This window comes from Flectobacillus sp. BAB-3569 (genome assembly GCF_002270355.1).
GTDB lineage: Bacteria > Bacteroidota > Bacteroidia > Cytophagales > Spirosomataceae > Flectobacillus > Flectobacillus roseus.
In genome coordinates, this window is sequence record NZ_NJFZ01000025.1 from 1 (window position 1) to 54820 (window position 54820).

General features: G+C 36.2%; 74 protein-coding genes and 1 tRNA gene (1 of these 75 cut by a window edge). 50 read left to right on the forward strand and 25 right to left on the reverse strand.

Annotated features, from left to right (window positions below):
- Positions 1-266: 266 nt before the first annotated feature.
- The 7 genes from BWI92_RS21365 to BWI92_RS21395 form a co-directional block, all read right to left on the reverse strand.
- Entirely contained in the window at positions 267-1334 is a 1068-nt protein-coding gene (locus BWI92_RS21365; RefSeq protein WP_095166626.1) for a hypothetical protein, read from the reverse strand.
- Between the two features lie 163 nt (positions 1335-1497).
- On the reverse strand, positions 1498-1698 hold the full coding sequence (locus tag BWI92_RS21370) for a helix-turn-helix transcriptional regulator (RefSeq protein WP_176464498.1): 201 nt from the start codon (positions 1696-1698) through the stop codon (positions 1498-1500).
- Positions 1699-1724: 26 nt separating this feature from the next.
- Positions 1725-3956, reverse strand: coding sequence for a hypothetical protein (locus tag BWI92_RS21375; protein ID WP_095166630.1), 2232 nt, complete (start codon positions 3954-3956; stop codon positions 1725-1727).
- A gap of 168 nt (positions 3957-4124) precedes the next feature.
- On the reverse strand, positions 4125-4583 hold the full coding sequence (locus BWI92_RS21380) for a helix-turn-helix transcriptional regulator (protein WP_095166632.1): 459 nt from the start codon (positions 4581-4583) through the stop codon (positions 4125-4127).
- Complete coding sequence (locus BWI92_RS21385) at positions 4543-5046, reverse strand: hypothetical protein (RefSeq protein ID WP_141234866.1); 504 nt, start codon at positions 5044-5046, stop codon at positions 4543-4545. Before BWI92_RS21385 ends, BWI92_RS21380 begins: the two co-directional genes overlap by 41 nt.
- A 281-nt stretch (positions 5047-5327) precedes the next feature.
- A complete protein-coding gene (locus BWI92_RS21390; protein ID WP_141234867.1) occupies positions 5328-5816 on the reverse strand; it encodes a hypothetical protein in 489 nt (162 codons plus the stop codon).
- A gap of 481 nt (positions 5817-6297) precedes the next feature.
- Positions 6298-6555, reverse strand: coding sequence for a hypothetical protein (locus BWI92_RS21395; protein ID WP_095166636.1), 258 nt, complete (start codon positions 6553-6555; stop codon positions 6298-6300).
- A gap of 487 nt (positions 6556-7042) precedes the next feature.
- On the opposite strand from BWI92_RS21395, the gene BWI92_RS21400 reads away from it, so the two are divergent.
- On the forward strand, positions 7043-7975 hold the full coding sequence (locus BWI92_RS21400; RefSeq protein WP_095166639.1) for an amidoligase family protein: 933 nt from the start codon (positions 7043-7045) through the stop codon (positions 7973-7975).
- A 342-nt stretch (positions 7976-8317) separates the two neighbouring features.
- On the opposite strand, the gene BWI92_RS27400 is transcribed toward BWI92_RS21400, so the two are convergent.
- Complete coding sequence (locus tag BWI92_RS27400; protein WP_095166643.1) at positions 8318-8578, reverse strand: hypothetical protein; 261 nt, start codon at positions 8576-8578, stop codon at positions 8318-8320.
- Positions 8550-8786, reverse strand: a complete 237-nt coding sequence (locus BWI92_RS21410) for a hypothetical protein (RefSeq protein WP_095166645.1) — start codon at positions 8784-8786, stop codon at positions 8550-8552. Before BWI92_RS21410 ends, BWI92_RS27400 begins: the two co-directional genes overlap by 29 nt.
- Positions 8787-8905: 119 nt before the next feature.
- Between BWI92_RS21410 and BWI92_RS21415 the strand changes: the two genes are divergently transcribed.
- The 5 genes from BWI92_RS21415 (at position 8906) to BWI92_RS21435 (ending at position 16735) form a co-directional block, all read left to right on the forward strand.
- A complete protein-coding gene (locus BWI92_RS21415) occupies positions 8906-9703 on the forward strand; it encodes a DNA adenine methylase (RefSeq protein WP_095166648.1) in 798 nt (265 codons plus the stop codon).
- A gap of 82 nt (positions 9704-9785) precedes the next feature.
- Entirely contained in the window at positions 9786-10196 is a 411-nt protein-coding gene (locus BWI92_RS21420; RefSeq protein WP_095166650.1) for a hypothetical protein, read from the forward strand.
- On the forward strand, positions 10180-13689 hold the full coding sequence (locus BWI92_RS21425; RefSeq protein WP_095166652.1) for a hypothetical protein: 3510 nt from the start codon (positions 10180-10182) through the stop codon (positions 13687-13689). The genes BWI92_RS21420 and BWI92_RS21425 overlap by 17 nt, the downstream gene beginning before the upstream one ends.
- On the forward strand, positions 13686-14753 hold the full coding sequence (locus BWI92_RS21430) for a hypothetical protein (protein ID WP_095166654.1): 1068 nt from the start codon (positions 13686-13688) through the stop codon (positions 14751-14753). The genes BWI92_RS21425 and BWI92_RS21430 overlap by 4 nt, the downstream gene beginning before the upstream one ends.
- Positions 14750-16735, forward strand: a complete 1986-nt coding sequence (locus BWI92_RS21435; protein ID WP_095166657.1) for a hypothetical protein — start codon at positions 14750-14752, stop codon at positions 16733-16735. Before BWI92_RS21430 ends, BWI92_RS21435 begins: the two co-directional genes overlap by 4 nt.
- 131 nt (positions 16736-16866) lie before the next feature.
- Here the strand turns inward: BWI92_RS21435 and BWI92_RS21440 are convergent, their stop codons facing one another.
- Positions 16867-17262 (reverse strand): hypothetical protein, encoded by a 396-nt coding sequence (locus tag BWI92_RS21440; protein WP_141234868.1) that lies wholly within the window; start codon positions 17260-17262, stop codon positions 16867-16869.
- 196 nt (positions 17263-17458) lie between these two features.
- Between BWI92_RS21440 and BWI92_RS21445 the strand changes: the two genes are divergently transcribed.
- On the forward strand, positions 17459-17869 hold the full coding sequence (locus tag BWI92_RS21445) for a hypothetical protein (RefSeq protein WP_095166661.1): 411 nt from the start codon (positions 17459-17461) through the stop codon (positions 17867-17869).
- Between the two features lies 1 nt (position 17870).
- Here the strand turns inward: BWI92_RS21445 and BWI92_RS21450 are convergent, their stop codons facing one another.
- Complete coding sequence (locus tag BWI92_RS21450; protein WP_095166663.1) at positions 17871-18239, reverse strand: hypothetical protein; 369 nt, start codon at positions 18237-18239, stop codon at positions 17871-17873.
- 261 nt (positions 18240-18500) lie between these two features.
- On the opposite strand from BWI92_RS21450, the gene BWI92_RS21455 reads away from it, so the two are divergent.
- The 26 genes from BWI92_RS21455 to BWI92_RS21580 all read left to right on the forward strand — a co-directional run bounded on the left by BWI92_RS21455 (position 18501) and on the right by BWI92_RS21580 (position 39150).
- Entirely contained in the window at positions 18501-18890 is a 390-nt protein-coding gene (locus tag BWI92_RS21455) for a hypothetical protein (protein WP_176464499.1), read from the forward strand.
- On the forward strand, positions 18887-19303 hold the full coding sequence (locus tag BWI92_RS21460) for a hypothetical protein (protein WP_095166668.1): 417 nt from the start codon (positions 18887-18889) through the stop codon (positions 19301-19303). Before BWI92_RS21455 ends, BWI92_RS21460 begins: the two co-directional genes overlap by 4 nt.
- A gap of 242 nt (positions 19304-19545) precedes the next feature.
- On the forward strand, positions 19546-19869 hold the full coding sequence (locus BWI92_RS21465) for a hypothetical protein (RefSeq protein WP_095166670.1): 324 nt from the start codon (positions 19546-19548) through the stop codon (positions 19867-19869).
- The gene (locus BWI92_RS21470; protein WP_095166672.1) at positions 19850-20899 is read left to right on the forward strand and encodes a hypothetical protein; all 1050 of its coding nucleotides are present in this window, start codon (positions 19850-19852) and stop codon (positions 20897-20899) included. The genes BWI92_RS21465 and BWI92_RS21470 overlap by 20 nt, the downstream gene beginning before the upstream one ends.
- 3 nt (positions 20900-20902) lie before the next feature.
- Entirely contained in the window at positions 20903-23455 is a 2553-nt protein-coding gene (locus BWI92_RS21475) for a hypothetical protein (RefSeq protein ID WP_095166674.1), read from the forward strand.
- Between the two features lies 1 nt (position 23456).
- Entirely contained in the window at positions 23457-23882 is a 426-nt protein-coding gene (locus tag BWI92_RS21480; RefSeq protein ID WP_095166676.1) for a hypothetical protein, read from the forward strand.
- Positions 23883-24064: 182 nt separating this feature from the next.
- Positions 24065-25510 carry an SGNH/GDSL hydrolase family protein gene (locus tag BWI92_RS21485; RefSeq protein WP_141234870.1) on the forward strand — a complete coding sequence of 482 codons (1446 nt, stop codon included), beginning with the start codon at positions 24065-24067 and terminating at the stop codon, positions 25508-25510.
- Position 25511: 1 nt separating this feature from the next.
- The gene (locus BWI92_RS21490; protein ID WP_095166680.1) at positions 25512-26357 is read left to right on the forward strand and encodes a hypothetical protein; all 846 of its coding nucleotides are present in this window, start codon (positions 25512-25514) and stop codon (positions 26355-26357) included.
- Between the two features lie 153 nt (positions 26358-26510).
- Positions 26511-27821 carry a S49 family peptidase gene (locus BWI92_RS21495; protein ID WP_095166682.1) on the forward strand — a complete coding sequence of 437 codons (1311 nt, stop codon included), beginning with the start codon at positions 26511-26513 and terminating at the stop codon, positions 27819-27821.
- 59 nt (positions 27822-27880) lie between these two features.
- Positions 27881-28864, forward strand: coding sequence for a hypothetical protein (locus tag BWI92_RS21500; RefSeq protein ID WP_095166684.1), 984 nt, complete (start codon positions 27881-27883; stop codon positions 28862-28864).
- A 108-nt stretch (positions 28865-28972) separates the two neighbouring features.
- Positions 28973-29458, forward strand: coding sequence for a hypothetical protein (locus BWI92_RS21505; RefSeq protein WP_095166686.1), 486 nt, complete (start codon positions 28973-28975; stop codon positions 29456-29458).
- A 53-nt stretch (positions 29459-29511) separates the two neighbouring features.
- Positions 29512-30048 (forward strand): hypothetical protein, encoded by a 537-nt coding sequence (locus BWI92_RS21510; RefSeq protein ID WP_095166688.1) that lies wholly within the window; start codon positions 29512-29514, stop codon positions 30046-30048.
- Positions 30049-30135: 87 nt separating this feature from the next.
- Positions 30136-30345 carry a hypothetical protein gene (locus tag BWI92_RS21515; protein ID WP_095166690.1) on the forward strand — a complete coding sequence of 70 codons (210 nt, stop codon included), beginning with the start codon at positions 30136-30138 and terminating at the stop codon, positions 30343-30345.
- Positions 30320-31036, forward strand: a complete 717-nt coding sequence (locus tag BWI92_RS21520) for a hypothetical protein (protein ID WP_095166692.1) — start codon at positions 30320-30322, stop codon at positions 31034-31036. The genes BWI92_RS21515 and BWI92_RS21520 overlap by 26 nt, the downstream gene beginning before the upstream one ends.
- The gene (locus BWI92_RS21525) at positions 31011-31685 is read left to right on the forward strand and encodes a hypothetical protein (RefSeq protein ID WP_141234871.1); all 675 of its coding nucleotides are present in this window, start codon (positions 31011-31013) and stop codon (positions 31683-31685) included. The genes BWI92_RS21520 and BWI92_RS21525 overlap by 26 nt, the downstream gene beginning before the upstream one ends.
- A complete protein-coding gene (locus BWI92_RS21530; RefSeq protein ID WP_095166696.1) occupies positions 31672-33351 on the forward strand; it encodes a hypothetical protein in 1680 nt (559 codons plus the stop codon). Before BWI92_RS21525 ends, BWI92_RS21530 begins: the two co-directional genes overlap by 14 nt.
- Positions 33352-33398: 47 nt before the next feature.
- On the forward strand, positions 33399-33749 hold the full coding sequence (locus BWI92_RS21535; RefSeq protein WP_095166698.1) for a hypothetical protein: 351 nt from the start codon (positions 33399-33401) through the stop codon (positions 33747-33749).
- Positions 33727-35100, forward strand: coding sequence for a hypothetical protein (locus BWI92_RS21540; RefSeq protein ID WP_095166700.1), 1374 nt, complete (start codon positions 33727-33729; stop codon positions 35098-35100). The genes BWI92_RS21535 and BWI92_RS21540 overlap by 23 nt, the downstream gene beginning before the upstream one ends.
- The gene (locus tag BWI92_RS21545) at positions 35100-36044 is read left to right on the forward strand and encodes a DUF6712 family protein (protein WP_095166702.1); all 945 of its coding nucleotides are present in this window, start codon (positions 35100-35102) and stop codon (positions 36042-36044) included. Before BWI92_RS21540 ends, BWI92_RS21545 begins: the two co-directional genes overlap by 1 nt.
- A gap of 1 nt (position 36045) precedes the next feature.
- Entirely contained in the window at positions 36046-36657 is a 612-nt protein-coding gene (locus BWI92_RS21550) for a hypothetical protein (RefSeq protein WP_095166704.1), read from the forward strand.
- Positions 36648-36953 (forward strand): hypothetical protein, encoded by a 306-nt coding sequence (locus BWI92_RS21555; protein WP_095166706.1) that lies wholly within the window; start codon positions 36648-36650, stop codon positions 36951-36953. The genes BWI92_RS21550 and BWI92_RS21555 overlap by 10 nt, the downstream gene beginning before the upstream one ends.
- A complete protein-coding gene (locus tag BWI92_RS21560) occupies positions 36950-37486 on the forward strand; it encodes a hypothetical protein (RefSeq protein ID WP_095166708.1) in 537 nt (178 codons plus the stop codon). The genes BWI92_RS21555 and BWI92_RS21560 overlap by 4 nt, the downstream gene beginning before the upstream one ends.
- Before the next feature lie 16 nt (positions 37487-37502).
- Positions 37503-38084: an N-acetylmuramidase family protein gene (locus BWI92_RS21565; RefSeq protein ID WP_095166710.1), complete on the forward strand. Its 582-nt coding sequence runs from the start codon at positions 37503-37505 to the stop codon at positions 38082-38084.
- A gap of 197 nt (positions 38085-38281) precedes the next feature.
- Entirely contained in the window at positions 38282-38656 is a 375-nt protein-coding gene (locus tag BWI92_RS21570) for a hypothetical protein (RefSeq protein WP_141234872.1), read from the forward strand.
- 51 nt (positions 38657-38707) lie between these two features.
- Complete coding sequence (locus tag BWI92_RS21575) at positions 38708-38896, forward strand: hypothetical protein (protein ID WP_095166714.1); 189 nt, start codon at positions 38708-38710, stop codon at positions 38894-38896.
- Positions 38896-39150 (forward strand): hypothetical protein, encoded by a 255-nt coding sequence (locus BWI92_RS21580; RefSeq protein ID WP_095166716.1) that lies wholly within the window; start codon positions 38896-38898, stop codon positions 39148-39150. Before BWI92_RS21575 ends, BWI92_RS21580 begins: the two co-directional genes overlap by 1 nt.
- A gap of 370 nt (positions 39151-39520) precedes the next feature.
- On the opposite strand, the gene BWI92_RS21590 is transcribed toward BWI92_RS21580, so the two are convergent.
- The 10 genes from BWI92_RS21590 to BWI92_RS21640 form a co-directional block, all read right to left on the reverse strand.
- A complete protein-coding gene (locus BWI92_RS21590) occupies positions 39521-40000 on the reverse strand; it encodes a hypothetical protein (protein ID WP_095166717.1) in 480 nt (159 codons plus the stop codon).
- Between the two features lie 11 nt (positions 40001-40011).
- Positions 40012-40764: a hypothetical protein gene (locus BWI92_RS21595; protein WP_095166718.1), complete on the reverse strand. Its 753-nt coding sequence runs from the start codon at positions 40762-40764 to the stop codon at positions 40012-40014.
- Between the two features lie 7 nt (positions 40765-40771).
- Positions 40772-41113 (reverse strand): hypothetical protein, encoded by a 342-nt coding sequence (locus BWI92_RS21600; RefSeq protein ID WP_095166719.1) that lies wholly within the window; start codon positions 41111-41113, stop codon positions 40772-40774.
- Position 41114: 1 nt separating this feature from the next.
- Positions 41115-41507: a hypothetical protein gene (locus tag BWI92_RS21605; protein ID WP_141234873.1), complete on the reverse strand. Its 393-nt coding sequence runs from the start codon at positions 41505-41507 to the stop codon at positions 41115-41117.
- 14 nt (positions 41508-41521) lie between these two features.
- Positions 41522-41734, reverse strand: a complete 213-nt coding sequence (locus tag BWI92_RS21610) for a hypothetical protein (RefSeq protein WP_095166721.1) — start codon at positions 41732-41734, stop codon at positions 41522-41524.
- A gap of 297 nt (positions 41735-42031) precedes the next feature.
- The gene (locus BWI92_RS21620) at positions 42032-42229 is read right to left on the reverse strand and encodes a hypothetical protein (protein WP_095166723.1); all 198 of its coding nucleotides are present in this window, start codon (positions 42227-42229) and stop codon (positions 42032-42034) included.
- A gap of 24 nt (positions 42230-42253) precedes the next feature.
- Entirely contained in the window at positions 42254-42499 is a 246-nt protein-coding gene (locus BWI92_RS21625) for a hypothetical protein (RefSeq protein ID WP_095166724.1), read from the reverse strand.
- A 53-nt stretch (positions 42500-42552) separates the two neighbouring features.
- Positions 42553-42900 (reverse strand): DUF2829 domain-containing protein, encoded by a 348-nt coding sequence (locus tag BWI92_RS21630; protein WP_095166725.1) that lies wholly within the window; start codon positions 42898-42900, stop codon positions 42553-42555.
- A gap of 1 nt (position 42901) precedes the next feature.
- Positions 42902-43435 carry a hypothetical protein gene (locus tag BWI92_RS21635; protein WP_095166726.1) on the reverse strand — a complete coding sequence of 178 codons (534 nt, stop codon included), beginning with the start codon at positions 43433-43435 and terminating at the stop codon, positions 42902-42904.
- Between the two features lie 6 nt (positions 43436-43441).
- Complete coding sequence (locus tag BWI92_RS21640; RefSeq protein WP_095166727.1) at positions 43442-43747, reverse strand: hypothetical protein; 306 nt, start codon at positions 43745-43747, stop codon at positions 43442-43444.
- 813 nt (positions 43748-44560) lie between these two features.
- On the opposite strand from BWI92_RS21640, the gene BWI92_RS21645 reads away from it, so the two are divergent.
- The 3 genes from BWI92_RS21645 to BWI92_RS21655 all read left to right on the forward strand — a co-directional run bounded on the left by BWI92_RS21645 (position 44561) and on the right by BWI92_RS21655 (position 46609).
- Entirely contained in the window at positions 44561-45502 is a 942-nt protein-coding gene (locus BWI92_RS21645; protein ID WP_176464500.1) for a replication initiation protein, read from the forward strand.
- 97 nt (positions 45503-45599) lie between these two features.
- The gene (locus BWI92_RS21650; RefSeq protein ID WP_176464501.1) at positions 45600-46364 is read left to right on the forward strand and encodes a ParA family protein; all 765 of its coding nucleotides are present in this window, start codon (positions 45600-45602) and stop codon (positions 46362-46364) included.
- Positions 46361-46609 (forward strand): hypothetical protein, encoded by a 249-nt coding sequence (locus tag BWI92_RS21655; RefSeq protein WP_095166732.1) that lies wholly within the window; start codon positions 46361-46363, stop codon positions 46607-46609. Before BWI92_RS21650 ends, BWI92_RS21655 begins: the two co-directional genes overlap by 4 nt.
- A gap of 32 nt (positions 46610-46641) precedes the next feature.
- Here the strand turns inward: BWI92_RS21655 and BWI92_RS21660 are convergent, their stop codons facing one another.
- From BWI92_RS21660 to BWI92_RS21675, 4 genes are all read right to left on the reverse strand, one after another.
- Entirely contained in the window at positions 46642-47013 is a 372-nt protein-coding gene (locus tag BWI92_RS21660; RefSeq protein ID WP_095166734.1) for a hypothetical protein, read from the reverse strand.
- Positions 47014-47021: 8 nt separating this feature from the next.
- Entirely contained in the window at positions 47022-47387 is a 366-nt protein-coding gene (locus tag BWI92_RS21665; RefSeq protein ID WP_176464502.1) for a hypothetical protein, read from the reverse strand.
- 40 nt (positions 47388-47427) lie between these two features.
- Positions 47428-48126 carry a hypothetical protein gene (locus tag BWI92_RS21670; protein WP_095166740.1) on the reverse strand — a complete coding sequence of 233 codons (699 nt, stop codon included), beginning with the start codon at positions 48124-48126 and terminating at the stop codon, positions 47428-47430.
- A 74-nt stretch (positions 48127-48200) separates the two neighbouring features.
- Positions 48201-48590 (reverse strand): helix-turn-helix domain-containing protein, encoded by a 390-nt coding sequence (locus tag BWI92_RS21675; RefSeq protein ID WP_176464503.1) that lies wholly within the window; start codon positions 48588-48590, stop codon positions 48201-48203.
- 182 nt (positions 48591-48772) lie between these two features.
- On the opposite strand from BWI92_RS21675, the gene BWI92_RS21680 reads away from it, so the two are divergent.
- The 14 genes from BWI92_RS21680 to BWI92_RS21750 form a co-directional block, all read left to right on the forward strand.
- Positions 48773-49066: a hypothetical protein gene (locus BWI92_RS21680; protein WP_095166745.1), complete on the forward strand. Its 294-nt coding sequence runs from the start codon at positions 48773-48775 to the stop codon at positions 49064-49066.
- 336 nt (positions 49067-49402) lie between these two features.
- A tRNA-Met gene (locus BWI92_RS21685) sits at positions 49403-49475 on the forward strand.
- A 310-nt stretch (positions 49476-49785) separates the two neighbouring features.
- Positions 49786-50091, forward strand: coding sequence for a hypothetical protein (locus tag BWI92_RS21690; protein WP_095166747.1), 306 nt, complete (start codon positions 49786-49788; stop codon positions 50089-50091).
- A gap of 257 nt (positions 50092-50348) precedes the next feature.
- Positions 50349-51044 (forward strand): hypothetical protein, encoded by a 696-nt coding sequence (locus BWI92_RS21695; protein WP_141234875.1) that lies wholly within the window; start codon positions 50349-50351, stop codon positions 51042-51044.
- Positions 51016-51246 carry a hypothetical protein gene (locus tag BWI92_RS21700; protein WP_095166751.1) on the forward strand — a complete coding sequence of 77 codons (231 nt, stop codon included), beginning with the start codon at positions 51016-51018 and terminating at the stop codon, positions 51244-51246. The genes BWI92_RS21695 and BWI92_RS21700 overlap by 29 nt, the downstream gene beginning before the upstream one ends.
- Before the next feature lie 128 nt (positions 51247-51374).
- Positions 51375-52064, forward strand: a complete 690-nt coding sequence (locus tag BWI92_RS21705) for a hypothetical protein (protein ID WP_095166754.1) — start codon at positions 51375-51377, stop codon at positions 52062-52064.
- A 12-nt stretch (positions 52065-52076) separates the two neighbouring features.
- Positions 52077-52322 (forward strand): hypothetical protein, encoded by a 246-nt coding sequence (locus BWI92_RS21710; RefSeq protein WP_095166756.1) that lies wholly within the window; start codon positions 52077-52079, stop codon positions 52320-52322.
- Entirely contained in the window at positions 52319-52582 is a 264-nt protein-coding gene (locus tag BWI92_RS21715) for a hypothetical protein (protein WP_095166758.1), read from the forward strand. The genes BWI92_RS21710 and BWI92_RS21715 overlap by 4 nt, the downstream gene beginning before the upstream one ends.
- Before the next feature lie 21 nt (positions 52583-52603).
- Entirely contained in the window at positions 52604-53035 is a 432-nt protein-coding gene (locus BWI92_RS21720) for a hypothetical protein (protein ID WP_095166760.1), read from the forward strand.
- Between the two features lie 229 nt (positions 53036-53264).
- On the forward strand, positions 53265-53531 hold the full coding sequence (locus BWI92_RS21725; protein ID WP_095166763.1) for a hypothetical protein: 267 nt from the start codon (positions 53265-53267) through the stop codon (positions 53529-53531).
- Positions 53515-53958 carry a hypothetical protein gene (locus BWI92_RS21730; protein WP_095166766.1) on the forward strand — a complete coding sequence of 148 codons (444 nt, stop codon included), beginning with the start codon at positions 53515-53517 and terminating at the stop codon, positions 53956-53958. Before BWI92_RS21725 ends, BWI92_RS21730 begins: the two co-directional genes overlap by 17 nt.
- 408 nt (positions 53959-54366) lie before the next feature.
- The gene (locus BWI92_RS21740; protein WP_141234876.1) at positions 54367-54636 is read left to right on the forward strand and encodes a hypothetical protein; all 270 of its coding nucleotides are present in this window, start codon (positions 54367-54369) and stop codon (positions 54634-54636) included.
- Positions 54615-54809: a hypothetical protein gene (locus tag BWI92_RS21745; protein ID WP_095166773.1), complete on the forward strand. Its 195-nt coding sequence runs from the start codon at positions 54615-54617 to the stop codon at positions 54807-54809. The genes BWI92_RS21740 and BWI92_RS21745 overlap by 22 nt, the downstream gene beginning before the upstream one ends.
- Positions 54790-54820 carry the beginning of a DNA cytosine methyltransferase gene (locus tag BWI92_RS21750; RefSeq protein ID WP_095166775.1) on the forward strand. It continues 1589 nt past the right edge of the window, so the window shows 31 of its 1620 coding nt (coding positions 1-31); the start codon lies at positions 54790-54792; the stop codon falls past the right edge of the window. The genes BWI92_RS21745 and BWI92_RS21750 overlap by 20 nt, the downstream gene beginning before the upstream one ends.

Sequence of the window (54820 nt, forward strand, 5' to 3'; positions counted from 1 at the left end):
ACTAATATCATAATAGTAACCAACAAATAGGGGAGAGTGTTCTAATGCTACATAAGTCACAACTTGCATTCTAACTCGTACCTTACCGAGTGCCTTCGCCTCAGCTTATGGACGTAGAACCGCCCAGAATATCTTTTACGCTATTTTAATCTTTACAAAAAAACTTCAGTGTTCTTATGCTACATAAGTCAGAACTTACATTCTAACCCGTACCTTACCGAGTGCCTTCGCCTCAGCTTATGGACGTAGAACCGCCCAACATATCTTTACTCTATATAGATAGAGTTCTTTTTTAGCTTTTGCAAAAGTAACTCTTTTATTTTCGAGTAACCAAAATTTCTTATTTGGTACTTTTTATTTTCTTCGTTTTCATCACTAGAAGGCTCGTTACAAACAATTGTAACTTTTCCTACCTGATGTTTTACTAGTAGCTTGACAACTTCAAGGGTCAATCCGTGAGCTAGTGTTTTGGCTGTATTTGACTCTAGCTCGTTGAATTTGTCAAGTGCACGCAATTTTTTAGCTCGTCCGTGTCCTCCTTTTGAGAACTTAGATGCTACCTGAGCCTTGTAGTATCTTGCTTGCAATTGCAAACGCATATGCTCCAGTTTGTCTAAGGATCCAACATCATACACACGCTCGCCAATATTTACCTTTATCGGACATTTCCACGAAATATCAACGATAGCGTGTCTGTTTGGGTCCATCTCGTGAATGACTTTTGGTATTCTTACTACCAAGTTTACAAAGGTTTTCTTTCCTTCATAACTGATAGAAGAGTCACAAAGGTCATACTTTCCTTCCAATATACCCTCTACTATTTTGGCATTTCCTGAGCGGTCACGACCAAAAACCCACAAAATATTATGCTTGAACATTGTAAATCCTTCGATGCTCAATCCCGCTATAGCACTTTTCATAAATGGTATAGGCATACCAAAACGAAAAGTCGCTTGCGTTTTTTTGCCTATAGATACATCAAAAGCATCTGTTTTGAACTTGGCAAAAACATTAGAAGCAAGTGCTGCCCTAATTGTAGAAGGTACTTCGCTATATTCGGCAGCTGAAACCTCATAAGGGATATTCTGCTTTGACTTTTCAGTCATAGCACCCTCTTTACCGTACAAAAACGGCTTTAATTCCGCTTTTTTGGCTACAAGGTTTTGCACCATCAACTCATTTTCAACGGCATCAGCCAGATACAATTTTTGCATCATGCGGTTTGCCATTTTGAAAACTTTTTTGTTCAGGTCTCTTAACATTTCATAAAATGCAACATCTTCGCATCTTACTTGAATTTTTCGGGTAATTATCACCCCTTTGTCTTTTTCCATATTATCAGTTGCAATTTACGAGCGCCAAAGCCTCACATAAGGCTTGCAACAACCTATTTTTATTTTTCAAAATTTTGTTTTTCGCATTTCGCAAAATGCATTTTTCATTTTTCGCATTTTGGCTTTTCGCATTTCGAAAAATCCGTTTTTCGCATTTCGCATTTCATTTTTTCACAAATTCAATACTTAAGTCATAACCACAACCTTTCGCCCAGTCCTCCAATAGATTAAGTCCAATGTTGCGGTTACCTGTTTCGATGGATTCAATAATTTTTTCGTTATATCCGCCTTTCCCAATTCTTTCGGCTAACTCAGCTTGAGACAAGTTAGCCGAAAGACGTAGCTGTTTTAGTCGTTCGTGCATAGTGTTTTTTGCACGAAGATAACAAGCTAAACCCATTCTGCTATATTTTCATGACAGTTCGGGCAAATTTCACAGTCTGGATGTACCTCGGCATCACAGTACTCACAATATACATCACTGCCTTCAAGTAGCGTATTGCTAACAATACTTTGATGTTTAGGCTTAATAGAGGGCTTGATGTCCCTTTTCTTAAGCTTTATAGGTTCATCTCCTGTTTCAGCTAAAAGCCACTGGTTCTTGCCATCCATGTACGAACAGTCTTTGACCATTTGTTCGCTGAAAATTTCTGAACCTTTTTGAAGGATATTTTTGATATTGTAAGTAATACCGTAGCTAGTGGATCCTACTAGGACACGGTTAATTCCAAGCTTGCCAATTATTTTTTCTGATGCAAGTTGGTACATACTTGCAATTGAGTCTTGATATACATTACTTACAGCTTCAATACTATCAAATACCAAATCGCCTTTTTGGCTTCTCCACGCCCAGCTTTGAGCAATGATTTTTCCGTCTTTTTCTACGACGTAAAATGCACTGCTTTCTTCTTGAACTCCATGCTTTGCACAAGCTGAAGCAGCACCTTCTAGGTGCTGGCAACAGTTAGTTATTAGCCCTAGCAAAGCTCCTTTGGGGTCATCATAGGCAAGTTTTCTGAAAGTAAACCCATTTTGGGTCACATGAACGTGTGGGCATGATTCTGCTACTTTCAAATTATTATAAAGAGCCTGATAACGCTCAAACTGATATTGTGAAAGCTTTAATTCGAAGCAAGCAACCGCACACAATGGATTGGTTACATTTTCATAGTGGAACTGAGCAACAGTATTTCTCAGCTCTACAAGGCTTTTGGGTAATCTACCTAATGTATTTTCAACATTTACCCAGTTTGTTGAAAATTTCAATGCTTCTGGATACTTCATAACGAAGTCTTTCCAAGAAATGGAGAATTCTGAAGTAGGCAAAGTGAATTGACCGAAATCATGAATTACATTCGAGCCTTTCAATTGCTCAAGTGAGACATATTTACGATGCGTATTATTATTGACAAATTTTAAAATTTCAGCTTCTGAGCCAAAAAGGGTTGCTAGATTGAAATTTGGCAATAACATAGACTTGTCTTTGCCAAAATGTTGGCACAACTTGGCAAAAGTTGCAGCACCTTTTTTCCATCTTGATAGAAAAGATGGTTTTGGGATATCCTTATTAGTAGCTTCTGAATTATCAAATGGACATCTACCATACAGGTAGTACCAAGCAGCTTTACTTGGCAAGATTTTCGCTTGGTCAGCTTTGCTCATTTTTTGAACTTTACTAGCATACTCGTAATTGAGTGATTGATATCGCCAACCATTAAATTTAGCTTCATAAGTTCCCGTATCAGTAATTAGAGCTAGTCTAATAGGCAGGGATTTCACCTTTCCTACTCTTACAAAATCTTTGTATTTGAAATTACGCCCGTAATTTGTCCACTGTTGAACAAAGCGTTTCCCTTTTAGGAAGTATGATGTTTCTTCAGCAGAGGCATTTTTCCTTATATTTTGAATGAAGTCATCACCATCATATCTACCATATTTTTTACCTAAAATATGAAGGTGATGAAGGATAACTCTAAACTTCTGACAATCTTTAGCACCAGACAAAAACCATGCTTTGACAATGGTATGAGGCGACACACCCCAAACACCATTTGAATCCCAAGCACCATAACCTAGTCCTTTTTCAAAAAGGACCAAACCATTTCTTTTGAGGTATTGTGGCTCTTTTGCCACATTAGCATTGGTTTTCCATGAAATTTCTTCCCAAATTCGGAAACATTTCGGGTCGACATCGGGGTGACAGTGTACAGCATGAGTATAGATAACCTCTGCTTGTCTTTCTTTTATTTTAGTGTAGGCTCTTTCAGCAGGAGTTCTGAAGTAATCAAAATTTAATTCTATGCAATTTCTATACTCTCTATATGATATTTTTAGCTTTTCAATCACCATTTTTGCATAAAGGTCATTAGGGTCTAATTGAAAAGTTCCCCAGTATGAATTAAATGAGCGACTTTTAAGCTCTTCTACTAAATCCAACTCATATTTGGCTCTAGACTTTAGAGTGATATGCTTTTCAGCAAAATCCTCAAAATGTTCTTTATCCTGAGCTTTGACCTTATACTTAGGCATAAAGCCCTTATACTTTTCAGACTTATCGATATAAGTCTTGATAGAATTGTCTATCGCCGCTCGGATACGGAGTTTTTTATTTGAGTTTTTCATGGTTATGCTGTTTGCACCCAGCTAGGTGATTTTTAAATTTTACTTTTTCGCATTTCGCATTTCGCAAAATGGAAATTTAGTTTTTCGCATTTCGCATTTTGGCTTTTCGCATTTCGGAAAACCGCATTTCGCATTTTGGAAATTTGGTTTTTCGCATTTCGCATTTCGCTAATCCTCAAACATGCCAGGGTCAATATCCCCGTAAAAATCCTCAGGATTCGGGGGTATTTCTGCAAACTGTCCGACCCCTTGGAACTGGATTTTGACCTCTAGGGATAGGGCTTTTGCAATCTGGTCGATGGTCTTAAGACCTAACTTGCGTTGCCCTTTTTCAATCGCAGATACAACATGACGGTTATAAGTAGACTCCATTTTTCCGCCTAGTTGAGTCTGTGAATAGCTTCTACCCTTTCGAATTGCAGCTATCAGTTTTGGAACGTCATCTGGATCTACAGACACCCTAAATTCGGCACCACCGTAAACGGACTCAGCCGAAAAAAAGTCCACGAATTCCTCGGGACTTTGAAAACCAACTCCCGTTTGCCATTTGCCAGACGGGAGTTTGAAACTTGTTTCTATTAGCATATCATAAACGAATGAAAAATGAACCGTTATACTCAAAATCATCTAAGCGATAAGGGTTTCCAGTTTCGGCATTCTTTTGCCAAAACGCTTCATACAACTCCTCATTACCCGTTTCGGATACTAAAGGGTATTCGCCCTCTTGTACTCCTTCGCCTCCTTCCCAGTCACGCAAATCAGCGCGTGTACAATACACTTGCAAGAAAGAGCCATCCCAGTTTTCATCAGCACCACCCACCAGAAACTCTTCACGAGTTTCGGCATTGACAACCACATCTCCAGTATCACAGGCATCGCCTAGTCGAGCCCACATTTCCAACTCTTCCCATTCTAGTCCATCCCATGTACCAGTGGCACCGCCACCGCTCAGTGCTTGAGCAAACTTACCGTCTGAAAAAAGACGGAAAATTGCACCATCTTTCGCTTCATCCAACACCATAGTAGTGTCGAAGTCAGTGTGATTGGCAAGCATAATCATGTTTTCGATAGTCATCAATACTGAAGTCATTTTGTACTCCCGATGTAACACCTCGGCGACGGGCTAAAAGCGTTGTTATTTGATGAGTTAAAATTAATAAATTCCTATATGTTATACAAATTTGTATAACATTATTTTTTAGATATTTTATAATTTATATTGATTCTAAACAAAATAGCTACTACATTTGAAACAGTTTCGCAAGGTAGCCATCTGGTTCGGTGAAAACCCGATTAAAATCGCTCATTGGAACGAAGACGTTGTTACAACGCAAAGCAAAAAGGCACTCAATTCGAGTGCCTTTTGCTTTTCTATACGCCTTCTGGTCGAGTTTTTTCGTGCTCTGGATCCAGAAAGAAATCCCCAGTTTCGGGGTCTCTTTCAAATTCCCCGCTGGCATCCTCTTTCAACTTAGGTTGCCAATAGAATTTTGATTTCCTTATAGTTTCTTCAAGCTGGTCAACAAACTGAAGATACTCTAAGTCTTCCTCGCTAGGCTCACCGTAATCCCGTACAGCTTGCCAAATTTCGTAATGATGCTCAAGCATTCTTTTCAGGTCCTGCATGTAAGTGTAAGGACTATGAACTACTTTGAAGCCGTATGGCTTCAAAATATCCTCAATATCGCTCAGGTACTTTGTTGCGATATTTTTGAGTTTACCTACTACGGCTTTTTGCAACATAGTTCGTTGCATATTAGCTTTTCGCTCAACCTCCGAAACTGAAATTATCGGATTATCGCGAAGAAACTGGCAAATTCTTTCGGAGCGTTCAAGCTCCTTTTGAGAAATTTTTTTCATCTTTGTGTCAGCTGTTAGAAAAGCTAATGTCCACAAGGTCGTTTCGAACGGCATAGTGGACATTGTTGCTTATATGGTTACTTGGTTCTTATCAATTCGAAAGTAGTATCCAGTAGGCTTATTTTCGCAATACAGCTCGAAACTATGCAATGAGTTCCGAACTAAAACTATCTTACTTTTTGGCACCTTCTGTGAGTAAGCAATCCAGCTTACAATACCTCGAACTCTAAGAGGCTTGATAGCAGAGGGCAAAAAAACAATAGGCAGGAGGTACAAAAGACCTCTAAGGATAATGCTAAGTAGATTCATTTTGTTGGCTCTTTGCACCGAGCTAGGTGGTTTTTGTTGAAAAATTCCTCTGGGGCAATATGCCCCTGGTACGATTAAAATTGCAATTATTTTTCTGTGATATAGTATTAGATATTAGAAAAGTTGTTGCCCTACTCTCTCTTAGCTTTTCGGGTGCCGCTGTTTTTTTAAATTATTTTGTTACAAATGAGAATTTGTAGTTGAACGACGTACCTAAATAGGCTATAGCGTCGTTAGAATCGCCTTGATATTTAGGAGCGTAATTGAAGCCTTGCCATAGACGCAAGATATTATCTACGTCGTCTAGCTTTCTAAATACATTGTCCTCATTGTCATTATTTTCATAAACGGCAATTTGTCCGTTTTCGATAGCTTTTCTTAGTTTAATTTTCGTTTTTGGAGCTTCCGATACTTTTATGAAATTTTTCATTTTTTTACTGTTTACACCCAGTCAGGTGATTAATCCCTACTCTCTCTCTCAGCTTTTCGGGTGCCGCTGTTTTATTATGTACCAAAGTTAACACCTTTTTTTATTTGTCGCAAATTGAGACAAATAAATTTTTAAAGTTTTTTTATTTTCTTAACATAAATCAATAATTGAGCTTATAACTATCCCGAAACTATCCCTCTACTATCCCGAAACTATCCCGAACTTTTCAAAAATCTGGATCCTGAAATCTGGAAAGTGATATTTCGCACTTTCCCGTTAAACGTATGTTTAGCGGTACAGCTGGCTAGATAGGTATAATCCTATATAATTAGATTTATATTTGTGCTTTTTTCTTATACCAATTATTAAAATACCCAAAAATATAAATTTAAAAATAAACGGTATTTTTTTCGAAATTGACTTGACTATCGAAAGTAACGAGCTTATGTTTGCAACGTAAAAAACAAAATAACTAATTGATAACAAGATGAATACAGCACAAAGACAAACGCAAATCAATGATGTTTTAGCAAATCAAAAAATCACGAAAAACGTTCAGATAAGACAATTATTATCGCTAGAATTAAGCTTTTTAGAGGTAGCTCAATTAACTAATAGTAGCATTAGTTTAGTGAAAAAAATTTTCTTAAAATATTGGCCTGAAAAAGCCGATTTAATCAAATTTTCAATAAAAGATTTTGATGTTAAATTCATCTTTAGAATTGAAGGATTTGGGGTTAATAAGGACGAAATATATAAAAGCTTAATTGATGCTGGATTAAGCGTTAATAAGCCCTCAAATTTGGCACAAGAGCTAACATTTTGGAATGTAATAGATAACAAATCAATTGTAGAATACAAATCATTTGAGGTCAAAAGCCCTATAATCAAAGGCATAGAAGGGCTTAATCAAATCAAAATTGTATTAGATTGTCTGAAAAAATTAAGAATGAAAACTAATGATTATTGTAGTATTCATATTCATTTTCTAACAGCTTTCACAGATCCAAATCATCTACACAATGCTGTCATTAACTATATTCGTTATGAAAATGTTATAGACAAATTTCATAAGCCTTGTAGACGCTTAGATGAAAACCCTTATTGCAAAAGCTTAATAAGCTACGAAAACGCTTTATTACAAATAGGTAATGATACCCAAAAATTATCAATTGTAGGACCTAATCAAAATCACAAATTGAATTTCCCTAACAAAATTCATTTAGGTACAATTTGTTTTAGCCATCAAAATTCTACAACTAATTATACCCACGTTGAAAATTGGATTGTATTTTTAGACAATCTATTTCAATTTTCAAAATTTGAACAAGTGAACACTATTTCAGCAAATATCAAATCATTTGAAAAATTTGTCAAACCTAGCGTATTGAAATACTTTCAAAAGCTAATAAAAAAATAATCTTTAAGAATTAATTTTACCGAGCTTATTTGTAAGCTCGGTTTTGCTCTTCCCTAATTTTTCTAAGGATCGATCCATTTTTCAAAAATATCAATTATTATTTTGTTTAGAATTTATAAAAGCGTTCAGCCCTGCCGAACGCTTTTTTTTTGGTCTACAAATAGGCCAGGACGGGGCCACCCCGATCATATATCAAGCGCAAGCCCCGTTGCAATTGCAACCCGACCTACTGCGTGAAACGGAGTTCGGAAGAAATAAAAAAAGAATCTCCCCTTCAAAAAGGGAGATTCCGTTGACGTACAGGGAGTTATGAAAAAACACACTATTAATTGTGTGTCTTTTTTATCTCCCCTTTTGCAAAAACGAGTAAAAATACCAGCTTAAAAGCCGTTTTATTACTCTTTCTGTTACAAATTCTTTGTTTTCAATAACCTCAAACCCAAGTAATTGATTAGGTAACACATAAATTGGCTTACCATCAATTAGTGTTTTAAATTCATCGTATGATGAACTTTCATAAACCTTAAATACTATATCTTGAGTAATGAATTTGATAAACGTTTCATTTCCTTCTTTATAGACTTGAAACTTCTTTTCCTTCATCTAATGTAAATCCTCTGTAGTGAACTTTAGGATTTACAGTTGATGGCATACTCAAAACATATATCACTGTTTCAGTGATAAAGTAAGGAAACAGAAAACCTGCTCTCATGTGGGAAGGCATCTTATACCTTCTCCATCTATCTTTTGTCTTTTCACATTCTTCGAATGCTTTAGCACCTTGCACTTTCAGAGAAATTAAATGGTCCATACTAAGACGTTTTGGAGGTGTCGCCCCTCTTGAGATAATATTTTTTATGCAAAAGCGTTATTTTTATAACGCTTTTGCAGTTTCTTTGTAGAAGTTTAATACTACAACCTATTAATAAAATGACTAAACCACTTTTAAAAACTCCTATCTCCTATTACGGAGGTAAGCAGACACTCCTATCTGAAATCCTTCCCCTGATTCCAGAACATCACACTTACGTTGAGCCTTTCTTTGGCGGTGGTGCCGTATTTTTTGGCAAGCCACAATCCAAAGCTGAAGTTGTCAATGATACTAATAGTAATCTTATCAACTTTTACAAAGTACTAAAATACGACTTTGAAAGCTTAAAAGAAAAAATTGACGAGTCTTTTCATTCGAGACTTCAGCATCGTGAATCTTTAAACGTTTATGAAGATGAAGAATGTATTGACAAAGACAAAATTCAAGCTGCTTGGTCGGTATGGATGCAAACAAACATGAGCTTTAGCTGTATGATTGGGGCTGGATTTGGCTATGACAAATTAGGCAAAGTTGCTCTCAAGATTGGCAACAAAAAGGAGAAATTCACTGAGCTTTTCCAGCAGCGCATGAAGCGGGTCACCATCGAAAACTACGACGTTTTAAAAGTTGTAAAAGCCTACGACTCACCCGATGCATTTTTCTACTTTGACCCTCCGTATGTTTCTGCAAACCAAGGCCACTATGGAGGATATACGCTTGATGACTTTAAGAATTTACTTGATGCTTGTGCTAATCTAAAGGGTAAATTCTTACTGAGTTCTTATCCTGAGCCAATTTTGATGGAGTATCGCAAAAAATTCGGATGGAAATCAAAAGATATTGAGAAAACCCTAGCTGTAGATGGTAGACGGAAAGCTACCAAGAAAAAAATTGAGTGCTTAACTTGGAATTATTAACCTGAGGCCATCCAGATTGGATGGCCTTTTTGTTTGAAAAAACGTCCTTGAAATACTCCATCACTACAACATATTTTGTATCATGGAGATCAAAAACCCACTACTTCAATACCTTGAAGGTGAAGGTACACGCCTTGAAGAAAGAGTAAAGACTCGTGTTAAATACAAAAACATCATAAAAAGGTCAAAAACCAAAGACCCTGCAAATGTTCGAATAACCTCATCAAATACAAGTATTTTGGTTGAGGTTATTTCCGATGATTCTATTCGTATTCGCGATGCTGGTTTTGGTAGATACTATCAAAAAGGTAAACGACATTATCCACCTAGACCTGACCAAAGAGTTAAAAAAAGAAGAAAATTTAAACTTATAAATAGACCAATGTATGATATGTATAACCGATTCCTAAGAGTTGGCATAAACGTACTTGGCCGTACAGTTTCTACAAATATTCTAGACCTAATCAATAAAAATAATGGCACTACGAGCTGACCAAATTCAACTTCGAATTGATATTGAATTACAAAATGTTATCAATAAAATAGGTTTACTCGAAAATAAAATTTCTGACCTAAACCATTCATTTCTTGATTTAAAAAAGGAAATGCAGGGCATGGAAAAGGAAATTTTAAAGAATGATGATGCCTATAAGCAAGCAAAAAAGACACTAAATGAGGTTGTAAGAGAACATGGCAAAAATTCTGAAGCTGCTAATGTTGAACGTAAAAAACTGGAAGAGTTAAAGAAGACTGTTCTTTCAGGAAATGAGGCGTACTCTGCCAAAGAAAAGCAATTATCTGAACTATCAAATAAAATTTCAGAAGCTTCAAAAGAACTTGACATGCTTAGGAAATCTGAAAAAGATAGCCTTCGTACTGCCGACAGCTTGGAGCAAGAATACAAGCAAATTACCAATGCATTAAGGTTAATGACATTTGGTACAAAAGAGTATATTGAGCAACTCAAAAGAAAAGAGCAGATTGAAAAGGAACTTGAGTCACGTACTCAAGCATCTGGTCGTAGAAATGGCTATGGCAATATTATCAGTGAAGGAGGCTTAGGCGGTACATTAGCTGGGCTTTCTGCTATGTTTTATCGTGTGATGGCCATCGTTGGTGCTTTAAAGTTTTTAAAAGACGCTTTTGAAAAAATTTGGGAGGTTGGTACTAAGCGTGAATCACTCAATAACCTATTACTCACTACTCTCAACAATAGTAAAGCTGCAACTGCTGAAGCTCAAAAAATCATTCGAGAATTTGCAACTAAAACAGGAACTGACCTCGAAAATGCCACAATGGCATTCAAGCGAATGTCGGATATTGGTATCATTCCAACAATGGATACTATGATATCACTCTCTGACATGGCAAAATCATCAAACAAATCAGTTTCTGATTATGTAGAAGCAATTGCCGATAGTCAGCAAAATGAAAATGAACGCTTAAAAGAGTTTGGCATTAATGCTCAAGTACAAGGAAGTAAGGTTGTATATACATTTAAAGGAATAAGAACGGAGGTTGACAACAATGCCTTAGCTATATCAAAATACTTGATTTCTTTAGGCAATGTTGAGGGTGTGATGGGCGCAACAACTAAAGCATCTGAAGCTGCTTTAGGTTGGTGGGTTCGATTTAAAAACACATTGAATGATTGGTATGAAAATGCTTTTAAAAAAATTGAGCCTTCTTTAAAATCTCTTTTAAAAGGTCTTACAGAAATGGTAAGTCCTGCTAAATCAGCTACTCAAGTATTTGAAGAACAAAAACAAAAAGTTATTCAACTAAATGATTCTCTTCCTGGGCTTTTAACAAGGTATGAGGAGTTAAGTAAAATCACTAAACCAACTAAAGAGCAACAAAAGGAGTTAAGGGATATCATTGAGCAAATTGGAATTATTGTTCCTAATGCCAAGGAAGGGATGGATAAATATGGGCAAACTTTAGGCATTAATACTACCATTGCAAAAGACTATATCGAACAACAAAAACTCATTTTACAATATACCAACAGGATTGCAATTCAAGAAACTGAGAATGATATCTTAAGAATGAAACGTGAGCAATCTCTTGTTGAGCAATCTGCCAAATTTGAGCGTACAGCGGATGGCAGAAGAAAAGCGACTGAAAGATATTTATTTGGAGTGCAGAATAAGTATTTCAAAATGACAAAGGAATATATTTCTGAAGAGGAGTTCAATAAACTTCAATCATCTTTACAAGCACTAAATAATGGTATAAAAGGAGCTGAAGAAACATTAAAAGTGCTAAAAGGTGAAAATCTTGTTACTCCTAAAAATGAAGAAAAAGATAAAAACAAACAAACTGAACTTGAAAAGGAACGCATCAAGCGTGAAGCTCAATTAGCCAAAATGCAACGTGATGCTACTGCTGATGAATTAGCCAAAAAACTAGCTCGTGAACGTGAAGTAAGACTTGACGCTGAGTTCAAAGCTCTCGAAGAAATTGCAAAAATGGACTCGGAGGCTATCAAGGATGAACTTGAGCGCAATGAATCAAATATCCGCTTAGAGGCTAGTATGAAAGTAGCCGAAAAAGACCGTGAACTCAAAAAGGCTAAAGTATCTCAGCAAGACCACGATCGATTACTGGAGGACTTTCGAGTAAGTACATACAAGGCTGCGGAAAGACAAATTGAAGACCTTAAAGAAAAGTCTCGTCGTGAAGATGAATTAAAAGCTGAGGAGTCTGCCAAAAAGATTTTGGCTGTTACTGACCGTCTGTATGAGCAAGAAATAAACGCACGAATCAAACAAAAGGAACGTGTTGGTGATGACTTTGGGGTATTGATGGAACGCATCAATTTGCTCAATTTCCAATGGTCAAAAGAACTCCGTAACAAAGAGCTTACTGAAGAGGAGAAATTGGCAATTGAAAAGTCCTACATGGAGCAATCCGAGAATGCTTGGGATGAATACTTTGTACGTAAACGCAATAAGTATATCAACGCTACTCGCCAAAGCCTCGAAAACGACCTTGAACAAACAAAACGCAATATTTTCAAGCATCATGATGCTCAAGTAGCCATGCTCAACTTCGAGTATCATGCAGAGCTTGAAAATGCTGTTAAAATTGGCGCTTCTACTGAAGAAATCCATCGTAAGTATGCCTTACGTCGTAGGGAGTTAGAAAAGGGCATGTGGATGGATATCGCTAGTTTAGCTATTCAGGCTTATTCCAATATCACTAACTCATTAGCCGAAAGTCGAAACCTCGATAATCAAGCTGAGCAAATAAATGCTGATAATGCCAAAAACAGGAAGGTAAACTCTCTTAAGCAGCAATATGAATCTGGTCTTATAACCAAGAAGAAATATGATGCTGAAATAGAAAAAGCTGATAAAGAATACGAGAAGAAACAAAGGGCTATCAAAAATCGTCAGGCGCAAAGTGAGCATGATGCCAATGTGATTAAAGCTACTCAACAGGCTATTCAATCTGTTTTACAAACTATGTCATCGGTGCCTTATCCTTTCAATATTCCACTGGTAGCAATTCAAACAGCATTGTCTTTAGACCAAGTACAAAAGTTAGCTGCTTTACCTATACCAGAGTATTTTTGGGGTGGTGACACTGGGGAAGGCAATGACAAAACAAGGGTAAACGATGGTAAGAATGGATTTTTATCAATCCTACACCCCAACGAGTATGTCGTGCCTAAAAACATCCGACAACAAGACTGGTGGAAGCCTATCGAAAGAGTTGTAGAAGCCAAGCGGATTAATAGTTATTTCCAAGGAGGCTCTCCTACTCCTATGAACTTTGACTATTTACAAAATCCAAATTTCAACGCTAACAAGGAGCTAGTTGATGTAATTACCAAACAACAGGAGGTATTAGATTCCCTCAAAACTACAATTGAAAGCGGCATTATGGCAAAACTACTCTTCCAGTCTCGTGATGCTGAGGAAATTTTTAAAATATTGGATGAGAATTCTAAAACGAAAAAAAACGCTTTGGCTAAATGATAAACTTTGCAAAAAATGAGCTATTCTACACCGAAGCGTACGATGGCTCAAATAATTTCAAAAAGGCTTTGATTAAATTTGGTGCTACCGATCTAAACGCCAATGCGCCATTGATGGCATTTGTCATCAATGGCAACTATACTTTTGACTTGTCGAGTATTTTGGTCAATAATCCGATATTCAAACAGGCTCTTCCAACATTACCTACTGAATTTGGCTTTCATACTACCGATTTGGTGAAATCTATTGAGGTGCTTACCGCTGCACTATCATCCACAGTTTTTGCCTCAAAAACTACCTTAATGGTGCATAATGGCAAAATACCGCAGCAGTATTTTGAGCTTTTTGGCCAAAACTACATCAAAAATTACTTTTCTGGACAATTTTTGTCCAATCGTAAAAACTCGGAGATTGTAAGCCTAACTCAGCCAATTTTCTATCATTTTGCTACTACATGGGACAATCTTCCAACAGGCATAAAACTCTATGCTCGCTTTGGAGGTCGTGACTTTTACACCGATCCTGTTTATTTGCATGATGATTATGCCTCTGTCGTACTCAACAAAATCTATTTTTATTCCTTTTCTCCAAGCCATCTTTTAGATTTCTATGATGGTTATCAGGAAGTCGAACATATTGATTTGTTCTGGGTATCTGATACGCAAACTTTTGAACAAAAACGTTTGATTATCGACTATAATACTCCACTCGATGAAGTAATGCTTTGTTTCCAAAACATCTTTGGTGTTTGGGAAACAGTCAGGCTCGAAGGCGAACGCAAGGACAAAGTAGATGTCAAGTCCGAAACAGCTCAAATCAAAAATAAGACCTTTACGCTCGACTCTGAGGTAAGAGATAGCTTTAGTATCACCCTTGGCAAACATAACTCTCAGCATAGCAAGGCTATCATACAGGATTTGGCTTTTTCTGACGATATCTATATGATACAGGATCAGCAGTTTGTTTTACTCAACAAAAGCTTTAGCAGCTTAGAAAGTTACACTTCTACAAACCAGTACGACAACCCAACCTTAGAATTTTATATCTCCAGTATAAACCGATGAAATTTATCGTAAACGACAACGAAATTGCCATCAAGGCACTTTCTGACTGCGAAATAGTAAAAACCTCACCCTTGACTAGTCTGGAGGTCAAGGGTGAGTATGCGCTTAGTTTTGAGTTGCCAGCTACACCCGAACTTCAGAAGGCTTTAGGATATCCACATCTCCGAAACATCGCCAGCGCGCCAAGTAGCTTTACCTCTATGATTCTCGATGGTAATATCCTACTCTACGCAGGTACTGGCAATATCAAAAATGCTGCACGCCAGTATTACTCTGTTGATTTGTCGACCGCCCCGGGAAATATTCCGTTAAGTCTGTGGACTCAAAAGTTGGCTAAGTTTGATTTTGGAAATGATGTAATTGCAACGACCAATGCAAATACAATTTTCTACAAGCTCAATATTTATGATGTAATTGGTACACGTACCAGCTCATCAACACTATACTCATTATCGGACTATATTGGTAGTAACTTTACTACTTTTCAGTTATTTATTAATACCGATAAAGTACTCGAAAAAGATTTTAATTATTCTGCTTCAGCCGTATATGATGGTACTGATTTTATTCAGGAAATGATTGATGCCTATAATGATGCCCCTAGCTCTCTTTACCCTAATTCAAAAATTGAGAGATACGAAACCGAGTGGGTTGTACGTGTACCCGACGGTAACTTTACTATTACTGCCAAAATTATAGTGCATCCTTTACCAACGGGTGGTGTTGGTAGACCACGCCCTGGATCCACCGAATTTACAATTACCTACAACTTTACAAGGCTTACTTATCCAAGCCTTAATGGGTACTTTAACAATGCTTTGGGAAATACATGGACAAAACCCTACGAATTACCCACTGTATATGCACCAAACTTCTATGGGGATGGCAATGGCGACTTTAACGGGTATATCAACCTCAAACAAGGTTCTAGCTTTTTCTATTCGTCCGACACTGACCTAAATGTTTATACGTTTTGTCCTGCTTTTAGATTACAGTGGATTTTTGAGAAACTTTGCCAACTCCTTGGATACACCGTTGATTCTTCTTTCTGGACAAATTCAGTATGGAAAGATGTTCTTTGGCTAACATTGGTTAGTACAGATAAACAACATCCTTCAACCTCTAAGCCATTTATCCTGCATAACAATATTATCACTTATGCCGATTATTTGCCAGATTGGACAGCTCAGGAGTTTATCAACTATCTACAGGATTTTATGAATGTAATGGTTGACTTTAATTCGATGACCAAAGTAGCATCAATCAGATATAGGACAATTAATTTAAGCACTGCCAAAAAGATAAATATTGATTCCTACATCACCGAAGGTCCCAACAACCCTACTGTTCAACAGAAGTATGCTTTCAAATGGAATATTACTAACTCCGACGAGCCTTCTTTTGAAAACACAAAGTTTGAGGAACGCCCACTCGATGGGCAGGAAAATGTAACCAACATTACAATTGCCTTTGTGCCAATGGTTCAACAGTCCGAATACTCAGAAGTAGACTCATCCAACCCTCAGCGTATCAATCCACATGGTAGTTACCAATCATCATGGGACTGGAGCTATAACGGTGGTTCTGGCATCATTAATCCTGCAGCACCTAGTGGTGAGTTATCAGTTTGGCAGTCTGGGCGCTCTGCAATGTTTGATATGAGTAAAGAAGATATAAAGAGTAGAGTCCTTTTTTATTCGCGAACAGGATCCACACAAACTATGTCCAACGAAAAATCAGGACAAAGCCTATTTATCCAAGGAGATAATGGACTATACAAAAAACTGTGGGAATCCTACATCAAGCAATTTCAAAATACTATCGAATGCAATGTTAGCTGTATTTTACCACGTCAGGTCTTATACGAAATCCAGTGGGATACTATTTTACTGGCCGACAACGTGCCTTGGGTTTTACATGAAGTAAAAATCAATCCTGAATCTCAAAAAACATCTATGTTGATACGAAGGGTATCGCAATAAAGCTCACATTATCAATCATATAAAAACAAAATATATTATCCGATAATAAGACAATAATACAATATGATTATCTTATTATCGGATAAAACAATTTATTTTTGTCCCACATAAATTCAAAGCCAAATAAAGCTTTATGGTTTGAAAGGCTTCCAAATCTCAAGAATATAATCAAAGTGTTTTTTTAAATATTGTTCAATATCATCCAGTTCATCTTTCTGAATATTACTGATAAATATGGGCATAAAGTTGCCTTTTCTTTGCTGAATCATACTCAGTTGCAAATTTATACCTTCTACAAATCCTCGTTCCGAAATCAAAAATTGCTCATACTCTCCAACTTCATCTAATCTACCATCTAATAAGATTGTATGCCATAAGCCTTCCTCATCTTTATGGAGTTTTGTTAACTCATAAAAATCAAATCGATAGATTAGATTATGGTCAAAAAATTGCAAGGGAAACTCCTTTTTAAAAGACTCCCAATTATTAAAAACCATGTGCATTGATTCCTGCAAATAGTTTCTCATTGGTATTGGATGTAAATGGTCACATGATAGCAGATTCATAGAATAATGAATTTAATTGAAATGAAATACGTCGATAAGACAATATTACGAAATTATTATCCGATAATAAGATGATAAGATTATCTTATTATCATACATTTTTTATATTTTTACATAGTACTTACCTAACCACTACAATCCTTTCTCTAATATTCTTATGAACTGGCTAAAAAAACTATTTGGCTTCAAGGAGCAAAGCCCAAAGGAGACTAAAAAAGAACCAAAGAAAACTATTTCTAGTGGTGCAACAATTGGTGGGTATTCAAGCGCCTACAGAGGTTTTGATTTCCCATCGAGTAACGACAATGACCACTACAATCCTCTGAGTCCAACAAGTCCGTTTTTTTATGGACAAAATCATGAAGAAAGTGCTCCAGTTCAAAACCAAGAGCAAGAACAACATCATACACATCGCCATCATTCTGATACAGTAGATAACAGCCATTGGCACCACCATCATCATACTGGCGATTCACACTCGCACGACTACCCAAGTAGTCCAAGTGATTCAGTATCGTATGACTCTGGTTGCTCTGATAATAATAATTCTTCTGGATCTGATTATTAGATTACTCTACATTCTCAAAGTAGTGAATCTTTGACCACTTGCCAATTCGGCAGCGGTACACAGCAGCTTCTTTCTTTTGGAACTCAGCGTAAGTAAAAGCATCGACATCTACCTTAGCTCTGTAGCCACCTATGGTCTCAATGCCCAAATAATACTTAGCTGCATGACGCTTTAGGCTATGCGAAACATTGCCTTTTTTATCAGTAGATGTTACAATTTCATTCCATGCAGGTCTATAATCAGCATAAACAATTTGACACTTTTCTTGATATACTTTTCCGCTACAACAGTCAAACAGAAACAAGAAAAATAAGGAAGCTACAGCGCAAACTAAAAGAATGGGAGCTAAGGAGTTATGGTAATTTTTCATAGGTATAGATGATTTGTAAAACAGTGTAAATGTAAGAAAAATAAATGAGACTCAAATCAATCAAAATACCATTAACAAATGGGAAAACTATAATTTTAAATGTTAAGGATTATAAATATTCTAAAATCGATATGCGGTTTAGCTCTAAACCAGAACCACTTTACATATCAATCAGAATACCTCATATAACCCATATAGAACAGCAGGATTTTGAAATTAAACGTTTCAATGGTGATATTCAACTATACAGATTGTTTGAAAATGCTTGCAACTCTTGTAAAAAAATCCCCTTATTTCTTTGGAAAAGTTATGTCTAGATTAATACTCAAAAGAATAAAAATACCATTACTAGATGGTCAGTATCATGTGTTAGAAGTAAAAGGAATATTTCTTACTAAGCTAACACCTTTACCTACGGGAATTCGAAATCAAATCGATTTACAAATTTCATTTATTCATCCATTTAAAGTTTATGTAGAGATAATACATGTAAAAAGATTTCAAGGAGACTTTGAACTTTATGAGTCATTCGAAAACGCTTGCAAAGACAATATTTTAAAGCATCAAATATTAGATAGAAAAGAATACTTAATAAGGAATCGCTTCACAACCAATCAAAACCAAGAATTTTTAAGCCATTTACTAGAATGAAACTCATTCCTAAAAGAATCAAAATACCACTGGCAGATGGAGGTACATACATTATAGATTCTGATAAAATTCACCTTTTAGAATTTAACATTGAACCACCAACAACAAAACCTAATGATGAAGTGGAAATTATAATTCGTACAGTTACCCACAATTCTGTAATTGTCGAAACTATAAAAGCTCGCAGATTTCATTTAGATTATCATCTCTATGATGCATTCATGAACTATTGCATCAAAAAGCAGTTAGCTTACTCCAAAAAAACCCAAGGAATTCTGCGTTATACTACTTGCTTATTAATGCTGAAAAAATCTAGCTTTTACCATCACATACCACTAAAAAAACATTTTCACAAAACTAAGAAAGTGTTATATTTTTTAAAGAAAATTTATGCTTTTTGCCATGTTTTGTAAAAATTTTTGTCCTTGTCCATGAGAGCAGAAATAAAAGCACCAAAGTATCTATTTAACTATTTAAAAGCTGAAAATTTGATAAATGACAAGAAAATGATTACAAACTATGTAATCATTAATGTTTTTATCTCTTTAGCTATGATTGAGTTCAAATCTAGTGAAATAGAAAATGTACAACCAATAAGTAATATACCTCCAAAGCTTAAAAACAAATATCGGCGTAAGACAACAATTATTAATAAATGCAAGAAAAAAGAGTTGATATACCTTACCATACCAGAACGGTACTTCAAAAGGATGATTTTGAAAAAATCAAAAACGACCCAGAGGTAATCAACAACTTTCTCAATTTTCTTAAAAAGAAGATGTGGGATTCTTTTGCCGAAAATACACGCCTACATCAAAATCTTGGTATTAAGAAGTTTTTGGGTGTTTCAATTGCAGATTTTTACCAAAAATACAACCTTGACGAAGACCTTCTTCCTTCTGTAAATTTGAAGAAAGCATGGCACCGTCGAAAGGGCTACACCAAAAATTTAAACAGACATGAAAGATATCCTGTGTAAAAACACAAATATTGGCAGCGTAAAACAATTAAGAGCTATCTACACCGACGACGTACTTCGTAATAAAATGTACGACGATAGCCTTTTATTTGCCTATGGAGCCAATTGGATATTTGATTGGCAAGACGTAACCGTTAATGCTTCTTATGAATTGCAACCAGATTTAGCCAAAATCACAGTAAACGTTGATAGTGCCTATCCTGCTCACAAATTTTTGGCAGAAGTCAAGCGTAAGCTAATCAATCAGTCATTTTCATTGGAGTTTACAGACGAAAACCAAATTACTCAGGTTTTCCACTGCATGACCTGTTCTAGTGTCAAAAAAACCACTGAAATCACCCGTACAGGCGCTGTTAGGTACGAACTAGTATTTGAAAACCATAAGGATAAATGGGCTTTTTTCAACAAAAAACCAGTGTTACAAACCGTAAGAGCCAAATTGGTTTATTACAGTATCAATGTACCAAGTTCAGAGTTGTACGTACAATTGTTTGATTACTGCGATATCAACTTATTCCAGTACAATCTTTACAACCAAGCCAAAGAGTTAATTCGTACAAGCACTCAGCCAAAGTTTACGGCCGTGACTAAGGGCATCTACACGGTAGAGGTTATCAACAAAAGCAATAATCTGATCACTGAAAGCCTGACTATTGATACCAACGCCTTGAGCGATAGTACACCGTACTTATTGCTATCAGGCTATAACGATGCCTTGAAGTTTCCGAAGAAGAAACTAACCAGAAACCTGTTTGATGATGGAATTATCAAAAATGTAAGCGCCACTACTCAACTCAATAATAACAATGTACTCTACAACCTACAAATCGAACTCTGGAAGGAGTCCGTAAACTACAACCTATTATTTGGCCACACATCCGACATCAATCAGGCCAAGTTACTCCAAGGTGGTACACTTACGCCTGGGCAATACTATGTTTTTGCACAACACAAGTTCTACAAACAGGATTACGATTATCGATTAATCAACCTAACCAATCCAAATCAAGAAGAAATAACAACTTCATGACCTATGAAAAATCTTATTTTTGTTCTACTCACACTATTATTTTTTAAGACCCCTGCCCAAACTATCGTAAAAGACAACACCAATGTAGTCCTACAAGGCAGCGGCACTTTGAGTCCAAATCTGGACAACGTACAGTTCAACCGTTATAAAAATAACGTTCCGAGCAATTATTTTTATTCTGCCTACTTCAAAAAGGTCTCAGACAAGAAAACAGGCGTTGGAATTAGCATCCGAAACGAAAACGCTACGGGATCTAACAAGCAAGATGGCAAGTTGGCAGCGGTACACGTTTTATTAGTAAACGACTCTCTGAAAATTACTTTTAGGAACGCCAACAACAGTACTGCCAATATTATTTACTCCCAAGCAAAAGTTACAATACCCTGTACAATCAAGCTCGATGTAACAGACGTAGGGCTTACCGTTTATTATACCAAAAGTGCAAAAGCAACGGGCTTCAAAGCGCTTTATACAAATAATAATATATTCCAAGGTTGGAGTACACGCAGACCAAACATTATCAACCCTGTCGCCAAAATCAAACAAACGGCTGAGGTTGCCAATATTGCATTAGTTCAAAAAAACCTAACGGATACCACTATACCTACTAATTATTGTGGGTGTGGTACGCCTGACTTCAAGCTCGAATATGTGCGACAACGAACAAGTACTACCGTACTGGATATGTCGTTCAGAAGTTGTAATGCTTATAGTCTCAAATATGATGTACTTAATTCGGGAGGAACGGTTCTAAAAACTGGTAACATTGTACCAACTTCTGGCTATATCTCAGCGGATGTTTCGGGGCTTGCTACAGGCACTTATAATATGAGACTTACTGCCCAAAGCTGTGTTGGAACAGATATCTTGAGTTTTGCCTATACAGCACCATCAGGTGGCAGCACCACACCTACTGACAATACTATTCCGAGTTCAACATCCTCCTATACTAACCTATGGATGAATGTTCCTTTGGAAACAGACAACGATAAGTTCTCGCCAGAGCTATGGCCAAACGTTCAGGTTCCTCAAATATATGATAGCTATTTGGGCAGAGACATACCAACGTTTTTTGTGTCTACCGAAATGCCTCAAAGTTTCTTTCAAAACATTGACCAACAACTTAAAGGTATATGGACTTCAAATAATCAGTATAACCTTGAACCATGTTTAGACCGTTGGCCAAATATTGCATGGGAAAATGGGTGTCCAGATAAATCTTTCGAAACTTTTGTGAGTCGTGTGCCTCCTACTCGAAGAGGATTTTTCCAGTATCCTAATAGTACTGAATATTACGACACACAGCCTTTGATTAATATCTATAATGATGGGTATAGTAGAGTTGGAAACTTTGGGCTAGGAGATCAAATAAATGGTCGAGCAAATGTATTTTGCTCAAGCCTCGATGTAGAGATTGCGCAAGTAACTGGTGGAAGTGATACTGATGGTCACAAAATGCGGGCTCTTTCGAAAGGAATGAGTGATCGTATAGCAGGCTTCAATATTGGTATATATCTAAGTCCACTTTTCACGTATGGTAATTTCAATTGGGCACGTTATCCAACTAAACCTGACGGAACTTATGACTATCCAAAGTCAACAGGTAATCCCATGATATTGAGTGCTAATGGACAATCATTAGCTATTAATACACTTTTTGGCATGTCGGGTCCATCAGGAGATCAAAGTAACTGGCACATTAAGGACACTAAAAACTTCTTAAGTTGCGAAGCATTAGAAGGAAAATTTGAGTCTGGTTTAGATGAAAACATGCAACTTTTTGATGCTCAAGGCAACCTAAAGCATATTGTTAAGCACTTTGGTAATCAATATGACGACTCTGGAGCTACGGGATATAACGTGCAACACGTACTAGCAAGAGCAATACATCTCACCGAAACCGATGCGTATTTTGGTGAATTACAGGGCAGAAAAGTTTCATCGATGTTCAAGTGCGTTCAAGACGCTGGAGGAGTTGGTGAGCTTGCAGGTTATGTTTGGTCAGACCATACTTTGTTCAATCCAGATGAAAAAGGCTCAAGTCGTGGATATCTGCCAAGACACTTAATGTTTGAGGGAGGTCTAAACTTGTTTTTCTCTGGCGTTTACAACTGGCACATCTGGGATTTGGGGCCAGTGCCAGGAAGCTACATGGATGGCTATAATGGTGTAATGGGTGCCATCAACTACATTTTCAGAAAAATAAATGTAGGTGGGCAGGATGTAAGTCTCGCAAGTCTACGTCCAAACCTGAAATTTCAACGATGGAAAACTGAAGTTAGCTATGATAATGGTGCTACATGGCAAACTCACAATGGTATAGAGCTTCGTGAAAACGCCAACCGTCTCCCCGTTCGGATTGCATATACTAATGATGGATATATCTGTGTATTAGCATGCCGACCATACTTAGTTGAGCCACAAGCCTGCAAATGGAGAGTTGTTATCAATGGCAATACTTACTCAGGAAATATTACTGCATCAGATTGGCAAAGCTGTTATCCGAATGATACTACTCGAAAAGATTTTTACCTAACTATTATAAAAGCATTTTGATATGGACATAAATAACGTTCCTGTAAAAGTTAATACAGTCGTAAAAAAGGGTCAAACTTGGCTATACTACGTTGATTTTTTCGACATATTGGAAAATCCATTTACATTTTTAGGTAAAAATGTAAAAGCATATATTACTTCAAATGGAGTTTTGCTGGATACTTTAACCGTCACAAACGGCATAACAATTCTAAATAATACAATAACAATCAAAAAAGATTTTCTTGACAGTCAAAATTCTTATGAAAATACAGCAGAAGGATTTTTTATGTTATCTCTATTTTTGGAAGATAATGGTTCAGATTTTTGTCTGCTAGATTTTGAAATACAAGTAAAAGAATACGTAAGTAGTGAAAATCTTTCACAGATAGGTAATTACCTATCTGTGTATGTTGGAAATCAAATTTCTGTAAAACTAAAAAAATAGGAGAAACTATAGAGAATAACTCTATAGATGGTGCTGCCCTAAAGGATAATACTTTACCTGCAAGCAAACTAAAGGCTAAGTCGATTAGTATTGATTTATTTAATTTTGTTGATGAGCTTAATTCTCAATTTTCTGGCTATGATCTAAGCTTTGAAGTAGGAGAACAAGTTTTATTTCAATTTGTGAATGGAAAACTTGTTTGTGATATAGATTTTCAGGAAAAGAAGATAAAACTAAGCGATCTAGAACAAACCGTTCAAAACTCTTTACTAACACCATTGCCGTTGAATCCTCAATTCAATGATAATATAATTGAGTTTGTTGATGATGATGATAATATCATATATGCTTTAGGTTTTGATGGTAAGCTGAAAAGTACTTCAAATGAAAGTGGAAAGTTAGTACTCAAGAACTTAGAAGAAGATTATTCAGAAAATCAAATCTTACTTCTTAATAATGTTTTGACAATGCTCACTAAAACTTACACAAAAAAACAGTTTGCTTTTAGAGAGGATGTTAGATTAGAATCTTTGTACTACAATCAGAGAGATAAAAAAGATATTTGTTATATCTCTGAAATTTCTAGCAATTCTAATATTACAGGCACATTATATCATCCAATTACAAGTCAAAAATACTTGTACAGCGCAGGTAATATTGTGCAGATGGGCAATTCATATCCAACGAATTTATTTGCTCATTCAAATCATGTGACTGGAGTTGATTTTACATGTTCATTTACAATTGATTTCTTAATTAATGCAAATGAATTTGAAATTTTTTGTTACGGGAATTCAGGAAAAGCTCGTATAAAATTAGGGAATCTAGTTATTGATGAATTCGAAACACCTGCTGGAGGTAATTTATTTTTCAAAAAATATCAATTCAATGGTGGAAAGGCTAATAGAAAAATAACAATACAAACCTCAGATAATTTCAAATTTGGTGGAATTAAAATAAGTGATAATAGTTCCTTGAGTAAACCTATTTCAACTAGAAAGAAAGCAGTATTTATGTCAGATAGCTTTGGAGAACCTGCAGGGGTTAAAGCCTGGAACAGTTTTGTCCAAGTTTTTTCAGACATTACAGGTATTGAATGTTGGGCTTCTGGACTAGGAGGCACAGGTTATATTAATCCTGGTCAAAATGGAAGAACAAATTTTCAAACCAGAGTAGATACAGATGTAATTCCATACAGTTTTGATTATATATTTTTAGCAGGGGGACTTAATGATACAGGCGACGCATATAGTGCAGCTAATTTTCGTAATGCAGTTGAAAATACAATCAACAAGATTAAAAATGCAAAACCTAATGCTGAAATAGTTATAATTGGCAACTGGTTTCCTAGAGCTTTCGAAAATGCGAAATGGGATGAATACCAATACATCTTATCAGATATTGCAAGTCAAAATAATTTATTATTCATTGACACAAAAGATATTTTCGAGGGAATTGGTTACATAGGTCACGAGCAAATAGATGCAATTGGAAATGGGAATACTAATATATATGTTGGAAACCCAAACTATGAGGATTCGACGCATCCATCTACAGAAGGTCAAATTTTTCTAGGTAAAACATTGGCGAAAAAATTCATTTCAAAAAAAATTCAAAAAATATTGTAATATGGGATATAGAATAAGAGTTTCAGGCACAATTTCAAATAGTAATCTAGGCAAAAGTAAATTGGACAAGATTGCTAATAATGGATCAATACTTCTGGTAAATTTTGGAAATACAGAGCAAAAATTCAGTTCTGTTCCTACTAACAATTCCAAAATAAGAAATTTAGCTTGGAAACAAGCAAGCAAAATCTTGAATACTGGAGATGAAAATACATTATCTCTAAGTGTTACAAATTCATTAATTACAGGAAAATCCATCTCTGAAGTTACATCAAAAAAAGGCTTACATGTTATTATATCACAAGAAAACGATGTAGAAAACGGGAACGATTTAATTTTAAACATCCCAGATTTAATCGCTAACTATATGGTTACAAGTGGCCATAAATTTTTAATTGAAGTCTGGGAAAAAATAACGAGAAAGCCTACAACTAGCATAACCTCTGACTTTCTAATTAAAAGGCAAAATTCTTCAAACTACTTTGTTAGTTTTGAAAGAGATAGTATTTCTGGCAACAAATTCCAAAGTACATTTGCTGGAAATGTACTTGGTAATAGACGCTCTATAGTAGGTCTTAATGGACCTACAGGTAGCCCAAGCGGCACTGATAATGTTTTTAGTTTTTATAAGTTTGGTTCTGCAGGACCGTTCGGTAATTTCGAACTGAATGGCGCAAGCAGTAAAATTCTTTATTTTATGCACATTGTAGATTTAGATGTAGCAAAAAATATAGGTGAAAGTGCAGAGCAATGTTACAGTAGATTAGATGCAGATAGCCTTTCTTATTATAATAGTCTCTTTGGAGAGGGTGGAGCATATCAAAACGACATTCATACCTCTGTATAATTTATAATTTATAATCCCCCAAAAACCTCCTGCCAACACAGGAGGTTTTTTCATGCCTACACCTCAAAAAAACGTCCTTGAAAACTTTCTGCTTAGATACAAAATTTGTATCCACTAATAACGAGAAGGGTATCTAAACCTAACCACTAAAAAATGAAAAGTAACGCTATTGTAAATGCGATGTTTATGGGCTTGTGGCATGTGAGCAATTCACATGTTGAGGGTCTACATCAGGCAGCACAGTTATATCTTGAAAACAAGTTTGAACAGGCCGAAAAACCTGAACAGTTCTTTAAGATAGAAAATGCTACTGAATTCGCAGATAGTAACAGATACGATAACGTACCTGTACTATTGGACAATGGTGTACTGGTATTCCCAATCATTGGTACTATCATTCAGTCAGACTACTGCTGGTCTGCTGGTACCGAAACAATGACACAATGGATTAAATCTGCTCAAGCTGATAAGCGTGTCAAAGCTATTCTCCTCTACATTAACTCAGGCGGTGGACAAAGCGCAGGTACTTGGGAATTTGCCAATGCAATCGCAGAGGTAACCAAACCCAAAATGGCTTTGGGAAAAGGTACTGTTGGTAGTGCCGCTTACTACATTGCTGCCGCTGCCGACATCATCTACGTCACCAGCCCCGACGTAATTGTTGGCTCAATTGGTACTGTCTTCTTGTACCGTAAAGCAAATGATTACTACCAGTATATCTATGCAGATACATCTGGGCAAAAGCATGGCGGACACCGTGCTATGGAAAATAACAATGACTCCACACTTATCAAGGAGAACATTTTGAACCCTCTCGATAAAAATTTCATGGATGTTGCGTCTTCTCATCGTCCACAATTATCAGCCGATGCCCTCGACGGCTTGGAGGTAGCAGCTTCCAAATCACTCGAACTCAATAGCGGTCTTGTCGACGGCATTATGAGTTATGAAGAGGCCATCGCATATCTCGTACTTCAAACCCAATCATCTAACACAATGTCACAACCAGTTAAAAAAGTAAAACTGCTAATGACTGAAAGAGCTCATGCAATTATTTCCAAAGTGCCAGGCATTGAGGTAACTCAAGTCACTGAAGAAATGGAGGCTGAGGAACTTCAGCAAGCACTTTTAGCAAAAGAGGTATCTGAGCAAAAGGTAATTGACCTTGAGCAAAGCATCACTCAATTAAAAGGTGAAGTATCACAAAAAGCCTCAGCCGATGCGAAGGTTATCGAACTTCAAAACAACCTGACAGCAGAGCAAACTAAGGTTACAGACCTACAAGCAAAAGTGTCGGAAAAAGACACTGAAATTGAAAATCTGAAACAACAGTTGCAAGCTGCTGGTGCACCTCCAAAACCAAATACAGAGGAAGAGGATCAAATTGATAACAGTATTAAAAACCCCGACTCTTCAAGTCAAACTTTGAAAACTAAGCCAATGAATTTTGGCAAGAAGAAGTAAGTCGACTGTTACCAACATTTTCTACTACCTAATTAATAATCTACACCTAATTAAAAAACATGGCAACTGTAAACACCACTCAATTACAGCGCTCTTTGGGTCCTGTGTCAAAAGAATTGATTTTGGCAGCACTTCAGAAATTGCAAGTAGCTGACCATTTCAAGATTGACTCAAAGGTTAGAGACCGTAAAAGATACCGTTTCTTAACTGTTACTCCAGACTTAAAACCTTATGCTAAATCAAATCCAGATTCGATTGCAGCAGACAAAATGGTTTGGAGTGAAAAGTATCTTGAAGTAAAAGCCGCTACCGACGAATTCGACTTTGACCCAGAAGATTATCGCGAAAAATTCGAAGATGAAATTGTCAACACCACTGCAGGTGATATTCCATACTGGCAACAGACTTTGTTTCAAATTGCTGAGACAATTTTGGAGAAAATCTATTTTGATATTCTTTGGTATGGCGACAAGTCTTTGACTACTGGACCTAAGCACCTTCGCATTATTGATGGTTTCTTCAAGCAAATCGATGAAATGCGTGCTGATGCCAATTCATTAATCAACGTCGTGTCCACTGGTACATTGACTGCTGGTTCTGGTTGGAATTCAAACGCACAATCTGGTAACACAGAAGCAAGCATCAAAAAAGTATTCAATGGCTTACCTAAAGCTGTTCGAAACAAAGGTGTACAAGCTTATGTATCAGACACAGTATTCCAGTGGTTTGAAGAAGACAACCGTCGTAATCATGGCGAAAGCGGTTATTTCCAAGATGCTGATGGTAATAAGATTTATTACCTACATGGCACAAACAACAAATGCCGTGTCATGAAAGCCGACTGGATGCCAGATAGCTCACGTATGATTATCGTTACTCCAAAAGAGAACATTGTTTACCAACATGACCAAGGCTTGAGCGATACTATGTCAAAAATGACAATGAAAGGTGACCTTCACGACAAGATAACTATCGGTTTCAAGTGTGTATTTGGTTGCGGTATCATCAACGACCGTGAGTTGGCTGTCAACGAGCTTGACTAAGCCTAGTAAATACGCTACACCTACTCTACACCTCACCTATAAATCTATGAATAGGGCTGTGACTTCATAGTCCAGCCCTTTTTTTCATTATTCTAACAAAAAGCAAAAATGGCAAAGCAAAATAATTCATCTGCTAATGTTGCAGAAAAAAACGTAGTAGAATCTGACAATTCAGTAATCGAAACAACTGTTGAAAATCAATCAGAAAATGCCTCTGAACCTCAATCAACAGGAAGTATTGAAGAAGTATTTGAGCAACAAGTAAACGAATTGGAAGACAAAGTTGCAGAGTTGACTTTACAAGTCGAAAAGCTCACTAAGCAAAACATTGCTTTACAGTCTGAAAATACTCAGTTGCAACGCATCGTCGACAGTGCGACCCTTAGCGAAGAAGCTGAAGAGGAAAACTTGATTTTACGTCTTCAGAAAAAAGGCATAACTGCTGTAAAAATTGCTGGTACAATGTATGGTTCTAAAATCGCCCACGTCAACCGTATCCCAATTAAAGAGATGGATGATGCAGCACTTCAAGAACTATTGAAGCTAGGAACCATCTTTAAAGAGGTTGACTCAGAAGGCAATTTTGTTGAATAGCCCTCCTGTTTCCTCCAATATTTTATCACAACCTATTTTAACGTTCTACACCTATGTGTACTAGAAAATTATTAGAAAAAGTGGCTCAGTGCTCTTCATGGGGTACTGGCCTTTCAAATGAATTATTGGTTGCATATGCTGATACATTTTCAGCAACGCCAGCACCACCAGTAATGGATGGCACTACAACTAATACAGCTGCTATTACAAGCACTGGTGCATTCACCCCAGTAACTGCCAACGATGGTTTTGTAGCATTGACTCTGGACACAGAAACTAAAGTGGTTGACTTTACAACCGTTCAGGATTCAAACGGTGCAGTTACTACTACTATCACTGGTCGTTTGCACGCTTCTCCATCGGCATTGGGCTTTGCAAGAAAGATTCAAGCCAAGAGTCAACTTTTCATGGCAGCAACTAGAAAAGAAGGTCAAAAGATGCTCTATGGTCGTCAAGGATTCCCTTGTGTAGTTACACAATGGGACATTAAAGATGCCAGCAAAGAAGCATATATCGACTTTACAGTAGTGTTGCAAGACCGTGGTTTTGTATTGGATTCTGCTGTAACAGTTCCTTTAAAAACTGCATAAGTTGAGTAACATTTAAAGAAATCCAGCAGTAAAACGCTGCTGGATTTTTATTAGAACATGACAAAACTTTACCTAAACATTACTAAGATGAATGCATTTGAAGAAAAATATGAGTTGTTGCCAGGCGCGCCATTTGCTTTTGAAAAAGAAAAAATTGCTTTTAGAGTCGACCTTCAAGTTCTACCGATTGAAGTGGTTGATGAGCTTTTTGAAAAAGGACATCTCAACGATATTCTGAAAGAAAAAAGCAAACCAAAAGCGACAAAGCAAAATGATAAACCAATGGCTGAAGCATAAGGACTACAAAGAAGGTCTTGAGATTTTAAGGCAATATCCAGACAAGCAAATTATCGCTAATTGGATTGCAAAAAGCGAAACAAAAGCGACTAAAAAGCTATTGGAAGAAACGCTTTTAGAAATTCTATCAAATACGCAAAAAGAGCCTGAAAAGCCCCTTTATGAACCCAAAAAGCGAAACGAAAGCGAAAAAAAGCGAATTGAAAAGCCAGAAGAAAAGCCAGTTGAAAAACCTGAAACTCAAGACCTATTGCGTAAACCAGATGGTACATTTTCAGAAGATTCAGAAAATGCACCAAGCGAAGTAAAAGAGCTAGTTGCCAAAAGAAAATCTTTGTACAACACTCGTACTACGATTAAAGCTATGCTTAATCAAACTGTCAGATATCAGGACAGATTTACTGATAAAGAGCGTCTTCAAATTATCAATAGACTTGGCAAGGTTCGGATTGAGCTAAAGCGCGTTTGGCAAGATATAGTCTACTATCGAAAGAATGGTTTTTTGCCAGTAACAGTAGTTATCGAAAAACCTGACCTGACTAAAGAAGAAATTTGGAAACGAATTATGACGGTAAGAACCTACATTACCAAAGCTCAAAAAGGTAAACTAAAGCCTGAAAAACTCGAATCTTACCAAGCAGAATTAAAGCAACTACAAGACACCTATGAGTACATCAAACAAAATAGTTAGAACCTCTAATCAGATACAAAAGGCCATTGAAGCTTATTGTAAAAACAATCGGATACCCACTATGTCCGAAGAGGCTATTTTGATGATGGAGCGTTGGAAGTTCTGTTATGAAACTAAGCAGTTACTTATTAATACTGACTATGCCGAAAGTCCAGATTACAATAAGCAACCTATTATAATCAAGAAAAAGATTCTTCAATTACTTCAAGAGCAATTCGGTGTTTCATACAGTCAAGCTACGATTGATTACAGAAGAGCCGAGGAGATTTTTGAAATGACTTTCATTGATAACTACTATATCAAATATGATATTTTGGAAAACAATGCCAATGAATTATTTGCTTTAGCTCTTGAAAGTGGAGACTTAGGTACTGCAAAAGACCTGTTAAAAATACAAAAAGAAATCATTGAAAAACGTCCTAAGAAAATCATTAGAACTGATTCAGGTCGACCAAAAATGATTTTTGTAGAGTTCAATCCTTTCTTACTCAAAGCTTGTGAGGTAATTGAAACTCAGTCAGATTTACAAGAGTTGGAGTCTAAGCTTAAAAACAAATACGGCTCACAGTCAAGTGCTCAAGCAAGCAAAATGCTGGCATCTATGGCTGAGGATGTCGATTCTACACCTATAGAAGATGATTCAAAATAATGAAGAAGATGAATTTGACATAATCAAAGTACATGGCAATACGCCTCAACAAATGGCTTTGATTTATCGACCACGTATTCTGATTTCTATTTTAGGTCGTGGTGTGGGTAAAACTACTGGTATAACTGTGTACAGGGTATGGGACATCATAAACATTATGCCAGGGTGCTTATTCTTGTTAGGATGTGACTCATTCAAGCACCTAACTACAGTCATTTTGCCAGCACTTTTTACAGGTTTATCTAAATACGGAATGGAAAAAAATGTCAACTATTGGATTGACGAATTTCCACCCGAAGGTATCCCAAAACCTCTACAAGTAATTACTAATCCAAAGGGATTTGTGTTTTTTGATACTGGTGCTGCAATGGTTTATGTAAGTACCAATTTCCAAAGCCATTTCAATGGTATGTCTGTCGATGCAATCATTTGGGAAGAAGCAAAACTACTCAAATGGGATAGGGTTAAGGAAGTAAACCTTATGAATCGTGGTCAGCTCGAATACTTTGGTGACCGATATTGTCATCACTCAGTAACGGTAGTATCCGATATGAGCGATGATCCCGAACACTGGATGTATCAGTACTATGACCGTGTCGATGCCGAATTGCTTCAGCTTATTGCTAGTCTTTCCTTCAAGCAATGGAAACTTCGCAAAAAGCTAATCGAAAGCAAAAATAAGCGACTTACCAAGCAACTCGAAAGCGAAATAGAGGACTTAGAACAGCGCTTGCATTTCTTTCGTTCCAAAGCAGTCATGGTGATGGAGTACTCAAGTATCCAAAACATGCATGTATTGGGCTATGATACTATCAAAGAATTTTTAACCAACCCAGTTTCGGATGTAATGCTCAATGTACTGAGTATTCGCCCAACCAAAGGCCTCCGATATTACTACATGTATCTCGACAGAGAAAAGCATGGTTTTTCGGGAATCAACTGGGATTATGTCCAGAAAAAAAACGCCTTGGATAAATGGGACTACCAATACACGACTGGCGATGACATCAATAAAGAGTTGGTTTTATGTTTTGACTGGAACAACAACGTGATATCATTAGCAGTTGGTCAGCAACAAACCAAAAACGGAAGGAAACGATTGCGACTACTAAATATCTTTTACTCAATGTTGGGTCCTGGTCAGGGTATTCAAGATGTAGTACGGCAATTTGAAGAGTTCTATAAAGCTCGAAAGTACAAAAAAGTTACCATTGTATATGATACCACAGGTGACTTTGTAGATGCTTCCAGAGCTGTTCCATACTGGAAAGAAGCCCGTGATTCCTTCTCAAAAGATTGGTTCGTTGGAGCTCAAAAATACAAAGTAACCTCTCATGATGAACGCTTTAGAATGTGGGCTGAGGTAATGAACGGTACAGGACCTTTTTGTTTTGAGTTCGAAACAGAGCTTTGTCATAATTTCTATAAAGCTGCTAAAGCAGTAAAGCGTAAAACATCCAAAAAATGGAAAATAGTAGATAAGCGTCGCCAGAAAAAAGCTTTAGTTACCATTATAGAAAAAGACAAATCGAGCGAAACTGACAAAAAAGGCACAAAGATTCCACTCGAAGAGCAATCGCACATTACAGAAGCAGTAGACGGGTTGATGGTTTATTTCTTCCAAGAAAATACTTTAGGTCAGAAATTCAATTTTAAAATTCGTTAATGTGGACACCTAATGTGGACACCTAATGTGGACACCTATTTTGTAACATGGACACTTTAGAATTTAGCCCACTAATTTCATTACGTCAGGCTTGGTCAGAAATGAACAAGCTTGACCAAAATGGCAAACCTATACCATTTGAAGTATGGGGTTCTGCTGAAAAAACTGGCAAAGTCATAAAGTTCAAAAACTGTATTTTGGCCAGAAATACCAAAAATCTAGGTGGTAACTCTGATAGTTTTGAAAACGTTGAAAACGACGATTGGATATTCGCAGAGGATTGGAAATTTTATCTAATCGACACTGAAGAAATTAAATCAATGAAACAACACCTAATCACTCACCTCAATAGCAAAGAGGTGAATTATCCACAATATGAACAGCTTGATACCTATTAGAGTTACTGACCAAGGACTTGGCGTAGTAATGGAATATAGCTCTGTAAGGAGTGAATTTAATCGGTCTGGTGATGAAACTCCAAAACAAGAAGACATCAAAAAGGTTTTGAATGATAAAAAACCTGATGAGGATTTAAAGCTTGTATTTAATGGTGATGATAATCTTTTCCCTAATAATTTAAGAAATATACTTAAAAAATCACCTATCTATAAAGTCGGTTTGTTATACTCAGCACAACAATTAATGGGATTAGGTGAAAGCCCCGGTAAAACTGAAGTTAACGATAATAAGCTAATGTTTATACCAGAGGTAAACAAAGATTGGCAAGAGTTTAAGAGAAAATCTAGATTTACTATTGATTGCTTTATTCCTGCTGCACAAAACATCAAAAAGTGGTATCAAGTTTATGTACTTTTTTCAATCAATGATTTTGGTAAAATCGCCAAAGCAAAAATATTGAAGGATGAAAAATGTCGCATAATTATTAATGGTAAAAATGAACCTAAATATTGTGCAGTTGGCGATTGGGAAAAATATAATAGTCTTCAAGCAAAAGAGCTATATCCACTTATTGATGGATGGTATGATCCTGTAACCAACCTAAAAGAGCTTATTAAGAAGAACCATAAGGATAAGTTATTTGTCTACCATATTCGAATCCCTAGCGATTCTGATATTTATGCTTTACCTGATCACTTTTCAGTAGTTGAATCTGGACTTCTTGACTATGCCAATAATATTGTCAATTTCAAGAAATGGGTAATGGAAAACCTAACAAGACTTGACAAAATTTTATTTATTAGTCAAGACTATGTAAAGCAAAACTATCCTCAATTTGAAAACCTGATGGATTTAGCCTCCAAAGGTGGAAAAGAAGGAGAGGAAGCCTCTACAAAAATTGATGAAATTTTTGAGACTATAGCAACAAAATTCCAAGAGTCAAATTCAGGTGTTGATAAAAGTGGAAAAACTATTCTTGCGCCATTATTAGAGGATGGTGAGCAATCAATCAAAGTTGTTAAGGTAGACCAAAACACTTTTGATTCAGAATATAATGCCGATGCTAACTGGGTCGAAAAACAAATCCTTTGGGCTGTAATGGTTGACTCAGCTCAGTACTCATCGTCCGAAGGAAGTACAGCTTCAGGAGGTTCAAATAAAAACCAATCCTATAACTTGGCTCAAGTAAACCAATGGATGTTTGAACAATTCCTGATGGAGATACCAAAATTCATTGCAGACTTTAACGAATATGGCATTGAGACATTCAAAGTAACCCGTGCCACAATGTTTAGCAGCGATGCCATTAGCCCTAAAGACCGTCAAACGCAAGACCCAACCGCAGCATAATGAATATCTTAAATGTAATTGACTTATCAGAAACAGTACAAAAATATGCTAGTACCTCTGGAAACTTCAACAAAGAGGCTTTTGCTATCAATGTCGAAGATTCAGAGTACATGGTAAGAGATATCATTGGCGTAGCTGCTTATGATGCTATTCTCTCAAATGATGACTCTGTTCCAGAAATTTTCAAGCAACTTACTACTGCCATTTTTTGCGATGCACTCGGAAACTTTGCCCAAACCAGTGGAGTACTTTTTTCGATAACTGGTCTCAAGCAAGGGCAAGGGCAGGAGTCACGTGCTGCTACGGATAATTCGGTCGAAGTGCTAATTGCTTCTTTCCAAAAAAGAAGTCAGGACGCTTTGGAACGTATGTTGGAGTTGATGGAGACTTCAAACAGCACGCATCTTTCTGGATGGAAAAATTCTATTTACTTCACCAAGCTCAATGACTGCATCGTCAAAAATGCTCAAGAGCTTGGCGACATTCTTAGCATGAATATCAGTCGTGCCATTTTCTCCAAAATGAAGCGTAATCTTAAGTCTGCACAAGTTAGGCTTATCAAACAACTCAACCAGAATTTGGTCGACAAAATCATGACTGATGATGGTAGTGATTATGTTTATTTGAAAGAAGAATACGCCCAACCTTATGTCGCAAATCTGGCATTTGGTAATTCAATTATTGGGTTGTCTGCTACTTTCGAAAAACAAATGTTTGCCTTGCTTGATAATAGCTCTGCCCAGTTATCCAATCGAAAAAAATCTTTGGATAAAGATTCTTTGGAATATTACAAAAATGTGTTTCTCAACACAGCAGATTCAAAAATCAAGGAGCTAATCGACGAGCTAAACCAAAATGCTGATACCTATCCTGAGTATGAGAAAACAGATTATTTCAGCACTACACGATTACCAAAGGATTTGGGTAAAATAACGCTATTTTAACATGAGACAAATTACAATAAATAATTATATTCTCGAAATACCTAGTAGTATCAACGAGCTATCACCTTGGCAACTCAAACGCCTCAAGGCTTATAACCTAACTACGTCTGAGCCCGATGCCGTGGTACTACTTTTGTTATTGCTCAACCCTCGTAATTTCAAAATAGCTTGGTGGATATTCTATCAGTTAGAGTTTCGCCCCTGGTTCTACCAGACATTAATTGGGAAATTGTTTGTCTGGGTTCTTGACAAGTTTGGTAAAGACGTAGTGTTATATTTTGTACGTGCCGAGCCTTTTTTAAGACAGATAATGGAATGTATCTCTTTCCTAAAAGAAGACACTACACCACTATCAGTGAAGCCTTTCAAGTACAAATTTGGGCTTCAACTGTTCGATGAGTTCTTTGCTGGGCTAACTATGCGCCAGTTCAGAGAGGCATACTTCGAACTAATGCTGGTAAGCAAAAATGCCGATGCTCATATCGATGAAGTAAACACGGCCGTGGCTTGGTTGATTGCACCTTACTGGCTTACTAATCTCCCTTTTTGGGATACTTTTTCAAAAAGATTTTTATCCCAAAAACAGAGCCACATAAATGGTGCATGTGGGTAGCTAGCAAAATAGACCCCATCACAAAAAGATTAATCCTAGACTATTTTGATGGACAATTTGAGCGTACTAAAAAACTATATCCTGAGTTTTATAAACCCTCTGACAAAGCTGAAAAGTCATCCAACGAAATGAGTTCTTACTACAGCCTCAAAGGTTTATCACAACTTAGATCCAGTAATAATTTGATTGAAGATAGCGTCGACTTATCGTCCTTTACCGATGTGATTGAATCATACGAAATAGATATCAGACGTTCGCTTCAGCTCGAAGAAGAACTTAAAAAGAACAAGCAATGACCGTAGAAGAGTTTAATATCATATTCGAAAACATAGCTGTTAAGGTATTGGGACACAGCAAGACCAATTCCAAACCAAAGCGCTATATCATGTCGTCAGATGATGAAATCAAAAAGATGGCTGGAGGTGGATTAGATTTAAAATCCTATTGTATGGAGGTATCTTACCCAATTGATAGTTTCGCCAAAGAAAACTCTACCTTTTGGAACAAAATAAACTTTGTTATCAGAATCTATCGACAGGTAAGACCCGAAAGCGTCAGCGAGCAGATTATGGCATTGGAAGGTGCCAAAACTCATATTTTGAAAGTTTTGAAATGGCTATTTACCGCCCAAGCTCGCAATGGAAATTTATCGATTATGCCCAACAAGCATACCAAAATAGATACCAACGACGACATTGAAGCGCATGTTTTTTATGATGCTACCGAATTGAGCGTATGTGGTCGAGAGTTAAGCATCACTTTTATCAAAGAGGTTGAGTTTGTTGATTGCGATATCACCGATGAGGAATTGAACGAACTCTACCAATAATTCTACTTCTACACCTATGGAAATGACTAAAGAGCACCTCAAACAGGCAGCGGCTTTGCTTGAGGTTGATGTACCAACTATCATGGCAGTTGATACCGTCGAAAGTTCAGGGAAGGGCTTTTTGAGAAGCAAAAAGATAAAAATCAAGTTTGAAGGGCATAAGTTTTATGTGTATGCCAAAAAACGAGATACCTTGAGCAAAAAGTATCCAACTCTCTGTTACCCAGACTTTACACAGCGTTTTTCTCCTTCAAATTCTGAGGACGAATACCGTCGATTTAGCCAAGCATTTGCACTCGATCCCGAAGCTGCTATGATGGCCACCAGCTGGGGTAAGTTCCAAATGATGGGATTCAACTACAAAATCGTAGGTTTTGAAACCGTCGGTGATATGGTCGACTATCTCAAAAAAGGCGAAGCCGAACAACTAGAGGTATTCTGTAGATTCTTACTCGCTGAGGGCTTGCACGAATATCTACAAGCTGAAGACTATGCTTCTTTTGCACGTGCCTACAACGGACCAGCTTACAAGACCAACAAATACGACACTAAAATTAAAATGTACGTCACTAAATATCGAAGAACTTATGTCCCCTAAACCACACACCATCGCCAATGCAATCATTATTCTGTTTGTTTGTGTTTGCTTAATTATTACGTTTGAGGCTTGTCGCAAAAAGCCAAAGCCACAAGCACCAACCATTACCATCAAGGATTCAATTGCAATCCAAAACCTTAAAACATCTCTTCACCTACAAAAAGCTGACTCGCTAAAATATGAAAGCACTAAAATTCGTGTGTCTAGTACTGATTCTGCTAGGCGCGCATATTGGGGTATCTCAAAATGAAGTAAAGCCCCTACAGCCCAAACCACCTTGTTTCTTATCAGTAAGTTGTGAACGACTCGACAAGGCCGAGTATGCCGAAAAGATACTCCCAATAGTCCAAGCTGAATGCCAGGAGCTTCGCAATGGACTACAGTCTGAAAAGGAAGCCAGAAGGCTTGAGCAAATCGACTCACAACGACGTGAAATTGGTTATCTTAACAAACAGGCTCAGGATGAGGCTGAAAATAAAAAGTTGAGAGATACCAATGCAACACTACGGCAACAACGGTGGATTGCTTGCGCTGTTGGCGTTGTAGTTGGAGTATTGTCAGTAGTCTTTTAAATCAAAAGGGGCATTATCTCCCCTTTCTACACCTAACCACTACTTAATACCATGAACATTTTCATTCACGAAAAACTGACAATAACTTCTGTGATTTTATCCATCACCAACCCACACCCTATCAGCTTTATTGCTGCTTTTATTACCATTCTTGTCGGACTCGAAAACCTACGCAGACAAGTAGTACAAGCTGGAGGAATCAAAAGCTATTTTCGAAACCTATTAAAACACTGGAAATAATGAGCTTTAGAAACTTCGTGGAGAATCTGTTCAAGACTCGCACCCAAACAGGAAACGTCATCGGTGTAATTTTGACCTTGACTATCTGTTTGGCTTTCTTGATGTCATTCGCATACGCTTTTCAGAAAGGATTTGATACACCAATGATTACCTATTTAGAAAAACTAACAGATATCCTAAAAGATATTTTGTTATTGGTACTTGGTGGTATTATCAAAGCCTCATTTACAAAAAATAGCGATTCTGAGCAATAAAACGTATTTCAAAAATACGACAATACAATATTACAGTAATACGATAATACATCTAACCTCATAAAAAAAGCCTCAGCAATGAGGCTTTACTATATCATGAAAATATTTATCACTGGATTTCTTCAAGTGTTTTTTGTAGCAATCAACACGTTTTTTATTAGTAAACAATTCTTAGTGGGCTCTTTTATTTCGGCATGTTTAATCAATCTCATTTGGACATATAATGTCAAAAAAGTAGCCTTTGGAGAAAACCGAGAACGATACATTTACGCCCTTGGTGCTGGTATAGGAAGCCTCAGTGGTCTCAAAGTATCAATATTGATTTCTCAATTAATACTATAACAAAAAAGCCTCATTACTGAGGCTTTTTTCATTCAATAAATGGGTAAAAATCTATATTTGGAACAATAGAAGGGTCTTTTGACACTACACTATATCTGAAATTAATACCATCCTCACTTTTATGAAGAATAAGAAATCTATCACTTGATATTTTTCCTTTATGAAGAAATGAATAATCTAAATCCCCTAACTTCAATTTCAATTCATCATAATTGGCAATATCATTCAATTTGTATTCACTATCAAAAATGACCAGTTCATCTGAAGTACGAATATGTTCACTATAAATAACATAAGTAAAATTTGAACATAAACTTTTCATTTTTAGATCCCAAAAAATATTGCTAGAAACAATACCCAAAGGATAATATTCAAGACCTAAATATTCTAGAAATCTTCTGTAACCTTCAAATTTACCTTTTATCAAATCATTATTTGAAGCATATATTTTTTCAATATGCCTGACCAAATCATCAAAGAATAGTGTTTGCCTATTTATGCCTTCCATAACACTCTATTTTAAACAATAGTCAAATACTGCTTTATTTCATTAATTCTGTCGCTATTCCTTTTAAGATGTGATTCAAAATCCAATGTGGCTCTTACTTCATAATTTATATCCGTCTCTTCATGAATATTAATAATTCCTGTTAGGATGTTTTCAATGACTAATTCTTTTTTAAATTGTCTACCATCAATTTTATCCCTTTGAAAACTCAAAGATTTTGTTACAAGGTTTTTGGACATAAGTAGCTGATATACTGTTTCAACACTAGATCCACTTTGTACAATTACCTCAGCCTGTGGTTGCTCTACACTTGGTATTTCTACTTTTACAGCCTCATGTTTCATTGGCAACACTGAAATATCCAAATAGTACTGTGGGTCAGCATAATCCTTAATTTCAGAATGAGTACCATCATATTTGTGAGCAATATCCCTATTGATATTCACGGCATACTGCATACGTCCGTGATAAGTAGTAGTAAAACGTTCACCTTTTGGGTCATCAACACTAGTATTCATCATCAAAAGCGTACCGCCCAAAGCTTCACAAATCTCATCTATCATCTGTTCCTTATCACCCATTGCAGCATTCCAAGGAATAGCCACCAAATCAAGGTCACGATTCATTGAGCCATGAACTACAATGTTGTACCCATACTTTTTACCAATAGCTTTTATTAGCTCGAAGTAATAAGCATACAGGCTAGGTTTGGCATGTATAGGCTTTTCTATAACTTTTGTAGTGTATTCTTGTTGAGGTTCCATGAAGTAGCTATTTAAGTTTATCATCGTCAGCAAGTACATAATGAATGCACCCAAAATTCTCACCAGTTTGGAAGATTCCAACAATACCTTTTTTTCTGTTTTCTTCTGTAAGAAATCCTTTAAAGTCTGATGTAATTATACTATCTCGCTTGACATTTAACTCGTTATTGTTTTTCCATTCAGTATCTTGCATAGGTGTTCTTACAGCATTATTAGTGCAATATCCCCATCCTTTATTACTGTTTTTAAATTCTTCTCTATCTGTATTCCAGTGCCTACAAGAAGAACAACGCCCTAATGTTACGCTATTGACTTGGATGCAGTATTCATGCTTTTGTTCAGGATCCATATTATTTCCAAAGTCTTGTTCTGTAGTGCACTCTTTGCTTAAATGATATTTTTTCTTTTGTTTGAATCCAACTACTTTTATAGCTATGAATAAATCTAATGGTATTAACTACAGCTAAAAGAATAGCCACGCCAATTTGAAAACTTACAATCCAAGGAAAAAGTAAATACCATAACCAAAGTCTTTTTACCAAATAGTACCCACTATTATTTTCAATTTCGTATTCTTCCCCATCATCATCAATCTCCCAGTCCTGAAGCTTACGTTTTGTAATATTTTCAATGTATTCCAATCGGTAAAAGATTAGTGTATATATCAAATCAATGGATTTAATAAAACCTAAACTCTTGAATTTATCTCTGAGATAAATCAAGTTTTCGAACAATGATTTCATGATATTCTCAGCAATTAAAAGCTTAATTTTGGACAAAACTTATTTTCGCTTTTCAACAACTCTACTTCAAATCGTATCTCATTTACAATTTGATATTTCATTCTCAACCATTCTTCTTCTTTTTCAAATTTGTGTTCTTTGCAAAATTTCAATTTATGACGTAAGTCGGTTTCTTTTTCTTTTAGAACTTCAACCAACTTATCTACTTTTTTACTTAAATCTTCCATACCATTCTAAGGTTTTCTCAAACTAAATTTTATATACATTAATAGTAGCGTTATCCCCACAACTGGGGCATAATATATCCATAGCCAAACTCTTTTAAAGATGTTAGATTTTGGTTCTTGTTTAGTTTTTAAAAAATCAACAACTCTGTCTTCGGTAGTTGGTATTGCTGAAGGAATACAAACCATAAAGTAAATTATTTGAATTGCTTGGCGATATCCCATTTTGCTAAATTTGCGCTGCAAATACGACCAGTTGCTTATTAGTGATTTCATTTTGAAATAGATTAGTGGTTAATTTTATACAGGGAAAAGCTCATACTTTCGTATTTCTTCTTCTGACAATTGACGAGTGTATGTTAATTCTCCGAAAAAACCTGTCTGTTTTTTATCTAATTCAACATGACAAATGAATCCATGTGGTTGACATCCAACATCAAATGGCCTATATTTTAATCTATACTTGAAGAATTCTTTTATAACTTGAATCTTTTCCATAACTGACTTTAATTTACAAAAGGATTAATTCATTATTATCCGCTCACCTAGTACATACAGGTGTAAGGGATTATGATTAAAAAACTCTGAGCCTTCTTTCCAAGGAATTTCCTCTTCCGATATCAGCAACTGCGGAAACTCCTGACCGCAGTACCATCCACAATACTTAAAAAGCCAAATTGCTATTTCGTCATTTTTTGCCAAGCCCTCTTGCTTGTTCCAGATTGGGAACCTCCCATCCTTCCCAATAAGTATCACCGTAGTCTGCATGATTGATTAAAAAATCAGCAGAGCACGTATTGATGCTCTACTGATTTATGATTTTAGTCAAGAATGCACCAGTCGGTTGCTAACATATCTGTTTGACTAGCTAACCATCCGTTCACAATCGATCCATCGGCAGCATACATACATAAGTATGCCCCAAATTTGACGGGTTTACCATCCTCTAAAGGAATAGCATCCCCATTTTCATTTTTACAATTGACATGAAGAAAATCTTTTACGCTTTGAGGTAATGATTTTACTTGTTGAACTACCGTTTTTAGTGACAATTTGTCTTCTGGGCGTTGGAATACAAACATATTTTTTCCATTCCATCCTTCACGAGAAATTCGTTTGCCTAATTTGGCAGCGTAGAGGGCTTGACCAAAGCTTTGATTTGATAACATATTATGATTTATTTTTAGGATTTGCTTGTATAACCATATCAATCATAGGCTCTATATAAACTATATAGTTGTATGAATGTCCATACCTCAATTGTTTGACAGATTCATAAAACTCCACAACCTTTTGCTGTGTGTTAAATATTGTCTTTGGATAACAAAATGAGAGCTTACATTCATAATCAAAAACCATCGGCTGTTTTTTGCGGTAATAGGCAATCAGCATATCTACCAGCATAGTGCTTCTATCATGACAAAATGCTGAACCTTCTATCCGCTGAATCCAGTGTTCAAAATGTCGAACATAGTACTGGTGGTTCATTATAATTTCAACCACATCAGGATTTTCCGATATTTTGACCTTTATCAATACCTCAGCAAATTTTCTAAGCGGATTCAAAAAGCATCTATCAAAATCAAAAACACCATAATTTTTAGGTATTTCGATTTTATCTGCCAGCTCTTTATATTTTTCTAAATTCTTTTTTGCTCCTAATTCGGAAGATAACTTGATAATTTCCTCTAGAATGTTTTTCATAACTTGCTAGATGACATTATTATTAATTTCTAGATACCCACTATCAAATACTTGAATTATTACCTTCTCTCTTGCTACAGATATAGGAACCTCTTTATTAATGTGTTTAAGTACTCTTAGTGATGCTGCATATAATTCTGCCTTTTGACGAGCTGCACTTTTCAATTTTTTCTCCAGTTCATCTATTTCCTCATTTAATTCTTTCAACTGAAAAGCTAGGTCATAAAGTACATCCCCAGCAACCTCTGTGTCACCCTGAATTAAATCAACTAATCCCGAATAGCTGAAATCTTCTATATTCAATCTCTCCATAATTTTTCTTTAAACACCTGATTTATAAGTATCTTATCGTAAGACAATATTACAAAAATATTATCATATTATCGGATAATCTTATTGTCTTATTATATGATAGTACGATGATAAGATACGATAACTAATTATTTAGTTTTCAGCCCAACCTTTTTACCCATTAATTTGATTTCTGAAATTTTCGGTGTCCGATTCTTTTGCCGATTGAAACCTTCTTGTTTTAAAAAATTCCCTTTACCACCCTAAATGCATAGAAATCATGTTTCTTTTTGTTTCTTTCAATATTATTTGATTGTTTAGACATTTGTAAGTATTTGAAAATAAATAGCTTACAAAGACTATTGCAACAAAATGAAAGCAGTATTGCAACAAAATGAAAGATTGAATTGAAGCTATTGCAACAAAATGCAAGACGAATTGCAACAAAATGAAAGATAAATCGAATAGAATTGCAACAAAATGCAAGATGATTTTAGGCTTAAAATCAGTACTTATCCACAATTTTAAAGAGTTATCCACATTGCAATTGCTATTTAATGCGCACTAAGCAGGTAATAATGATATGATTTGTTAAAATATGATGTTTGAATTGCAACAAAATGAAAGATGCTTCCTTTTCTGACTAATACCCATCTCAAAATATGCCTATAGGCGTGTTTTAGGGCATAAAATACGACTGGTTATGTGCATGGTCTTCTCCAAAAACTGCAATAATTACAACAGAATGAAAGAAATTTTGTAAAAATTACTACAAATTTTTTTATCAATTGTTGTAATTAATGTATGTTTGTATCAAACAAAATAATTATTGATATGGATTCGACCTTTGAACTAAAGAAAAACAATTATCAGCCTAACAGCCTAACCCTCAGCCGTCAGGAATGGGGTGTAAACGAACGTAAGATACTGGGATTACTTATTAATCAACTCGATTTTAATAGAGACTATGATCCCGAAAAAAGCCACATTTTTAAATTGCCTATTCAGGAAGTAGCCAAGTATGTCGACTATAAGTATATGAAGGCTTCATTAGACAATTTACAATCCTGTAAAATTCAAGTATTTAATAAGGAAAAAGATACCTTTTCCAGCTTGGTGCTATTTCCAGAATACCATTATAATCGTGATAATAGTGGCAAAATAGAAATGATTGTAACAAATTCATCTTTGGTATTTTTACTCAATTTGGGTAAAGAGTACACCAAGTACAATCTTGATATTTTCTTGCAATTTCAATCTGTGTTTTCCCAGCGGATGTATGAAATTGTAATGATGGAACTAAAAAACAATCATCGAAAAAGCTTTGAATATGAGTTAGATTTTTTGCAACAGATTTTTGATACCAAGTATAACAATTTTGCAAACTTTAAACTAAGAGTACTAGACAAAGCTCGTAATGACTTTTTTGAAAAAGCTGACCTCATATTAAATTACGAGCCAGCCAAAAAGAAGGGCAAAAAGGTCATTAGTATCAAGTTTATGATACAGACTGCCACCGACGTAAAATTTGAGGCTGTAGAGGAAGAAATGAACGACTTCCGTAAGGCTGACCCCAATCAAGTGGTATTGGTAGCTAAGGATATTATGTTACGTGAGTATAAGTTTTCTCGCGAACAGGAATTTATGATTCTTAATAGTCCCGACCTATTGACGACATTTGTGGAGATCAATTCAAGAATCGATAACGGACTAATCAAAATCCGTAGCTCCAAAACCCACTATTTGGCTAAATCATTGGGTTTTGGCAAAAAATAGTATCTTATCATCATACAATATTCCAGTAATATGGTCTTATTGTATGATGGTTTTTGCTAGATTATTGTATTTTTGTGCAATAACTATAGATAACAATATGAAAGCAAAAATAATTACCATTACCAATAATAAAGGTGGTGTTGGTAAAACATCCTCTACGCTCAACATTGGGGCGGCGCTTACCCGAAAGGGTTACAAGGTGCTATTAATCGACCTCGATGCCCAGTGCAATCTTTCCTCCTGTTTTGGCTCACAAAATCGCCCAAAACATCATATTGGAAGCTTCATGCTCAAAGAATCTTCACCCAACGATTGTCTTGTACAGGCTCACAATATGTCGCTGATTCCTGCTTCTGTAGAATTGCCTGAGTATGAAACCAAAATCCAAAATAAACCTCGTCGTGAAGATATTTTGGGTAATAGATTGGTTTCGTTTCATGAGCAATTTGATTTTATCCTGATAGACTGTCCTCCAAACTTGGGATTACTTACTACCAATAGCATTTTTGCAGCTGATTATTTTATTACGCCTATGGAGGCCAGTACATTTGCCTACAATGGTATAGCTGTACTAATGGAGCAAATGAGAGAGTTTATCGATAGTGGCGCGCGAATAGAGTTTTTGGGTTTGCTGATTATCAAGTACCACGAAAACGCCAGAGGCTCACAAAAGAAATCGATTGTTTCGGCTGTACGTGAAAGTTTGGAAGAAGGAGTATTCCAGTATTATATCCGTACCGATAGCAATGTCGACAAAGCACAGCTGGACCAAAAACCAGTGTTTGAGCTCGACGATACTTGCAATGCTGCTAAGGACTATATGAATGTAACTACTGAAATACTAGAAAGACTAAAATTATGAAAAAACTTGCACCAATTCCGAAATTAAGTAAGCAACAAGAAGATACACAACCTGATGAGAAGTTTACTTATAGCAAAGAGGATGAAAAGTGGACTTTTATTATAGATGGTGAGCATGCCGACAAAATCAAAAGGATTATGTATCATAACCATTTCAAAACGAAAACTGAAGTTTTACATTATATATTAGCCAAATACTTAGATCCACTGGATTTGCCTCCAGTACCTAAAAGAAAAGATTTCTAAAAAGCAAAAGCCTCCGTTTGGAGGCTTTTTTATTATGGTAAAGTTAATAAGTAATTATCATTAGTACTTTTAGTATTTGGTTTAGGTAGTACTTTTACATTTAGAGTAATGTGATTTAAACCCATTGATATTTTGGTTATTTCTCCTTCATTTTCGTAAAATTCATCAAGTAGTGCTTCTATTGACGTTCGGAGTTTAAAATTAACCTCTTTAATAATTACTTCTGGAATACAATTTGCAACCTCGACTTTCCAATCCTTATTTGGCACAAAACCTATTTGCTGTATTGTTTTAAATACTTTTGTTGAAACATCACGAAATTCAACTTTAAGAATTTTTCCTAGATCTCCTTTATTATCTAAATCTACAAATTCAAAATTAAATCTAATTGAATAATTGCTCATAATATATATTAGTTAGTGCTTGAAAATCTTACTTCAAATTGCTTACCTGCAGTGATAATCGTCGAGGCACCTATCAGCTCCATAACCAATCCTGCTGCACTGCCTACAAGCATGATTGTATAGCCGTCTTTGTTTGGCTTATCGGCATTGAGTAGCGCATTGCCAGCAATCAGTGCAGCACCCGACACTACAGCACCACCAACCATCCACGATGCCCCACGTCTGAGGGTTACTCCTGGGTTTGTTTGGCGTAGCATCACACTTTGATTGAGCGAGTCAGCAGCTTCGTATCTTTTGATTCTGTCTAGGTTTTGTTTTTGGCGCTCCTTGAGCCAGCGCCCCACTTGGGCATGGGTAGAGTTTGATAGTATCATCAAAAATAGGAATGTAAAAATTAGCCTCATGGGTATATGGTTATTGGTTATATTTTAGTTTTGTTTCTAGGTACAAATCATTGATATGCTTAATGGCCTTCAGCTCTTTGGTAGTTATTACTTTGTCTTTGTAATACTGATCTCCAATAAAGCGAACTTTGGCATTTTTGGCATTGGACAGTTTGGTTATAATATTTTCTAATTCTGATTTGTCATCTGGGCACTGGTCAAATGTTTCCCATACATAGCCACCGTCGTTGTCGGTATTTACGTCATCAGGAATATACTCTATCAATTCGCCATCAATCTGAAATTTGTAGGCTTTGATAAAAAGCCAGTCATCGCCAAAGTAATGTACTTTGAATCTTCGCCATACTCCAATTTTCGAAATACCAAGGTATAATGATACCTGCGACGACATTATGCCTTTTGAGCTAGTTTTGTCATATACCCAGTAGTTATTTTCCATATCGTCATACGAGGTACGGAATTCTTTCTTGATACCTACCATAATCTTCTTGAAGATAGTCTCTTTTACCGAATCACTCAGTACTATATTGGCGGTGGTATCAATACTTGACATTGTGGTATCAATAACCATGTCGGATCCAGAAGAGATATTGTTTTGCTTCTGAATAATAAAGAAAATCAGGAAAATGCCTAATAAGGCAAACACCAAAAAAACTATTTGGGGCTGTTGGGAAGGTTTTTTAGGTTGCGGTTCTGGTGTTGCTTGCATAGAATGAACTATTAATTTTTCAACGATAAAAGCCCCTTTTTACAGGGGCAATGCTTTGTACTGAACTATTAATTTTACAACTTAAGCAATTTTGCTTTTTCTATTTTAAATTCTTCATCGGTGAGAACGCCTTTTTCTTTCAACTCAAACAACTTTTCATAAGCATTAAGGCGTAGCATACTTTTTTCTAAGTCATTATCCTCATTGTTGTCTGGATATAATTTTTGAGAGCCATAAATGGGCTCCATCTCTTGGATTTGGCTTTCAGCAAGAACGTGGTCATTGTCATAGTTTACTATGTGTTGAATTGTAACCCCTAAAACTTCACTCACTTTTGTAAGAGTATCAGCACCAGGGTTTTTGGTGTTGAATAATTTATTAATGGTTTGTGGATTCTTTTCCATTTTTCGAGCGAATTCAGCTACTGTACCAAATTTTTGTATAGCTAATTGCTTGATAATCATACCAGTATGCATAATAAACCAATTTTATTATAAAATATATCCCTAAAGATTTGCAAAGTACAAACCAATTGGTTTATATTTGTGTAAGGATTTGGATACAAAGGAACGTCTCAAATCTAAGACGCTAATATAAGATAATATGAGCGGTTCTAATTAATGATAAAAGTCATTTTTTGAGTTTTATGAAAAAATATACGCTGCCCATTCGATTTGACCTTAAAAAACCAAGTGGAGATCAAATTTCCGAAAGAGTCAATCTTATATTGGATGATGTACGAAGCAAAAGGGGTGCTAAGGTAGACTTCTTAGAAAAATATCCAGAGTATGACAATCGTCATGGGATAAATCTTTTACGAGTTGCCTTTGCCAAATGTCATAAAATGACATGCCCGATACTATGGTTGCATTTGGAGGAGTGGGTTGAGGATGTCAAAAAAGGCAACCAGATTGGTTCATTTCTAAAGGATAGGTTTTAAAATTAATATGATGTTGAAAATCCCCTCCCTTTTGGGAGGGGCATTTTACTCACCTATCCGAGCGGCGACAGCTTGAAAAAACGTCTTTTTCTCATAGTTTAGTTTGTGGTTTTAGAAGAAATACCGCTCATTTTATGGGCGGTTTATTCTAAAAATTTGAATTGAGTTGAAAAACAAAGTAATAGGTGTAGAATTAGAATCAAATACCCTCCCTCAGTAGAGGGAGGGGGATTTTGTGATACACCACAAAGATTTTTGTTATCATAATTATCTATTAGTTATTGAGTGTTCGGATTAGCCAGCCTCTTAGAGGCTGGTCAATTTAAAAAACAATACCGCAGTGTGGAGCAGATGGTAGCTCGGTGGGCTCATAACCCTCAGGTCACGGGTTCGAGTCCCGTCACTGCAACAACCGAATGTAAGTGAAAGGATAACACATGGCAAATGTTGGCTAGTGTCTTCATGCGCATGGGGCACTGGTGTTTGTATGCCAGGGGAGGATTTAGCATAGTGGAAGTGCATTGTTGAGTCCTAAACTGCCGATTATACTGTATGGTACGTAGCATTTGTATAGTTGGCTCACAGGTTCGAATCCTGTATAGTTGCCTAGCAGTGACTATTTGGCATGCGGGGGAAAGCATGTAGTTTAGGGATTTTAGCAAGATAGACGTATCACCTTGGTTCGATTCCAAGAATCCTCACAATTTAATTTTACACTCATGGTAAATCCACGAATCCAAGAAGCGCTCAATGCGCTCGACCAAGCCAAAGACTTGACCTATCAAAAGCATTTTGAGGCAAGTCAAAAGCTCAATTCGTTTATGCACATATGCCGAATTAATGGTCTCAATCCAATCAAAGTACTGGAGGAGCACTATACCAAGCAGCGGCATGAACCCGAAAAGTTTGTTCAGCCAGTAATTATGGGAGACAATCCCAACACTGGAAATTACGTTTGTAAATGTGGTAAGTTGTTTTCGTCTCAAAACGCACTCAATGGACACAAAAAAGGTTGCAAATCGTAAAAAACTAACGTGCGTATAACATGCAACGTTAGTTGAAAAAAGCCCTCAGAATCGAGGGAATACGTAGTCGGTGGATTCAGGCAAAATCCAGCAGGGCAAAATATGCCTTTTTTTTCGGCCAAAATAGCGCAATTAATAGCTATTAATAGTCTATTAATAACTATCAAGCTATTATGAGCTATTAAGCTATGAATCTATCAATGGGTATAAATACCTTATTAGCTATTAATTGTGAAAATTTTTCAAAAAATTTCGAAATGCAGCATTTTACCGCACGAAAAACCTGTAACCCGTCGCCAGAGCATAGTTTGTTCAAGTATATTTTAAATTATATGCCAGGGCGACAAGACGGAACTAAAAAAATCCCAAGACTGGTGTATTCGTACGATTATGGATCCGAAAGGTTAAAGTTTATGCCAGCAGCTCACCCCAAAATCAAAAGCCAGTATGTCGCATTCATAGATTTGTTGTCGCAGGAGTTTAGTGATACCATTGTAGATTTTTTCGCTAACTGTTATCCGCTTTTGAGTCCCGAAAAAAAGGTGACACTTTTATATTCGCATGACATACAATTGCAAGATATCTACAAGATAATCAAGGGTAACAAAGCTTTAATCTCCGAAATATCGCGAGTAGCTAGAAGTGCCGAGTTTTGGTGGGATGCCGTCGAGATGCAGAAATTTGGTGAAAAAGTATCTGCAAGTATGACACCCAAGTTTCATCCTCAGTTACAAAAGTTCAACGGTATGAATAAATGCCTTGACTATTTCACAAGTCACTTTGCTTCTCAGGGACTTATGAGTATCGAAGTTTACGACAACAGAATGCTACGAAGCGATAATTTAATCACAAAGGTTGCTGTAAATAATTTTATGTCACAGGTGGACGACCCCAACCCACCACAACAAATAGGGGCAATTATCAATGGCAGAGCAAATCAAACTACAGGCTAAGATTGTTACGCCACTCCGAAAAGTAACAATACATGAGTCACACCGTGCGGTTGTATCAATCCTTAATCCTGATTATCAGGAAGGTAGCACAGAGGATAAACACAAAAAATGGTTGCCAGTATATTTTACCAAATGGGCTGGATTAAAAGATTTACTTCAAAGAGGACGAGAAGTGATTTTTGAAGGCGAATACAGATTTTAGAAGTATGGTGATATCGGGATGGTGTTTTTAGCAAAAACCGTCAAAGAAATCACCTACGACGATATAAAGCCCATCCAGCCTCAAATTGAGGCACCAGAGTTAGACTTTTAAACTAAATGTTTAGTTATATGGAAAATTCATTACAACAAAAAGTATATCAGGGTATTCTAGATGATATTTGCTGTTTGTCTAGTAGTGATTATCTGGATGGTATTTGTACCAAACCATTTGTTTTTGAAGATTATGTCTATGCTACAGAGGGACATATAATGGTTCGTTTTAAAAAGACAAACCTTTCAAATTTCAATGATTTACCAGTAGCAGATATTGCTTTTAAAGTCATTCCATTATTTAGCAATAGGAATATTGACAAAACATATTCTATAGATGTCAAAAATTCTATCGATATGACAACTTTTAACTGGATTACAGAAGGCACTATTTGCCCTGAGTGTAATGGAAGTGGGTCTGTAGAGTATAAGTATACTGATAGAAAAAATCATAGTCATACCAAAGATGTTTTTTGTCCAGAGTGTGATTCTGAAGGCGAAATATTTCTAGCTGATTCTCGCAGATATAAAGCATATCATAGTATTGAATACTGTATTATTTCATCGATTGGCTTTAATACTATTTACATCGGAATGATTACTCAGATTGCCGAAGCATTAGGAAAAAATACGTTTCATTTAGTTCATAAAACAGAACCAAATAAGGCTTGTGTTTTTACTGCTGGAGATGTAGAAATATTATTAATGCCTAAGCTTTTAGATACTGACCCTGATTTAGGAGATGTTGTACTATTCACTTTAGATTAAATACCTAGTTATATGGGACTTATTCAAGAAATAATCTACTATCCAAAAAAGGAGGATGAAGTAATAATAGTAGAACAAATATCGCCTGAAGATGCTCGTAAGCCTTATCAAATAGTTAACTTATGTATTGCTAGTTTTACAGATTTCCGAACTCCTCAAGAACTCATTGAGCTTGGAAATTGGCTTATTTCAGAAGGAAATAGAATCAAAAAAGAGTACACAAGTACTGGCAAAAAACGCAAAGTAAAAGCTAAATGAGATGTCATTACATTCATGAAAAAGGCAAAAAAATATTTATAGCCTGTTGCTATGGTGCAATGTATGATGATAATGCCAAGAATTGTACTTGCGAATCTGAACATGGGTGGAAAGAGGTTGACTTTCAAAAAATTGAAGAGTACAAGAGCCAAATCAAAGAGTTGATTGATGCTAATAAATCTCTTGAAAAGCAGAATATGCGATTGATTAGGCTCATCAATAATCTCAATAAAAGAGGTGCTAAGATAAAAATTTATTAACGCTAAATTTTACAAATTATCATGAAAAAATCTACCTCATATCTCAAAAAAATCTTAACTGATCGCTTTGAGTTTACTGACGATATTTTAGGAAAAACTATCAAAACGTTTTTTGGTAGCATAAACAACTGGCTATTGATTATCACTACTGATGACAAAATTCATGCTTTTAAAGCTGATGAAGATACTGGTGAAATATATGAACGTTCTTATGATTGCTTAGAGTTTTTAGCAAGGTTTATCATATTTCAATCTGAGATAAATTTTGCAAATAAGGGGTTAGAATATAAAGGGCAGTTTAGTTTATTTATTGACGATTCTCAATTTGTTGAACTAATCAAACTCATCGAACAAGACCTATCAGAAAAATCACTTTCATACGAAGAAAAAGAGCGTAAACATGCCAAAGAGCTTCTTGCTAAGTATCCAGATTTGTTAGAAAGTGGGCATTAATATATTTAAGAATAATGCAAGAATCACAAATTTTCCTCAGCCCCATCACTACAAAGCTGTGGAATAAAATCAGAGGGCATAACTCAAGGCATAAACGAAACCGTCTCAGAGAAGCTATCATGGCACATTTGGCGTGCTCGAAGGAAGAGTACTATGAGTACATGAATGGCAGAAAGCTTCTCCACGAAGAGGATGCCAATTACATTCAAAATTTAATTGTTTCGTATCAATGCAGAGCGTAGACAAAAAAGCCGAAACAGCACTTGAGAAAGCATTACCACCTTGGCTTACCTCACTATTTGTGAAGGAAAAAAAGTATGTTTTTATCACTGACTTGGAAGCGTTTATTACAACTTTCAAGCAAATAACTGGCTATGATTTGGAGATTGAGTATTGTCCAAATGCCCTGTATTTCTATCGATTCACAACAAAACCTAAAGAAAATAGTGAGCAAAGTAATTACATTCTCGACCAGTTTCATGAAGAACCATCCTAAAGCAGGTGAGCCGACACATTTTGTCGAAAAAATCATTGCAGGAATGCTTCAAAACCCAGCAATGAAAAACCATCAATCGCTTTGTGGCTACGATAACCTTGCTTTAATGGATTGCCATTTACCCAAAAGCACCACTATCAGGGCAGGAAAAAACTGGAGTGTTGGCGATAAGTTTTCACCCCGTATCTGGTCAGGTCGTCCATACTGTTCACCACAGAAACAGATTTGTGACGATATCGAAATCAAAAGAGTGTATGATTTTAAATACAACGGTTTTTTCTGGATCAATGGTAATATCGTAAGTACAAGCGAGCTTATCACAGTCGCCAATAACGATGGCTTGACCTTAGAGGACTTTTGGGCTTGGTTTAAAAAATCTCATTTCGAAGGTCAACTTTTGGTATGGGATGAAAGGATTTATTACTGATGATTTTACAGCACTTTCTTCTGGAGTTATCTCATTATCAAAATCCGATTGAAATAGCTCCCATCATTAAAATTTGCAGTGGAAAATCATCCGCTAAAAGGCAAGTTATGAAAAGGCGTATCTGGGAATTAGTTAAAAATAATCCTCAATTCACCTACGAACGTACCTCCGAAATTTTCATCACTAAGGGCTTAAAATCAAAACAAAAGTTGCTTGATTTTTATCCAAGAGAACATGAAGGTACTCAGCTAATAGGCTCTTACATTTCACATATAATCGTCAAATAATCATGAATTCACTCAAAAAACTTTTCGATGATAAGATTCAGATGCTCATCATTTTGATGTGCATCATGCTTGGTGTATCGCTTACACTTAAGTTATTACCTGACTTTATTCTTTTCCTAAAATGAAAAAGGTCGAATACTTAAATCGTAGAATGAGGCTGAAAATTGTATCAGATGATTTTCTGACAATTTCTACACTCGAATACCGAGTGGGCAGCTTCTTAGGCATTGGCATTTGGCGCAGAGTTGGCGACCGTGTCGAATTAGGTAGCAATGTACAGCTTCAGCAGATTGTGTTATCGATCCAATTTACTCGAAGAAAAAACAAGTTAGAAAGAAGAGCATCTCTTACCCAAATAGCCGAAAAACTATGCAAGACAGCTACCCCATAAAGCTATACGCTTACGATAAACTTGGGAAAGGTTATCAGCTTGATAAGGTCATAGAGGATGCTTATCAGTCATTCGACGGGTCATTTTCAAGACTCGAAATCAGAAAAACAGTAAAAGAGGTTCATGAATCTATGAACCAACAAAACGGAAAGTATGAAAGAGTCAGAGGTTAAATTTATAATAG

What these genes read in the sequence shown, in the direction of transcription:
- BWI92_RS21640 (WP_095166727.1), bottom strand. Translation starts at nt 43,747, where the DNA reads ATGGAGAGATTGAATATAGAAGATTTCAGCTATTCGGGATTAGTTGAT.
- BWI92_RS21395 (WP_095166636.1), bottom strand. Translation starts at nt 6,555, where the DNA reads ATGAAAAATTTCATAAAAGTATCGGAAGCTCCAAAAACGAAAATTAAA.
- BWI92_RS21525 (WP_141234871.1), top strand. Translation starts at nt 31,011, where the DNA reads ATGAGTACATCAAACAAAATAGTTAGAACCTCTAATCAGATACAAAAG.
- BWI92_RS21675 (WP_176464503.1), bottom strand. Translation starts at nt 48,590, where the DNA reads ATGATTATCAAGCAATTAGCTATACAAAAATTTGGTACAGTAGCTGAA.
- BWI92_RS21445 (WP_095166661.1), top strand. Translation starts at nt 17,459, where the DNA reads ATGAACTGGCTAAAAAAACTATTTGGCTTCAAGGAGCAAAGCCCAAAG.
- BWI92_RS21415 (WP_095166648.1), top strand. Translation starts at nt 8,906, where the DNA reads ATGACTAAACCACTTTTAAAAACTCCTATCTCCTATTACGGAGGTAAG.
- BWI92_RS21560 (WP_095166708.1), top strand. Translation starts at nt 36,950, where the DNA reads ATGACCGTAGAAGAGTTTAATATCATATTCGAAAACATAGCTGTTAAG.
- BWI92_RS21500 (WP_095166684.1), top strand. Translation starts at nt 27,881, where the DNA reads ATGGCAACTGTAAACACCACTCAATTACAGCGCTCTTTGGGTCCTGTG.
- BWI92_RS21670 (WP_095166740.1), bottom strand. Translation starts at nt 48,126, where the DNA reads ATGCAAGCAACACCAGAACCGCAACCTAAAAAACCTTCCCAACAGCCC.
- BWI92_RS21730 (WP_095166766.1), top strand. Translation starts at nt 53,515, where the DNA reads ATGAAGAACCATCCTAAAGCAGGTGAGCCGACACATTTTGTCGAAAAA.
- BWI92_RS21630 (WP_095166725.1), bottom strand. Translation starts at nt 42,900, where the DNA reads ATGTTATCAAATCAAAGCTTTGGTCAAGCCCTCTACGCTGCCAAATTA.
- BWI92_RS21720 (WP_095166760.1), top strand. Translation starts at nt 52,604, where the DNA reads ATGAAAAAATCTACCTCATATCTCAAAAAAATCTTAACTGATCGCTTT.
- BWI92_RS21460 (WP_095166668.1), top strand. Translation starts at nt 18,887, where the DNA reads ATGAAACTCATTCCTAAAAGAATCAAAATACCACTGGCAGATGGAGGT.
- BWI92_RS21455 (WP_176464499.1), top strand. Translation starts at nt 18,501, where the DNA reads ATGCTTGCAACTCTTGTAAAAAAATCCCCTTATTTCTTTGGAAAAGTT.
- BWI92_RS21470 (WP_095166672.1), top strand. Translation starts at nt 19,850, where the DNA reads ATGAAAGATATCCTGTGTAAAAACACAAATATTGGCAGCGTAAAACAA.
- BWI92_RS21540 (WP_095166700.1), top strand. Translation starts at nt 33,727, where the DNA reads ATGAACAGCTTGATACCTATTAGAGTTACTGACCAAGGACTTGGCGTA.
- BWI92_RS21555 (WP_095166706.1), top strand. Translation starts at nt 36,648, where the DNA reads ATGTGGGTAGCTAGCAAAATAGACCCCATCACAAAAAGATTAATCCTA.
- BWI92_RS21590 (WP_095166717.1), bottom strand. Translation starts at nt 40,000, where the DNA reads ATGGAAGGCATAAATAGGCAAACACTATTCTTTGATGATTTGGTCAGG.
- BWI92_RS21595 (WP_095166718.1), bottom strand. Translation starts at nt 40,764, where the DNA reads ATGGAACCTCAACAAGAATACACTACAAAAGTTATAGAAAAGCCTATA.
- BWI92_RS21605 (WP_141234873.1), bottom strand. Translation starts at nt 41,507, where the DNA reads ATGAAATCATTGTTCGAAAACTTGATTTATCTCAGAGATAAATTCAAG.
- BWI92_RS21420 (WP_095166650.1), top strand. Translation starts at nt 9,786, where the DNA reads ATGGAGATCAAAAACCCACTACTTCAATACCTTGAAGGTGAAGGTACA.
- BWI92_RS21645 (WP_176464500.1), top strand. Translation starts at nt 44,561, where the DNA reads ATGGATTCGACCTTTGAACTAAAGAAAAACAATTATCAGCCTAACAGC.
- BWI92_RS21505 (WP_095166686.1), top strand. Translation starts at nt 28,973, where the DNA reads ATGGCAAAGCAAAATAATTCATCTGCTAATGTTGCAGAAAAAAACGTA.
- BWI92_RS21655 (WP_095166732.1), top strand. Translation starts at nt 46,361, where the DNA reads ATGAAAAAACTTGCACCAATTCCGAAATTAAGTAAGCAACAAGAAGAT.
- BWI92_RS21620 (WP_095166723.1), bottom strand. Translation starts at nt 42,229, where the DNA reads ATGGAAAAGATTCAAGTTATAAAAGAATTCTTCAAGTATAGATTAAAA.
- BWI92_RS21450 (WP_095166663.1), bottom strand. Translation starts at nt 18,239, where the DNA reads ATGAAAAATTACCATAACTCCTTAGCTCCCATTCTTTTAGTTTGCGCT.
- BWI92_RS21530 (WP_095166696.1), top strand. Translation starts at nt 31,672, where the DNA reads ATGATTCAAAATAATGAAGAAGATGAATTTGACATAATCAAAGTACAT.
- BWI92_RS21745 (WP_095166773.1), top strand. Translation starts at nt 54,615, where the DNA reads ATGCAAGACAGCTACCCCATAAAGCTATACGCTTACGATAAACTTGGG.
- BWI92_RS21370 (WP_176464498.1), bottom strand. Translation starts at nt 1,698, where the DNA reads ATGCACGAACGACTAAAACAGCTACGTCTTTCGGCTAACTTGTCTCAA.
- BWI92_RS21650 (WP_176464501.1), top strand. Translation starts at nt 45,600, where the DNA reads ATGAAAGCAAAAATAATTACCATTACCAATAATAAAGGTGGTGTTGGT.
- BWI92_RS21550 (WP_095166704.1), top strand. Translation starts at nt 36,046, where the DNA reads ATGAGACAAATTACAATAAATAATTATATTCTCGAAATACCTAGTAGT.
- BWI92_RS21545 (WP_095166702.1), top strand. Translation starts at nt 35,100, where the DNA reads ATGAATATCTTAAATGTAATTGACTTATCAGAAACAGTACAAAAATAT.
- BWI92_RS21740 (WP_141234876.1), top strand. Translation starts at nt 54,367, where the DNA reads ATGAAAAAGGTCGAATACTTAAATCGTAGAATGAGGCTGAAAATTGTA.
- BWI92_RS21535 (WP_095166698.1), top strand. Translation starts at nt 33,399, where the DNA reads ATGGACACTTTAGAATTTAGCCCACTAATTTCATTACGTCAGGCTTGG.
- BWI92_RS21510 (WP_095166688.1), top strand. Translation starts at nt 29,512, where the DNA reads ATGTGTACTAGAAAATTATTAGAAAAAGTGGCTCAGTGCTCTTCATGG.
- BWI92_RS21695 (WP_141234875.1), top strand. Translation starts at nt 50,349, where the DNA reads ATGCAGCATTTTACCGCACGAAAAACCTGTAACCCGTCGCCAGAGCAT.
- BWI92_RS21580 (WP_095166716.1), top strand. Translation starts at nt 38,896, where the DNA reads ATGAGCTTTAGAAACTTCGTGGAGAATCTGTTCAAGACTCGCACCCAA.
- BWI92_RS21480 (WP_095166676.1), top strand. Translation starts at nt 23,457, where the DNA reads ATGGACATAAATAACGTTCCTGTAAAAGTTAATACAGTCGTAAAAAAG.
- BWI92_RS21520 (WP_095166692.1), top strand. Translation starts at nt 30,320, where the DNA reads ATGATAAACCAATGGCTGAAGCATAAGGACTACAAAGAAGGTCTTGAG.
- BWI92_RS21600 (WP_095166719.1), bottom strand. Translation starts at nt 41,113, where the DNA reads ATGGATCCTGAACAAAAGCATGAATACTGCATCCAAGTCAATAGCGTA.
- BWI92_RS21610 (WP_095166721.1), bottom strand. Translation starts at nt 41,734, where the DNA reads ATGGAAGATTTAAGTAAAAAAGTAGATAAGTTGGTTGAAGTTCTAAAA.
- BWI92_RS21575 (WP_095166714.1), top strand. Translation starts at nt 38,708, where the DNA reads ATGAACATTTTCATTCACGAAAAACTGACAATAACTTCTGTGATTTTA.
- BWI92_RS21715 (WP_095166758.1), top strand. Translation starts at nt 52,319, where the DNA reads ATGAGATGTCATTACATTCATGAAAAAGGCAAAAAAATATTTATAGCC.
- BWI92_RS21400 (WP_095166639.1), top strand. Translation starts at nt 7,043, where the DNA reads ATGAATACAGCACAAAGACAAACGCAAATCAATGATGTTTTAGCAAAT.
- BWI92_RS21665 (WP_176464502.1), bottom strand. Translation starts at nt 47,387, where the DNA reads ATGATACTATCAAACTCTACCCATGCCCAAGTGGGGCGCTGGCTCAAG.
- BWI92_RS21475 (WP_095166674.1), top strand. Translation starts at nt 20,903, where the DNA reads ATGAAAAATCTTATTTTTGTTCTACTCACACTATTATTTTTTAAGACC.
- BWI92_RS21465 (WP_095166670.1), top strand. Translation starts at nt 19,546, where the DNA reads ATGCAAGAAAAAAGAGTTGATATACCTTACCATACCAGAACGGTACTT.
- BWI92_RS21435 (WP_095166657.1), top strand. Translation starts at nt 14,750, where the DNA reads ATGAAATTTATCGTAAACGACAACGAAATTGCCATCAAGGCACTTTCT.
- BWI92_RS21705 (WP_095166754.1), top strand. Translation starts at nt 51,375, where the DNA reads ATGGAAAATTCATTACAACAAAAAGTATATCAGGGTATTCTAGATGAT.
- BWI92_RS21690 (WP_095166747.1), top strand. Translation starts at nt 49,786, where the DNA reads ATGGTAAATCCACGAATCCAAGAAGCGCTCAATGCGCTCGACCAAGCC.
- BWI92_RS21390 (WP_141234867.1), bottom strand. Translation starts at nt 5,816, where the DNA reads ATGAAAAAAATTTCTCAAAAGGAGCTTGAACGCTCCGAAAGAATTTGC.
- BWI92_RS21625 (WP_095166724.1), bottom strand. Translation starts at nt 42,499, where the DNA reads ATGCAGACTACGGTGATACTTATTGGGAAGGATGGGAGGTTCCCAATC.
- BWI92_RS21440 (WP_141234868.1), bottom strand. Translation starts at nt 17,262, where the DNA reads ATGAGAAACTATTTGCAGGAATCAATGCACATGGTTTTTAATAATTGG.
- BWI92_RS21430 (WP_095166654.1), top strand. Translation starts at nt 13,686, where the DNA reads ATGATAAACTTTGCAAAAAATGAGCTATTCTACACCGAAGCGTACGAT.
- BWI92_RS21410 (WP_095166645.1), bottom strand. Translation starts at nt 8,786, where the DNA reads ATGGACCATTTAATTTCTCTGAAAGTGCAAGGTGCTAAAGCATTCGAA.
- BWI92_RS21660 (WP_095166734.1), bottom strand. Translation starts at nt 47,013, where the DNA reads ATGAGCAATTATTCAATTAGATTTAATTTTGAATTTGTAGATTTAGAT.
- BWI92_RS21710 (WP_095166756.1), top strand. Translation starts at nt 52,077, where the DNA reads ATGGGACTTATTCAAGAAATAATCTACTATCCAAAAAAGGAGGATGAA.
- BWI92_RS21495 (WP_095166682.1), top strand. Translation starts at nt 26,511, where the DNA reads ATGAAAAGTAACGCTATTGTAAATGCGATGTTTATGGGCTTGTGGCAT.
- BWI92_RS21515 (WP_095166690.1), top strand. Translation starts at nt 30,136, where the DNA reads ATGAATGCATTTGAAGAAAAATATGAGTTGTTGCCAGGCGCGCCATTT.
- BWI92_RS21365 (WP_095166626.1), bottom strand. Translation starts at nt 1,334, where the DNA reads ATGGAAAAAGACAAAGGGGTGATAATTACCCGAAAAATTCAAGTAAGA.
- BWI92_RS21680 (WP_095166745.1), top strand. Translation starts at nt 48,773, where the DNA reads ATGAAAAAATATACGCTGCCCATTCGATTTGACCTTAAAAAACCAAGT.
- BWI92_RS21725 (WP_095166763.1), top strand. Translation starts at nt 53,265, where the DNA reads ATGCAGAGCGTAGACAAAAAAGCCGAAACAGCACTTGAGAAAGCATTA.
- BWI92_RS21385 (WP_141234866.1), bottom strand. Translation starts at nt 5,046, where the DNA reads ATGACTTCAGTATTGATGACTATCGAAAACATGATTATGCTTGCCAAT.
- BWI92_RS21425 (WP_095166652.1), top strand. Translation starts at nt 10,180, where the DNA reads ATGGCACTACGAGCTGACCAAATTCAACTTCGAATTGATATTGAATTA.
- BWI92_RS21380 (WP_095166632.1), bottom strand. Translation starts at nt 4,583, where the DNA reads ATGATTTTGAGTATAACGGTTCATTTTTCATTCGTTTATGATATGCTA.
- BWI92_RS21635 (WP_095166726.1), bottom strand. Translation starts at nt 43,435, where the DNA reads ATGAAAAACATTCTAGAGGAAATTATCAAGTTATCTTCCGAATTAGGA.
- BWI92_RS21700 (WP_095166751.1), top strand. Translation starts at nt 51,016, where the DNA reads ATGGCAGAGCAAATCAAACTACAGGCTAAGATTGTTACGCCACTCCGA.
- BWI92_RS21565 (WP_095166710.1), top strand. Translation starts at nt 37,503, where the DNA reads ATGGAAATGACTAAAGAGCACCTCAAACAGGCAGCGGCTTTGCTTGAG.
- BWI92_RS27400 (WP_095166643.1), bottom strand. Translation starts at nt 8,578, where the DNA reads ATGAAGGAAAAGAAGTTTCAAGTCTATAAAGAAGGAAATGAAACGTTT.
- BWI92_RS21375 (WP_095166630.1), bottom strand. Translation starts at nt 3,956, where the DNA reads ATGAAAAACTCAAATAAAAAACTCCGTATCCGAGCGGCGATAGACAAT.
- BWI92_RS21490 (WP_095166680.1), top strand. Translation starts at nt 25,512, where the DNA reads ATGGGATATAGAATAAGAGTTTCAGGCACAATTTCAAATAGTAATCTA.